Raw genomic sequence first — 57671 nt, 5'->3', positions numbered from 1 at the left:
CTACTCTGCCAGCCAGTCCCAGACCAGCTAGATCAAGTCTCACAGCGTGGTGTCAGGACTCCATTAATCCGGCGTAGGTATCTGCGAGAACGTTGTATGAGGTTTGGGCTCCTTCCCTGGCTGCTGTGAGGGATGCGACTTTGGCTGCGAAGCTGGCGGCTTCGGTCAGTCCGGCTCCGAGTGCGATCTGCTGGGCGATCGCGCCGAAGAATGCGTCCCCGCACCCTGTGGTGTCCACGGCTTGGACAGTGAGTGGTTCAACCATGTGTGGCATGCTCTCACCGTCGGTCGAATCGAGCACCACGGCACCTTGAGAGCCGAGGGTTACCACGACCCGGGTCAAGCCGGCCCTGAAAAACTGTGACTGCACCATTTCCCAGTCATTGGAGTCGATGACTGGACTGCCGAGAAGTCCTGCAGCTTCATGTCTGTTTACGAGCAATATGTCGACAGTATCCAGAAAATCCCTTGGGACGTCACGGTAGGGCGAGAGGTTCAGGATGCTGGTGATCCCGTGGATTTTTCCCATCCGCGCTGCGGCCTGAACGGTTGCCAGAGGCGTTTCCAGTGACAGGCACAGTACTGCTGAGTCTCGAAACAGGGCTTCGGCTTCAACTATGTGGGATGGGAGGAGCCGTCCGTTGGCCCCCGGGGACACGATGATGGTGTTCTCCCCGTCGTCGGAAATCGCAATCATCGCGGACCCTGTGGCGATTCCGGGTAGGACGCTGACGTGGGAGGTGTCTATGCCGTGGGTTTGTGCTGCCGCAAGAAGCGTGGAACCGAAATCATCGTCTCCTACGGCTCCAATGATCGAGACCTGACAGCCCAGGGCCTGTGCGGCCGTTGCCTGATTCGCACCTTTCCCCCCAGGGACTTTTTTAAGCTCCCCGCCGTGTACTGTCTCCCCCGGATTCGGGAACCTCGATGTGCGCACTGACAGATCCATGTTCAGGGACCCGACGACCAGCACGGTGGGATGGGTGGTCGTTTTACTCATAACTTCTCTTTTTCTCGTGTGGTCGGGACACTTTTGAAATGAAATCTGGGCTGGCGTTCTTCCATAGATCAGGGGCGTCGGTACTCCCCTATGAACTAAGGACTGAACTGTCCTGTGGCGGAGCTGTCACCCTTCGTAGGTTCTTCTTGGGAGAAAGGCGTCGTGTTGCCATGTATTGCCAAGCCCCGACGATGATCATGGCCACCAGTGCCAGGGCAGTGAAGATGCCGCCAGCCGCAGCCACCGTCGGTGTCACGTTGAAGGTCAGGCCCTCCCACATTTGGACCGGCAGAGTCTTGAGATGGACGTCGCTCATGAAGAACGCGAACACAAACTCCGTAAACGAAGTCAGGAACGAGAACAGAAATGCCGAGAGCATGGCGGGCCTGAGCAGGGGGATGTAAATGTCCACTATCCGCCGGCCAAGGGAAGCCCCGCTCATGCGTGCAGCAAGATCCAGGCGCCAATCGAATCCCCTCAATGCGGTGCTCAGCACCAGGGTGCTGTATGGAAGAGCCAAAACGACGTGGCCTATGGAGATGCCGGTGTAGGTGAAGGCTACTCCCAGGGAGACGCTTTCAAAGTAGAGGCCCAGCGCCGGAACGATCCAGGGAATGACCAGTGGCGCGATGAGCAGGGCAAATAGTGCGCCCTTCCGCTTGAACCTTCCACGTGTCAGGGCAGCTGCTGCCAGGGCACCGAAGACCACCGAAACCACGGCACTCATGAGCGCAATGATCAGGCTGTTGAGGGCACTCGATGTCCACACCGGATCGGAAAAGAATGTTTCGTACCAGCGAAGCGAGATGCCTTGGGGCGGGAAGGTCAGCAGTTCAGTCGGCGTAAAGCTAGCGCCCAAAGAAATAATGAGCGGGACAGCCAGGAATAGCAACAGCAGCAGGACGACCAACCGGGCGAGTGCGTAGGAGGTCCATCGGAAAGCTTTGAAGCCGCTGACAACGGCGGTCACCCGTTGTACGGGCGTGGAACACACCAGTGAGCACCAGTAGTTGCTCATGCGTGACTGGCCTGCTTTGCCGTTGTCCTTGCTGGAAGGGTCCCCGTAAAGACTTTGCATGACACCCAATTTGTTGAGTGCAAGGATGAACAGCAGGATGACCCCGAGGAGCAGCATGCCCAGCGCTGCGGCCTGGCCGTAGTCCCCCAGGAGCTTGATCTGGTTGGCGATCAGGACGGGCAAAACCGTGTCTTGTGGATTTCCCAACAGTGCCGGGGTGGCGTAGTAGCCCAAGGTCATCATGAATGCCAGAAGCATGCCCGCAAGAATTCCTGGTATCGCGGCCGGAAGGGCTGCGTAAAGGAACGCTTGGAGCTTATTGCCTCCCATGAGGACCGCCGCTTTTTCTATCCTGGCATCAGCTCCCCGAGTGGTTGAATACACAACGAAAACGAAGAACGGCAGAAGGATGTGCACGAGTCCAAGGACAACGGCCCCGAGGCTGGGAGCCAGGCCTTCGCCGGCGTGGAGGAATCCAAAGAAGCGTGCGACAGCCGTAATGGGACCGGTCGGGCTCAGCCCGATCATCCAGGCCAGGACCCGGACGAGCTCACCGTTGGTCACGAGCGGAATGAGCAGGGAAATGCTGATGGCGATTTGCCATTTCTTCCCCCAACGGTCCATGGCATAGACGAGAAATAATCCCAGTATCGTGGTGTAGAGAGTGGCATACGCTGCCAGAACCAGGGAGTTTTTCAATCCGCCCGTGTACGCGGAATTTGTGACAGCCTCTACGTATTTCGAGGCCGAGAAGTCTGGCAGCCACAAACTCTGACGGACCATGTAAAAAAGCGGCAGTATGAAGAACAGGATAAGGAAGAGAACCGGTGGGATGGCCGCCCATCCCACCGATGGCTTCTTTTTCAGTTGCCTCACTTGGCCGAATACCATTTCTGCCAGCGCTCGTAGACCGCATTGTAGTTGGTGGCCCACCACTGTGCGTCCATATTTCCTGCCACCACCTTGGCATTGGCAGGGTTGGACTCAAGATTCTTGGCAATCTTCTCGGGAATCAGCGGGTACGACTTGGTATTAGCCGGTGACATGCCGGGGAAGGCCTGCGCCAATGCGGCTCCCGCCTCAGCGCCGCCAGCATAGTTCATAAATTTCATCGCGTTGGTCTTGTTCGGTGCGGTCTTCAGAACAGCCCATGCTGTTCCACCCGAGAGTGCCCCGTTGATGGTGTAGTCCACCGGCTGCCCCTGGTTCCGTGAGGAGGCGATACGCCCGTTCCATCCTTCACCGATGACGGCTGCGCCGCTGGAGAAATTTTGGGTCTGTTGGGCACCGGAGTCGTACCACACAATGTTGGTCTTGCTCTTGAGTTCATCGAGTTTCTTGAAGGCGCGGTCCACGTCCAGCGGGTACATCTTGTCCCAGCTCACCCCATCGGCCAAGAGGGCGATCTCCAGCACGGACTGGGGGCTGTTCCACAGAGCCCGAGGGCCGGGGAACTTGCCGGTGTCCCAGAGATCCGCCCACGACGTGGGCGCAGTCTTGATGGAGTTCGTGTTCCAGGCAAGAACGTTGGCGGAGTACACCGACCAGAGGAAGTACTTCGAGGCATCGGCGGCCGAGTAACCGTCCTTGTTCACAACCGCATAGTCGATGGGTTGGTACAACTCGGCAGCCGCCGCGTCGTCCAAGATGGTGGAGGTGGATACGACATCCCACTGCTTGGCGCCCAATACCTGGGCCTTGATGGCGCCCTGGGAGTAGTCGTAGCTTTGCGAAACTACCTTGATCCCCGTTTCTTTCTCAAACGGTTCATACACGGCCTTGACCATCGCATCGTGATAAGCGCCGCCGCCGTCCACCACCGTGACAGTTTGGCTGGGTGCCGAACCAGCATCGGATGCCGGGGTGCCACACCCGGCAAGGACCGTGCCCAACGACGCCACAATGGCGATATTCGCCCAAATCATTCGTTTCATGGTTGTTCTTTCTGTGAGTTGAGGTCGGAGCCTAGATGGCCACGAGTCGCAGTGAATCCAAATCGAGAGTCAGCCCGATGTCTTGACCGGTCTGATAGGCAAGGGCCGCCCCTGACGGGGCCGTGGCGATGAGGGTTTCCGTTCCGACCCTCACCTCGCACCGCCAGATGTCACCCATGAAGGCGACCGACTCGAGCATCCCGTGAAGGTTCGCCCCGGGATCGCGAGGACCCACGATGGTCGCCACTTCAGGCCTCACCGCAAGGAACCCTTCTCCTCCGGTGCAGGTGTGGTTGGTGTGCTCCGGCACACGCAGGCTCTGCCCACTCCCGGTCAGGTGGGCCGTCAAGCCGGCATGTCCGGCGTCGACCGTGCATTTCAGCAGGCTGGTCTCACCAAAAGCGGCGGCCACATACGAATTCCGTGGGTTGCGGTAGAGGTCCCGGGGGGAGGCCAACTGTACGATCCTGCCGTCGTTGAGCAGTGCCACCTTGTCGCTCATGGACAATGCCTCGTCATGGTCGTGGGTAACGTAGATCACCGTTGACCCTGCTTCGAGCTGGAGCTTGCGGATCTCAAACTGCAACGACTGACGCAAGTTCCGGTCCAAAGCACCAAGAGGTTCATCCATGAGCAGCACACTGGGCTCAAACACCATCGCCCGGGCCAGTGACACACGTTGCTGCTGCCCGCCGCTGAGCTGGGACGGCAACCTGTCAGCCATATGGTCGAGGGCAACCAGCTCCAGGTATTTCTGCACCTGGAGGCGCCGGTCCCGTGCCCCCAGGTGCCGAACACGCAGTGGATAGCCGACATTTTCGGCCACCGTCAGGTGAGGGAAAAGAGCATACGACTGGAAAACCATGCCGAAGCCCCTCTTATGGGCAGGAACGCGAGTCAGATCCCGCCCATCGACCTCAATGGTGCCGCCAGTCAGGTTTTCCAGCCCGGCGATGGCGTTGAGCAGGGTCGACTTTCCCGATCCGCTCGGTCCGAGCAAGGTTACGAACTCCCCTGGCTCAATATTAAGGTCCAGGTTTTCCAGCACCACTGTCGGTCCGTAGCTTTTCATGGCGTTCCTGACCCTGATGGAAGCACCAGTGGCCGGACGCCTGGAGGTGGCTGGGCGTTCGGCGGTCGTCACCGGCTCCATCACAGAACCTGCTTGTCTATCGGCAGGTCAATGAGCGGCTCACAGCCGTTCTCCGTGATGACAACGGCCATGCTGCGGTTGACGAAGCCCACATCCGGAACACACAGGCACGGAACGATATGGAAAGCCATGCCGGGTTCAAGGACCATGTCGCTGCCGGGGCGGATTTGGGCGATCTCGTTCTCCCACCATCCGGGCGGGTACGCTATGCCGATTGAATACCCCAGCCGGCACGCCCGATATTGTTCCAGGCCCCGTGCTTCATAGAGCTTCTTCGCAAACTGGTCGGCTTCGGACGACACCACCCCGGCCTTCAAGAAATCCAGGATCTCCGTTTGTACCTCCACGACGGAGTCGATGACGCTTTGGGCTCGTCCATGGTTTTTCCCATACACGAAGGTCCTCTCCACCGGGCACTGATAGCGGCCGTAACTGCCCGACATGAAGAAGGTGACAACGTCACCATCGACAGGCTTCTTGCCGTCCCAGTGGCTGTGGGCGCGCGCCGACCCGGGACCGACGGGCAACGACGGCGGGTCAGCAAGCAAGGAGGCCCCGGCCTCCAACATGGCCCCAAACGCCGCGGACACGGACTGGGTGTCGGTGGCGCCACCGCGGACGGCATCAGCCTGTGCATACACCCCTGCCACGGCGATCTTCCCGGCCTCCCGCATAAATCCAATCTCTGTTGCGGATTTGATGCGGCGCATCCCTTCGATCGTCTCGGTGATCGAGCCGATCGCACCAGGATCAATGGTAGAGAGCAGCTTCTGGACGGCGTCGTAGCTCATGGTAGGTCTATTGAGCTCAAGTCCGAGCCTCTTCACCCCCCTACCGACCAACTGGCTGGCAGCTTCACCTATGACAACATGGGCGTCCTGGTCATCTTTGTAGGATGCCCATGTCTTGCACCACGACCGTTCCGCCCAGTGGTCCTGCCAGGTCATTTCAATATCGCGGACGATGAGAACGGGGTCCTTGTCGGCGGCAAATATCAAGGCTTGCGGTGACAGGAACCCTCCCAGGTCCACTCCCGTGAGGTAATGGACGCTGAGGGGGGAGGAAATGATGGCGGCCTCAAAGCCAGCCTGGAGCATCCGCTCTTGAAAGCGGTCACACCGCTCCGTCAGCTCTGAAACCCGGGTGATGGCCTCATACATTAGTGGTCTCCTTGTTCATCAGCGGCACAGACGCCAAGGCCTCCTGGCTGCCGGCCAGCCAAGTAATCAGCGAGACAAAGATGGTCCGGTAGCCGTCCCAGCTGGAGAACTCATCAGGGCACCAGTGCGGGGAGATGTCGCTGGTCCAGGCAGCCGAGCGGCCCTGTCCCACCGCTCCCAAAACCAGCAGAGGGTCCGGCCCAATCTCGGCCAGGACTTGGGAACCAGCCTTGGCAGTGACCTTGTTGTAGCCGAGCAGATGGGGCCAAGGGCCCTCGGGCACAGAGAAGGCCCCGTCCACCCCGCCGGTGGGTGAAATCGACACCGGCCGGACACCGGCCGGGCATTCGACCCGGTCATCAAAACGTGAAATCTCCACCGGAAGGACACGTTCCACCGCGGACCCGGCATAGAAGGCCTTTCCTTCAATGCCCTGGAAGCTAAGGTAGCCGCCCATCATGGCCAGACCGCCGCCGCTGGCCGTCCACTCAGCCAACAGTTCCAGCCGATCGGGCTGCCTTTGTGAAGACAGCCACGTGCTGGCCGAAAGCAGCAGGCTGTTGGCGCCAATGTCCGAAATGATCACAACATCGAACTTGTTGAAGGAGTCCAAATCAGAAGGGAAGTTTTCCGCCACCTCATGACCCGGCATAAACGTCAGGTCAATATCGGATCCGGTCAGCGCCTTGACCAACGGGCCATGCCCCGTGTGGAAGGTCACGCTGTTGAACGAATCGAACCCCTTGTAGTGTGTCGAATTACTGATCCAGGATTCGCCAGCGAGCAGAACTTTAATCATCATTATCCTTGAATTTTCAGGGGATACGCGCCGATACCGGCGGTCTTGCGTCGGTGTTGTGACCTACGCTACATTTAACCAAAGCGGTTTGGCAAGAGGTTTAGCAAAGCGGTTTGCAAACGATGTGACCGACGACCTGAAGGAGGGCCCGTGGTATCCATAGCCGATGTTGCTTCACTGGCCGGGGTGAGCCCCACGACGGTTTCCCACACTCTCAGCGGAAAGCGGAAGGTCAGCGACGAGGTCCAGCAACGTGTGCACGATGCCATGGAAAAGCTCGCCTACCTGCCCCACAGGGCCGCACAAAACCTCGCCTTGGGGATGACCCGCATTGTGGCGATGCTTGTGCCTGATGTCGGGGATGAATTTTTCGCCATACTCACCAAAGGCGCCGAGGGAGTCGCGAGCTCCAGGGGATACAACATCCTGCTGTGCAACACCGGCTTCAACCATGAACGTGAAGTTCTTTACTTGGAAATGCTCCGCGGCAAGGCTGTCGACGGTGTCATCTACGCCGCCGGCGCCGAAATGACGGGAGAGGAGCTGACCAGGCTGCTGGGAGACATTCCGCTCGTTCACGTCGATGAGGAGATCGAAGGCTCACGGACGGTTGCTGTGGTCTCCGACAATGTCACCGGCGGCCGACTTGCGGCCGAGCATTTGTTGGAATACGGCCATCACAAGGCGTTGGTCTTGGCCGGGGAAGAACACCTAATCAGCAGCACCCAGCGGGTGGAGGGATTTTTGTCCACCTGGACCGCGGCGGGCGGCATTGCCACCGTCAGCCGTGGGGCGTTGACCATCGATGGTGGAACCGCAGCCCTGCAAGCATGCATCGGCGATATTACTGACAACGACTTCACCGCGGTTTTCGCCGTCAATGACCTCATGGCCCACGCGGCCATCCAAGAACTGCAAGCCATGAAGCTGCGCGTGCCAGAAGACGTCTCCGTGGTCGGCTTTGATGACATCTCCCTGGCCCGGCGATCGCAACCCACCATCACCTCCGTCCATCAGGACATCGCAGGGCTGGGCTCCAAAGCCGCCGAGATCCTGCTGGATTCACTTGAGCATAAATCCCCCCCTCAACCTCACCGCGAAATACTGTCCGTCACCCTCATCGCCCGTGCTTCCTCCGGCGAATCACGATTCAGCCCCACCCCCGTGTCCTCACAACCATGATGGACGCCGCCCGGCGCGCATCAGGCCTTGTCCTGCCACCCGCTCAAAAACATCAGCCATCAACCAAAGGAGACACTTCGATGGGTGTAAAGATTCAACACATCGTGACCGGGGAACTGGAAAGCTCCCTGTCCGTATCCCTGCTTAATTCCGGGGCCCACCCGGACCTGCCTGTGGAGGACCGGCGTCCCTTCGGATGGCGGACGGACATCCAGCGCAAGAACGGGGAAATCACCCAGGGCGTCATGGTGCCAGTGCCCGTTTGGCTCATCCAGGGCACTGACCAGGTGATCCTCGTGGACACCGGACTGGGAGACATCGATGAGGTCTCCCAGATGCAAAGCCGCTACGGAGTCGACTTCGTAGCATCCCGCACCGAAGGCCAAGACCTCGTGCAGGGGCTGGCCCAACACGGGGTTGCCCCTCAGGATGTTGACATCGTCATCCTCACCCACCTGCATTTCGACCACATCGGCAACAATGAACTCTTCCCCAACGCCACTTTTATCGTCCAAAACGATGAACTCCCCCAAGCTGATGAACCGCCCTCCTTCTGCATGTTTTACTACCCCGAATATAGCTACAAGATCGACGCGGTACGCGAACGACTGCAAGTCATAGACGGCGACCACCGCGTCAACGACTCGGTCCGCTTAGTCAAGATCGGAGGCCACACACCCGGTTGCATGGTCGTCATGGTGGAAACCGACGCCGGGACGGTTTGCCTGACCAGCGATGTCATGTACAACTACAAGAACCTGGAACTCAACTGGCCCATGGGATCCTTCTGGGACTTGCCCGAGCTCATGACCGGCTACGACCGGATAAGGAAAGAAGCCGACATCATCATCCCGGAACACGACTGGAAATTCCGCGAACTCTACCCAACAGGCCAACTCGGATAGACTCCCCACCAACGACAAGAACATGCCCAGGACCGCGGCATCAAAAAAGCACCGCCCATAACTCCGCGACCCGGAGTGGCAGCCGCTGGTGTCGGCTGCCACTCTCACCCCTGTCATCCCATCAATGGAACCATTGGCAGGATTCACCGCGGTTAACCTTCTGCGCCGTCACGGCACGGCTTCTCGCGGCTCCGGTTTGTCCCAATGACGTGTCTCATCCCGATAGTCTCTGAATCAGACGAAACCATCCTTTGATGGGACACCGGGAATCAAGACTCGTGATGGGCATTGGTGTGGAGTTCGGTAGCGGCGTTCTGTGCTCACTTGCTGTGGCAGTTGTCGGCAGCAAGTGCCGTCTTGCATGGTATGGGTGGTGAGACTTCCTGACAGCACTACTCCTGCGCTGGCGTGTGATCTGCGCCAATCGGGCTTCATGTGGGGAGGGTCAGACACGACACCACCTTGCCGTAAATGTCACGGAATCAACCGCGGTGCCACAGCGGCTGCTACAGGACTACCTCTTGGGACACCCGACAGTGCGTCGCTGTCATCCGCATCGCGACACTCGAAGCGGTGTACACCTATCCAGCGGTCAACTGGTCCGCCGGTAGCGGATGTGAGTGGCCAGCGGCGAATGCAACACCTCGACGGGCTCCAACCCGAAAGATTTGACGCCGTCGAAGACCCGCTCGCCGGCCCCGAGTAGAACTGGGCGATGTCGAGCGTCAGCTCATCGATGACCCCGGCGACGAGCGCCTGTCGAACGGTGGAGGCACCGCCTGCGATGTCTATGCCGTCGTCGCCGGCTGCCTCACGCGCCTGCGCGTAGGCGATATCGAAGCCGTCGGTGACGAAGTGGAAAGTCGTCCCGCCCTCCATCTCGATCGGATTGCGGGCGTGATGGGTGAGCACGAACACCGGTGCGTGATAAGGCGGTTCGGACCCCCACCACCCGCGCCAGCCCGCCTCCCACTCGCCGCGGATCGGACCGAACATATTGCGGCCCATGACATAAGCGCCGCGGGGGCGCATGAGCCAACGGGTTGCGATCTCATCGGCCTCGTTGGCGCGCTCGTCGCCGATGTGCCAGCCGTGCAGCTCGATTCCGCGCTTCCCGAGCGGGTGCTCGCGGCTCTGGTCAGGACCGGCAACAAAACCGTCAAGGGAGATCGACATGTGGCAAGTAGTGTCCGACATCCGCGACCCCTTTCGAAGGTGGCTGCCATTGGCAGGTAGTGGACCGAAATCTACCCGAGGGTGCTGGCGAGCCGTAAGCACTACCCGTGGCATGGTGACACTCACCGCGAGAGGGCGGCGCGCGGATTGCCCCATCAATGCGGGGATGGAGGCGATCCGCGAACCTCAAACAGCCAGTGCCCTAGTTCGAGTTCTTCGGAGGCTCCCGTTACGTGCAGATTTCTGCTCGCTTCTGTCGGCAATTTGGGATCCCTTGGTTACCTTTGTCATGGTCAGCGGTGATGCGCTCCTTTTCCCCGGGTGCAGTGTGCTCCTCTGCAGGTTTCCGTTGTTAGTGGCCACAATAGACATCACGGTTGATCATCTAACGAATTGCGGTGGTAGGTGGCCCGGCCTTCGGCGGCGCGCGGCGGTGCGGTGCCGCTGTTCACGACGCTGCCGCAGAGATTGCAGCTCATGAGCACTGCCGAACCCGGACGACGACTGGAGCATAACTGGCCATGGCTGAACTCCCCCGCTAGCCTTGTCGCGCCCGACTGGCTGGTAAAATAGACACGAAGCGTGGGGTGCTTACGGTTTCTTGCCTCGTCGAGGAACAGCACACCTCGATGGGCCCGGGAGGCGGAACCGGGATGGGGAATGCCGCTTCCCCCTCCGATGATGGCGACGGTACTGGCGGTGTGGTGCGGCCGCTCATAAGGCGGCCGGCGGATCAGCGAAAGGACCTGATCGCGGCCGCCCAGCGAATGAATGGCCGTCACCTCCATTGCCTCGGCATCATCGAGGTCCGGCAATAGCCCCGGCAGCCGCTCGGCCAGCATCGTCTTCCCGGCACCCGGAGGACCCACCAGCAGCAGGTGATGGCCGCCCGCGGCGGCGACCTCCAGCGCCATCCGCGCCTCGGCCTGACCGGCAACATCGATCAGATCCGGCCCCGCTGACGGCTCGCCGACTGCTGCTGCCGCAGAGAACGAAGGTTCCGCGTCGCCGATGTCCTCCAACATCAACTCCTGCGCATTGGCCCCAAAATCCAGGGCCACCCTGGCCAGCGACTGATACCCCCTGGCATTCGCCCCGGGCACCAGCCGGGCTTCTCCGAGATTCGCCGCCGCCACGGCGAATTCGCTGAACCCCGCCCGCATGCCCGCCATCACGGCCGGGAGAATCCCGCGCACCGGACGCAACCTGCCATCCAACCCCAACTCCGCTATGAAAACGGTACGGCCGGTGCCGCGCACGTCCCCGGCAGCACTCAGCGCAGCCATCACGATGGCCAGATCAAATGCCGACCCCTTCTTCGGCAACGACGCGGGCACCAGATTGACGGTGATCTTGCGTCTGCTCAGGGGAATGCCGGAATTGTGGGCCGCGGCCCGGATCCTCTCTTTGGCCTCATTCAGGGACGCGTCGGGAAGACCCAGCAGCACAAAATTCGGCAGGGTCTGTCCGATATCCGCCTCGACCTCAACGATGTGCCCCTCCAGCCCTACCAAGGCCACCGAAAAAGCCCGGCCCATGGACACCTATCCCACGCCCTTTAGAGACTTCAGCACGGATTCGCACACGCCGTCACCGGGCACCGACGCGGTGTCGATGCAGATCGGGAGCAGAGGAACCCTGTGCTCCCCGGGACACGGCATGCCAAGAACCTGCATCCGGGTCAGCCAGCCAACAGCATCTTTCGCTTTCATGAGCACCTCCACCATCAGGGTGGCGCACAGGCCTGAGCATCGGAAGCGGAAAGATCCAAGATGTGGGCGGCTCGGATGTCCGAGCCCGCTGTAGAGGACAAGTTACCCAGCTCGCGCCATCCATTAACTGCTTCAAAGTAGTCAAGAGATGGCGGTTCCTGTCAAGCCCAGTCTGGTCCGGAACTCCGTGCCAGGCGGGATTCGTCCCGCCTGGCACTCGTTATGAAGATGCAGTCGAACCCGCACGTATCGGGCAGGGTTATGATTATTCGTCTCCTTTACGCGCTTACGATCAGTAGAACACCGGTGACGGCCACGGCAATGCCGACGAGCTGGGCGCGGGTCAGCCGCTCGTGGAGGCGCAGATAGGCCAGAGCCACGGTAACCATGGGGAAAAGGCTACTCAAGACGGCGACGACGGGGAGCGAACCGTTCAGCGTGGCTACAGTGAAGGCGAGGTTGGCTGCGGTATCGAGCACCCCGATGAGGGCGACGCCGGGCAGCTGCCGGACCGCTACGGGCGGCCGGGCGAAAAGGGCGATAAGGGAAAAGCAGGCGACGCTCGTCAGTCGGCTCGCGGCCACGCCTGTGAAGGCATCGACATGCCCTGCCTGCTGAAGAAAAAATTAGCTGAAGTCCTAACAGAAATGCCGCGACGAGGGCCAGAACGATGCTCCGGTGATGGTCAGTGACCGGCGCACGTGTTGGTTGCCGGCTTGCCAGGACCACACCGATCAGGGCGAGGACGATTCCGCCGACGGCGGCGGGGTAAGGCCGTTCGCCCATCGCGAATCCGGCGATCACCGGAACCGCTGCGGACGTGGCGACTATCGGGGCCACGATACTCATCGTCCCGACCGCCAAAGCGCGGTAAAAGCAGGCGAGGCTGCCCAGGCTTGTGATCCCGGCAGCCATGCCCCAACCTCCGGCGCCAAAGTCGACGTGTTGACGGAAGGCCAGGACCAGCAATAACCCAAGGAGACCCGCCACTTGGCTGAAGAGCATGACCGTCAGGAGCGGCAGCCCCCGGCTCGCCCGCCCGCCGAGAAAGTCCGCGGTGCCCCACAGCAAGGACGCCCCAAGCGAGAACAAGACACTCATTCAGCAAGACCTTCCCGCAACGGGATCCTTCCGGGCAGGACCAGACTACGCTCGAATAGTGCACTCTAATGCACTGTTGGAACGGTAGCATGGCCGCATGGACCTTGAAAACGTGACGGCGGCGATCGGGGGCACGGTGCGGGCCTCGCGTCTGGCACGAGGATGGAGCCTGGACCGTCTGGCGGGCACAGCCGGGGTGAGCCGCCGCCTGCTGATTCAGGTCGAAAAGGGGCAAACCAATCCGACCATCGCTTCCTTGCTGGCTCTGTCCGATGCGTTGGGGATTGGACTGCCCCAGCTGCTGGCCGTCACCAGAGAACCGAGCCTCGAGGTCACACGGCGCGACGAGGCACCCGTCCTTTGGCGCGGTAAAGCCGGCGGAAGCGCGAAACTCGTCGCCGGAACCGCACCGCCGAAAGTCGTGGAACTCTGGGACTGGACCCTCGGACCCGGCGACAGTTATGAGGGCGGCCCCCACCCGGCCGGAACCCGGGAACTGATCCAGGTCCGCCAAGGCGCGGTCCGACTGGTCCTGGGCGAGGAAACCGAAATACTCAACACCGGCGACTCCGCATCATTTACCGGCACAATTGCGCACACATATGCCTGGAATCAGCCCGACAAACAGGCGACCGCTCAGACACGGACAGCGCGATTCACCCTTGTCGTCTTCGAGCCTATCGTCGGCCAGGAGGACCGGGACGAACTGAGCGGGACCTTGAACGACCCATCGTCATGTTGGAGCAAGGATGTTGGGCCGATCAATTACCCATAGCCACGTGCCATCTGGTTGACGTCGCGCCAGCTCGGCAGTCGCTCCACCCGGGATGACAGTAGAGGTAAGTGCGAATTCCCCGTTCACCAACGCGGGTGCCTGGTAACCGTTGTTAAATGCGGGCCGACCGGCCAGGAGCGCTTGGTAAGCGTCGCGGATGGCCTGCGCACCGGCTGCCACGTCCCCATTAGGCAAGGCAAGGACCGCGTCAGGTTCATAAAGCGCCACGAGACCCTCCACATCACCGGTATTCGCTCTCTCGGCAAAGAACCGGCTCAAGTCCTCCGGCTCCCGCGCCCGTTGCCGTTCTCCATCGTCGCTCACGTCAGGTCCTTCCGTCGGTATTGATGGCCATGCGCACTCTGATAGTCCCACCCAACACCGACGAGGGAAACAAATGCCGATATGGGGAAACCTTCAACGCGCGTCAACGTGGTGCGATGCGATGATGCAGACCCCTGACGCGGTCTTCTCTGACTTGGGTGACTTAGAGCCCCGGGTGACGCAGCACGCCCTGTGCCGCAGCGTTATTGACGGTCGTTGAAGACCTTCGGGCGCTGGTCAACGCGGCGGGCGGGACCGCGGCTGTCTACGGCCACTCCTCGGGTGGAATCCTCGCACTCGAGGCCGCGGCAGGCGGAGTGCCGATTACGAAGCTCGCAGTCTACGAACCGCCCTACCTGACCGGGAACGTCCAAGAGAGCCCGCGGCTGACTTCGCCCAACGCCGGCAGGAGGCCCTGGGTTCCGGGCACCCCGACCAGGCAGTGGAGTTGTTCATCCGCCACACCGGAGCGGATTTCAACGAAGCAATCAAGATGACGCCATGGTGGCCAAGCCTGGTAGGCTCGCCCACACTCTGCCCTACGACCTGATCCTTACCGGCGACGGCTCCGTACCGGCCGAGTGACTATAGCCACAATCGGAGCCAGTAGCGAACGTCACACGACCTAACGAAGGTCTTCAGGACAGCATTTCAAGACAGAATGGTGGAGGCAGTATCACCGGTGCGCGTGATCAGCCGGATTGATCCTGCACAAGGAACGCCACGGAGGAGACCGGATCCAATGAATGAGACAGCCAGTAACGTCGTAACCTTGCGTTTCCTCGCCGCACCAACGGACATTGGGCACAGTGGTTCCGTAGATGCTGGCACTGTCCTTGCCTGGGTTGACAAGGCCGCTTATGCCGTCGCAGTCGGGTGGGCAAAGTCCTACTGCGTCACCGCCTACGTGGGGAACACCCACTTTGCCGCTCCCGTTAACAGCGGAGACATGGTCGAGGTTGAAGCGACCATTATTTATACGGGACGCTCTTCCCTTCACATTCAGACAGTGGTTTCTTCCGGGGATGTGCGCGGCGGCGAAGCGACCATGCGGAGCCAGTGCTTGGTGATCTTTGTGGCAGTAGGTCTTGACGGCAAGCCGGTCCCGGTATCACCTTATGTGCCAAGGACAATCCCGGAAATCGAAAAAAGGGACCAGGCCGTCGCACGGATCACGGTGCGTGAAGAAATCGTTGCGGCGATGAGTCGTCAGGAATACACCGCAGACGGAACAGCGGAACGGGTGACGTTGCGTTTCCTTGCATCGCCGACCGACGTGAATTGGGGAGGCAAAGTCCACGGCGGTACTGTCATGGCTTGGATTGATGAAGCCGCCTACGTCTGTGCCTCCCGATACTGCGGCATGGACACGGTGGCCGTCTTTTCCGGCGGGGTGCGTTTCTACCGACCGTTGTTGATCGGAGATGTGGTGGAGGTTGAAGCGAGGCTGGTCTACACGGGCAACAAGGGAATGCATATTGCCGTTCATGTGAGGTCAGGTGAGCCCAAGGGCCGAGAGATGCACCTGACGACCTATTGCCTTACCGTCATGGTGGCCCGCGACGAAAGCGGCACCGCTGTCCCGGTTCCGACCTTCCTGCCGCGCTCCGCCGAGGACAGGCGCCTGCAGGCACACGCGCGCGAGCTATTGGAGATCCGCGGCCGCGCCCCGGGGAATCGGTTGCCCAACCACCTTCTTACCCGGCTGCGGTAGCACCGGATTGCCGGGACATCTTCGACCGGGCTATCCCACGCCCTTCAGATACTCCAGCACGGGTTCAGCTACGCCGTCGTCGAGCACGGCCACCGCATCGATGCGGATCGAGGGCGGGAAGACGCCATGGTCCCGGGACCACAGCACAGCCAAAGTGCGCAGCCTGTTCAGCTTGGCTGGCGTAATGGCCTCGAAGGGGTGCCCATAGCGCAACGAACGCCGGGTCTTGACCTCTGCAATCACCAGGCACGTCCCGTCGAAGGCGACAAGGTCAATTTCTCCGCTGCGGCACCGCCAGTTCTGGTCGATCACCCGGATGCCGCGGTCTTCCAGGTAGTCCGCGGCCAGGACTTCGCCGCGTCGTCCGAGAACGTCCTTCGCTTTCATGAGCACCTCCACCACCAGCGTGGCTGGTGCTCCCGGGCACAAGGAAGTGGCGGTGCCGCAGATGTGGGCACTGCAGGGCCCCCGACCGGCTGTAGAGGATCAGTTGCCCAGCGGTCCATCCTTGGGAATCGTCAGATCGTCGGATTTAACCAGCTCTTCGACGTTGACGTCCTTAAATGTGATGACGCGGACATTCTTCACGAAACGGGCGGAACGGTAAACGTCCCAGACCCAGGCGTCCTGCAGCGTCAGATCGAAGTAAACCTCGCCGTCGGCTGATCGTGCCTGCAGGTCAACGTGATTGGCCAGGTAAAACCGGCGTTCCGTTTCCACAACGTAGCTGAAAAGCCCCACAACGTCACGGTATTCACGATAGAGCTGGAGCTCCATGTCGGTCTCGTAGTTTTCCAGATCTTCGGCACTCATGGTTCCATCATCCCTTACCCGAGCCTGCCCTGGCCGCGGGATCGATCTCAGCGGTCAGCCGCCAGCTCTTCCGGTGGTACTGCGAAGGCCCGTGCAGGGCGATCGCGGCGCGGTGCGCGGCCGTGGCGTAGCCCTTGTTGACGGCCCAACCGAAGTCCGGGAGGACGGCGTCGAGCTCGGTCAGCATGCCGTCCCTCTCGACCTTGGCCAGCACGCTGGCGGCAGCGACGCTCAGGCACTGCAAATCGGCCTTGATTTTGGTGAACACCGGAGCGTCGCAGGAAAGGACGACGGCGCTCGCCTCTTCGGCGAGGTCCGGCTTTGATCCTGTGGTCCCGTCCGGCGCTGGACCTGTGGTCCATCCCGTTTCCGCGGTCCGCACCCTCTCCGGCATAGCCACCAGACCGGGCGTCAGCTCCATCCCGGTTGTCGCCACCGAAGCCAGGTCCGAGGCCTCGTCAAAAAGACTGAACGGCTGCTGTGCCTGTTCGGGCATCTGTAATGACGGCTGTGTGTGTGGCTGCTCCTGCGTTGCCGCCCCGGGTTCCGTCCGGGGCGAGAGCCAGTTGTGATTGCCGTCCAGAATGACTGCTTCCGGCGTGACACCCGATTCGAGCACCTGCAGCCACGCCCTCGTTCCGGCCAGCCGCAGGGCGGCGATCAGGCCGACGGCGTCAACCTCGGCGGCGGTGGCATGCCCGATTCCGTAGGCTACGGCCCAGTCTTTGATCTGCGGCACCAGTTCGACCCGCGCCGCCGGGGTGAGCAGTTTGCTGTCCCGGACCTTGGGCAGCTCCCGCTGCGATGAGGCATCGATGACCACCATGCCGACGCTGACAGGGCCGGCCAAGGCACCGCGGCCTACCTCGTCGCAGCCGGCGATCAGGCGGTGTCCGTCGGACAGGAAGGAGCGTTCGTAGACCAGAGTCGGTGCTGCCGTTGTGCCGGTGCCCTGGCCGGCGGCCGACTTCCTTCCCGCGGCCTTGGACGTCGGTTTAGAGCGTCCCTTCTGAGCCGCTTGCGGAGCCACTTGTTGAGCCTGCGGTGCCACTTGTTGAGCCGCCTGCGGTGCCACTTGTTGAGCCGCCTGCGGCGTGGCGCGGGGCGCGGACCGAAGAGCTTCGGCCCGCGGGGCTGCGGCTTTTGGAAAGGTGCTCATGGCCGGACCGTCTTTACCTGCCTTGGGAGGGTTTAGAAGTACCGGTCGCCGCGGCGGGGGACGGAGCCGGAACATTCCCGAACACGTCCGGATAGTTCCCCAGAATGGCCAGCCGGTTGAATGGCCAGGCGATGACGGTGGCTCTCCCCTCGACGTCGGAGATCGGCACGAAGCCCTTCCCCGGCGTGTTCACATGGGCGCGGGAGTCCGCTGAATTGTTGCGATGATCGCCCATCACCCATAGTTCGTTGGGTGGGACCGTTACGTCGAATGGCTTGGACGGATCGGCGGGTGCCGCACCGGGATACAGGTAGGGCTCGGTCAGCGGCTGCCCGTTGACGGTGATTTTGCCGCCCGCGTCGCAGCAGATGACTCTGTCCCCCGGCAGCCCGATCACGCGTTTGACCAGGTGCTGCTGGGATTCGTCAGGAACGAGGCCGACAAACATCAGGGAATCCTTGACCCAGCTCAGCGGGCCGGCTGGCTGCGGCGCGGCAGGCGGCAACCATTGCTGGCTGTCCTTGAACACCACGATGTCGCCGCGCTCGAGGGCAAACGGACGCGGGACCAACAGGTTGACGAAGATCCGGTCGTTTTCTTCCAGCGTGTTCTCCATCGAACCCGACGGAATCCAGTAGGCGCGGAACAGGAAGGTCTTGATCAGGAAGGACAGCACCAGGGCGATCACAATGATCGTGCCGACTTCCTTCAGCCAGGCCAGTGCACCGCGCCGCAGCCGCTCACCGGCTGTTTTGTCGTGATCGGGTGCGGCCGCCGAATGAGCCCCGTGCCCGGCCGGGTGCGAGGAAGCGGAATGCACCCCGTGGATGTGCCGTTCGGATCCGACCGACGCCGTGCCCGCCGTGCGCTTGTCGCCGCCGCCAGCAGCGCCAGCAGCGCCCTGGAGCCGACCACCCGCGGCGCGGTCGGCGCTGCCGGCAGCGTCGCCGTCGTCGTCCGTCTTCGGACTGCGCGGCTCAGACTCGCCGGGGATGCCGGGGATGTTCTGCGGCATTTACTGTGCGTCCTTCGGTGTAGCCGGCGGTGCCGGCATGATTGCCGGCACCGTTATGTGATCAGACTTTACGTGAGCAGACGCAAGGTGCTCGGATGCGCTGCGCTCAAGCGGTCCAAAGCGGTTTAGTGGCCAGAGAATCCGGACCGGCCTGCCAATGACTTTTTCTACCGAAACCATACCGCCGCCGGGCGCCCCGAGCAGCGACCGCGAGTCAGCCGAGACGGAGCGGTGGTCCCCCATCAGCCACAATTTATCCTGCGGGACCACCACGTCAAAGGACAAATCGCTGGGCCGGTCGCGCCGGAACAGGTATGGTTCCGTCTGCGGCGCGCCGTTGACTTCCAGCCGGCCGTCCGTCGAACAGCACCTGACCCGGTCGCCGGCAACGCCGATGACGCGTTTGACGTACACCGTGTCGCTTCCGGCCACCCCCAACCAGACCCCGACGGTCTGGACGGCGTCAGCGACGGGACCCTTGCCGCTGTTCAGCGGGGCAAACGAGCCACGGCCGTCGAAGACGACGACGTCGCCGCGCTGGACCGTAGCGGAGGCGTAGTCCGTGCGGGACACCAGCACCCGGTCCCCGGTCAGCAGATATGGCTCCATGGACTCCGAGGGGATGTAATAGACGTCCAGCCAGCAGCTGCGGATCACGGCGCTGACAATCACCACCAGCACCACGGCCAGCACAACAAAACGCCAGCCCAGTTTCCTGGACCGGCGTTCCGTTTGGTTCAAAGTGCGGATCCCTTACTTGGCGGGAACGATATCGCGCTTTTCCTTGATCTTGGCAGCCTTGCCGCGCAGGTTACGCATGTAGTACAGCTTGGCACGGCGCACGTCACCCTTGGAAACAACCTCGATCTTTTCAATGATCGGGGAATGCACCGGGAACTTACGCTCTACGCCGACTCCAAACGAGACCTTGCGGACCGAGAAGGTTTCACGCAGACCGTCGCCATGGCGCCCGAGCACGAAGCCCTGGAACACCTGGACGCGGGAGCGGTTGCCTTCAATGATGTTGACATGAACCTTGAGGGTGTCACCGGCGCGGAAGTCGGGGACGTCCGTACGCAGGCTGGCTGCATCGACTGAATCGAGGATGTGCATAGTGTCACTCCTGGCGAACGCCACGGGTCATTCGCTTTTGTGTCACGGCAGCCACGCCCGGAGCCCGAAAGGCCCGCGGAGGTTTCCGCCGAAAGTTTGGTTTTGACCGGCGGTTCCGCTGGGGGAAGGCCGGTGTGCCGCTGCGGTGGTCACGCTCCCCCTGTGGCAGGTGCGGACCCAGTGGACACAATGTTCTATTCTGCCACATGGCCCCCCGTCGGGGTTAATCACCGGTCCGGCACCGGCGGGCTAACGGGCGGGAGTGTCCTCGACAAACGGCACCTTCGCCACATACTGCTGGTACAGCTTGACGGCCTCCCTGATGGGCAGCATGCCGAACTCCAGCGAGGTCCGCAGCCCCTCAAGCTCCGCGTTGCAGGCCTCCGCCGCAATAACTTCGGCGGAGATATCCTGGGATTTGGACAGGTTGGTGGCGATGGTGGCCGAAACCGACGTTACCAGCGCCGCCAGACAGAGCACCCGCCAGACCGTCGAGTCGTCCTGGAGCGATAGGATGTGCTGGACGCCGGAGGAAAAGGGAGCGCCGCCCAGGGCGGGCCCGGCAGTAAGGACCGCGGCAAGAGCACTGCCGATAATGCTGATGTTGGTCAGCCGGTTGCGGCGGGGCCGAACCCGGTGCAGATAGGCGTTAACGCCGTCCCGCTTCCCTTCGATGCGGTCCAGCAAGTCCTGGCGGATACCTGACTCTTCTGGCATGGCCGCTTCCTCCCTGGGCTGGGTGTCCGTCAACGCGGACCTATCTAGAGAATCTCACGGGTGGGAGGTTCTGTCACGGTCCGCCAACGGTCTGAGTGCACGCGGCTGGGCTGAGACGGCCGCCGACGACGACGTAACCCAGATCCGACAGCGTGGCGCGTTCCGCTTTGCTCAGGCATGCCGGGTCAAGGGCGGCGATCAGGTCCGGCCGGCGTGCCACGGTGCGGCGCAGTTGCTCGTCCCGGCGGAACGAGGCGATCCTGCCGTGGTTGCCGCTGAGCAGAACGTCCGGGATGTCGCGCCCACGCCAAGAGGAAGGCTTGGTGTACACCGGGTATTCCAGCAGTCCGTCTGCGTGGGATTCTTCCACGAGCGATTCGGGATTGCCGATTACCCCCGGCAGCAGACGCCCGATGGCCTCCACCATGGCCAGCACGGCAACCTCCCCGCCGTTGAGGACGTAGTCACCGAGACTGACGGGCCGGACCGCGTACGGGCCGGCCGCCCATTCCAGCACGCGCTCGTCGATGCCTTCGTAGCGCCCGCAGGCGAAAACGAGGTGCTCTTTCTCGGCCAGCCGGTACGCCAATGCCTGATCAAAAACCTCGCCTGCAGGGGACGGCACAATCAGGGTCGGCTTCGCCGGGGACCGCGGCGCGGCACTCTCCCCAAGTTCATCGGGGCTCAGATGGTCGGCCACCGGCGGAAGGGACCCGGCCGCCCCGTGATCGTCGGGGCTCAGATGGTCGGCCACCGGCGGAAGGGACCCGGCCGCCCCGTGATCGTCGGGGCTCAGATGGTCGGCCACCGGCGGAAGGGACCCGGCCACTGATTCGAGGGCCAGGGCCCACGGCTCCGGTTTCATGACCATGCCGGCGCCGCCGCCGTACGGGGTGTCATCGACGGTACGGTGCCGGTCCGTGGTGAAATCCCGCAGGTTGTGCACGCGCAGATCCAGGATGCCGTCCTGGCGGGCCTTCCCGATGAGGCTCAGCTCCAGCGGGGCCAGATACTCAGGGAAGATACTGATGACATCGACGCGCATCTATCCGGCGTCTTTCCCGGCAGCGCCATCTTCCCCGGCAGGTCCATTTTCCCCGGTCGCATCCGCAGTTTTGCGCGTATCCGTCACGGCCGCTTCTTCCCCAGGCTCAGCATTCACCGTGAACAGCCCTTCCGGAGGAGTCAGCAGCAGATAGCCGTCGGCAATGTTGACCTCGGGCACGATCTCCGCCACGAACGGCACCAGAATCTCCTCGCCCGCTGCGGTGGTAACGATCAGCAGGTCCTGCACCGGCATGGTGTTCAGTCCGCTGACCTTCCCCACCACCTCGGACCCGACACGAACTTCCAGGCCGACCAGCTCGTGCTCATACCATGCGTCATCGTCGTCGTCGTCGTCCACCTCGTCGGACTCCACGAATAGTTTGCCCCCGCGCAGTTCCTCCGCACGATTACGGGTCGTCACTCCGTCGAAGGCGAGCAGTAGAATGTCCTTGTTCCAGCGGGCGCTGACCACTGTCAGCGGACCCAGCGTGGCCGGCTCCACCGTCAGCTCAACCCCGGGAACGAATCGGTTCTCCGGAGCATCCGTGAGCACCTGAACGGTGACCTCACCCTTGATGCCATGCGGCTTGCCGATCCGGGCAACCTGAACCTGCATAAGAACTCCTCTTTGCTGTTTCCGGGGCGCGAATATCCACGCGATCCGCTGATGGCGGCCGAGCCCGGCCGGTGAAAAAAGACTGGCCCCGGCACCATTACGGTGCCGGGGCCAAAAAATCCTTGACTGTTGCGTTCAGAAAAAACCGTGCTGCTGCGCTGCAGTGAGTCAGCGGCGGCGGTCGGTGTCGACGACGTCGACGCGCACCGGTTCGCCGTTGGCCAGTGCGGCAATAACGGTGCGCAGTGCGCGCGCCGTCCGGCCCTGACGTCCGATCACCCGGCCCAGGTCGTCCTGGTGAACGCGCACCTCGAGGGATTCCCCGCGGCGGTTGTTCTTGACGCTGACCTTGACATCATCTGGACTGTCAACGATCCCCCGGACCAAGTGCTCGAGCGCTTCGGAAAGCATCCTGACTACGCCTCAGTCGTCTCTGCAGCTGCTTCCGGAGCGTCGTCCTTCTTGGCCTTCGTGGTGATGGCCTCCTTGACGATGACCGAGGACTTCTCGGGAGCTACGAAGGGAACCTTGTCGGCCTTGACACGCAAGGTGCCTTCCTGGCCGGGCAGGTTCTTGAACTTCTGCCAGTCACCGGTGATCTTCAGGATCGCGGCGACCTGCTCGGACGGCTGGGCGCCAACCCCAAGCCAGTACTGGGCGCGCTCGGAAACTACCTCGATGTACGAGGGGTCCTCGGTCGGGTGGTACTTGCCGATTTCTTCGATCGCACGGCCGTCGCGCTTGGCGCGCGCGTCCATAACAACGATGCGGTAATACGGTGCGCGCATTTTACCAAAGCGCTTAAGGCGAATCTTTACGGCCACTTTTGTGGTCACTCCTGGTTCTGAAGAGGGCAAACCCTATGTCACGCTCCCGTGGGGCGGGCCGATCGTTAGGGTTCTAAGGACAGGATCGGCACACGGAGAGAGGGGCCGCGCGGATCGAGTACCTTCCCATTATGCCAGATCAATCCGACCCGGGACGACAGCGCGGCCGGCCCGCCGGGCGCTGGTTATTCGGACCAGAAGTACAGGCTGATCATCGCGTCCTCGTCAGCCCCGGATGCCAGCTCGGACAGCGCACGCACCACCGGCTCGGTGACGTCGGCCGTCGTCGACATTTCCTCGGTCTGCGCCCAGGCGGCGGCCAGCGCAGTCACATCGTCCTGGTCTTCCAGATCCTTCAGTTCCGCAAAGACCACCGCCACTGCTTCCGGCACGACGAAAAGCGTGTCCAGTTCAATGTCCACCAGTCCCAGCTCGCAGTCGGTCCCCGTCGCATGGACGGCTTTGACGGCCAGTTCGGCTAGGATCTCCACATCCAGGTCCGTCAGGTCCGGCACTTCCAGCCGGGACAGCTGCGTTGGCGGGGTCTTGCCCGCGTCCAGGGCATGCGCGTGGGCCACGGCACTGCGGTGGTCAGCTATGAAGAATTCCGAAAGTGTGGACAAGGCTGCGGCCTCCAACGTCGATGGTCTTGCAGCCGCCGTGCCGTACTCAGGCGCCTGCCTCAGTGTCCACAGTAACGCGGATCCGATTGTTCCACGGATCCGCGAAGACCAGTTCGGCGCCGGTGTTGGCCGCGGCGACTCCATGGTGGGCCAGCCGCTCGGCAAGAGCGCCGACGTCGTCCTTCCTGCGCAGCGCAATCAGCACCTCACCGAGTCCGAGCGTGTCCTTGCGCGGCCCGGCACCCCGGCTGTTCCAGACATTCATGGCCATGTGGTGATGATAGCCGCCGGCGGAGACAAACAGGGCCTGACCGTGCCAGCCGGCCGTCTTCTCGAAACCCAGCGTGTCCACGTAGAAGTCGTGCGCGCTCTGCACGTCACCGACCTGCAGGTGGACGTGGCCGACGGCGGCATGCTGCTGCCGCTGACCGGCCAGAACCGCTTCGGTGAGGTGCTCGTCGAGGTACTGCTGCGGGGACAGGGCCAGCGAGTCCATGGCCACCTGCCCGTCCTCCCACTGCCATTGCGTCCGCGGCCTGTCGTAGTACAACTCGATGCCGTTGCCCTCCGGATCGGTGAAGTAAAACGCCTCGCTGACCAGATGGTCGGCGCTGCCGACGAAGGCGTGCGGCTCAAACTGCGCGGCGCTGGCGACCGTGGCCGCCAGAGAGGACTGGTCCTCGAACAGCAGCGCCGTGTGGAACAGGCCGGCCTCCCCGCGGCGGCCCACCTGCAGCCCCGGCGCCGGGGCGAGATGCACCAGCGCAGTACTTTCCCGTCCCAGGTAAAGACCGCCGTCGGCCTCAGTGACGATATCCAGGCCCAGCGCCTGCTGATAGTAGGCGGACATGACATTCATGTCCCCCACTTTAAGCAGCACGGTGCTCATGGCGAGGTCGGCCGGGAGCAGGTCCTGGGGCGAGGTGGTTGGGGGCATGTCATGCTCCTGACGGTGTCGGTGGGTGATGTGACAGCCTCGGCCGCTGCGGTGATATGCGTTGGATTCGACTGGTGGCCGACGTGCTGTTCGTGGCCCTTATCCAGATCAATTACTTGAAGCTTCAATTTATTCCATGTCGACGAAACTTCAGGTTGAAGCGTCAGTTCATGACGAGGCTTCCGGTGAAGCACCAGGGCCGGCCCGACGCCCGGTGAACCTGCCGGGGCAGCCCGACGCTGCGGTGAAACGCCGGAACCGTCCCGGACGATGAGCGGGTGCTTTACGCCTGGGGGTATTTGCCATCGAGGCTGATCCGCATCACCACACGATCCCCCAGCGCATCCAGTCCGAGCTCGCGTTCGTGATTGCGGCGCCGGAGAAGTTCCGGGCCCGGCGAACTGTCCACGGCGAAGCCGCAGCTGGCATAAAACGGCGCATTAAACGGCACGTCGGCGAAGGTGGTGAGCGTCATCGCGTGGTACCCACACTCCCTGGCCCAAGCGACCGCGGCGTGGATCAGCGCGCGGCCTATCCCGTGTCGGGCGAAGTCCGGCTGGACGGAGAGCTGTTCCAGATGGGCCTGGCCATCGACTTCCTCCAGCCTGACGAAGGCCACCGCAGGTCTGCCGGCGACCATGATGTGCAACGCCGCGGCGAACTCCGCGGCGCCGGCCCCGGACGGCATAGGGCGCGTCAGGCGCTGGCCGGCAATTTGGGTCAGGAGGGTATCCGATGCGGCCTCGATGGCCGGCAGCAGGGAAAATTCGGCCAAGGCGGCCGGACGTAATTCAAGCATGTATTGAGCCTACGACTGGCCACCGACGGTATTCCCCGTGTATGTTCGGTTACGACCACACGGGAGCCCTGTTGCAGGGGCTGAGATCGGGCTGATGCAGTCTGCGACCGTTGAACCTGTCCGGGTAATGCCGGCGAAGGAAGTGAGTACCAGCAATGAGTATTCTGCCGTTCGGCTCAGCCCAGAATCCGTCCACGGAAGACCCGAATGCCCATCCCCTTCCGGTACAGCCAGCAGTGCCAGTGCCGGTGCCAGCGCCGGAATGGTCCAGGCCGTCACAGGCCGCGCCCCGGAATCCCCCCTCCCCGGAACAACAACTGGTGGAGACCCAGTCCCTGAGGTCCCACTCATTGGGGTTCGTCGAGGACGCTTCGTCCGGACTGCGGGTTCCGGTAACCGAAATTGCGCTGGAGGACTCGCCCGGCGGCGTGCCGAATACGCCGTTTCGAATTTACCGGACCGCCGGGCCGGGCAGCGATCCGGTGGTTGGGCTTGAGCCGTTTCGGGCCTCCTGGGTTCAAGCCCGCCAGGATACCGAGACCTATTCCGGGCGCGGACGGACCCTCCTCGACGACGGCAAATCCGCCCAGCGCCGGGGTGCTGCCTCGGCGGAATGGCGCGGAGTTGCGCTCAAGCCGCGGCGCGCCGTCGCCAACAGAACCGTCACGCAGATGCATTATGCCCGCCAGGGCCTCATTACGGATGAAATGCGTTTTGTGGCGCTGCGCGAGAATTGCGATGTGGAGCTGGTGCGTGCGGAGGTAGCCGCCGGTCGCGCCATCATCCCCAACAACGTCAACCATCCCGAGTCCGAGCCGATGATCATTGGCAAGGCGTTTCTGGTGAAAATCAATGCCAACATCGGGAACTCCGCCGTGACCAGCTCCATCGCCGAGGAGGTGGATAAGCTGCAGTGGGCTACGCAATGGGGTGCCGACACGGTGATGGACCTGTCCACCGGGGATGATATCCACACCACGCGCGAGTGGCTGATCCGCAACTCCCCCGTGCCGATCGGGACGGTGCCGATCTACCAGGCGCTGGAAAAAGTCAACGGCGAGGCCAACGCGCTGACCTGGGATATCTTCCGCGACACGGTAATCGAGCAATGTGAGCAGGGCGTTGACTACATGACAATCCACGCCGGGGTGCTGCTGCGGTACGTACCGCTGACCGCGAACCGGGTCACCGGGATCGTCTCCCGCGGCGGCTCCATCATGGCCGGCTGGTGTTTGTCGCAGCACCGGGAAAATTTTCTGTACACGCACTTTGACGAGCTGTGTGAAATCTTTGCGCGCTACGACGTTGCCTTTTCGCTCGGTGACGGACTGCGTCCGGGTTCGACGGCGGATGCCAACGACGCGGCACAGTTCGCCGAGCTGGATACCCTGGCTGAGCTGACCAAGCGCGCCTGGAAGTATGACGTGCAGGTCATGGTGGAGGGTCCGGGACACATCCCCTTCCATCTGGTGCGCGAAAACGTGGAGCGGCAACAGCGATTGTGCGACGGCGCTCCGTTCTACACTCTTGGTCCGTTGGTCACGGACGTGGCACCCGGCTATGACCACATCACTTCAGCCATCGGTGCGACCGAAATTGCCCGCTATGGAACGGCGATGCTGTGCTACGTAACGCCGAAAGAGCATCTGGGCCTTCCGAACAAGGACGACGTGAAGACCGGCGTGATCACGTACAAGATTGCCGCCCACGCCGCGGACCTGGCCAAGGGTCATCCGGGAGCCCATCTGCGCGATGACGCCTTGTCCAAGGCGCGCTTTGAGTTCCGCTGGCGCGATCAGTTTGCTCTTTCTTTGGACCCGGCGACGGCGGAGGCGTTCCACGACGAGACGCTTCCCGCCGAGCCGGCCAAGACTGCGCATTTCTGTTCGATGTGCGGCCCCAAATTCTGTTCCATGCGAATCAGCCAGGACATCCGGGATAAATACGGCTCGATGAGCGAGCAGGAAGTTATTGCGGGCATGAACCAAAAGTCCGCAGAGTTCCGCGAGGCGGGCGGCAAGGTCTACCTGCCGAAAATCGAACTACGGAAGTCAGCCGCGGAGTTGGCCGGCTGAGTCGGCGCCGTTCCCAGCCTGCTGCGCGCATCTTTTGCCGCCGGACCCGCGCCGCGATCTGAAATCTGCCCCCTTTAGCCCCGGGACGCCGAAATTTCGGCGTCCGGATATGGTCGTCACGATCAGGCGGAGCGGGGAGTCAGACGCAGCGGTGGGCGCGCAGGAAGTCCCGCATCAGGCGATCGCCGGCGTCTGTCTCCTGCGGCTGGTGGCCGCCGGCGGTAATGCGGTGCACGGCGCCGGTGGAGGCCAGGTATTGCGCGATTTCCTCGTACAGCGGCTCCCATCCGCCGGTCAGCACCAATGTCGGGACGCCGGGCACTATCTCCAGCGGAGCTTCCCACGGCGGGGCCTGCAGCCGCATTCGACGTGCCTGGCGGCGGGACTCATCCGTCACCGGCTGGGCCTGCATGGCATGGGCTATCCGGATAGCCTCCCCGCTGAACTCCTCATCCGTCATCTCCAGCCGGCGGGAAAACAGCGGTTCCAGCCGGGTCCGGTAGGCCTGGGTTGCGGGCAGCTCAGCTGTGATCGACAGGCAGGCCGGTTCCACGAGCACCAGCGAACGGACCAGGTCGGGCGCCTGCACGGCGGCAAGCATCGCCGCGATGGCGCCTTGGGAATGCGCCACCACATGGCCACCCTCGCCCAGGGAATCCAGCACAATGTCCCGGTCCGCGAGGAAATCCGACGCAACCGGCTCGGCGGCCGCGTCATAACCGAGGCGTTTGACGAAGAGCGCATCGTAATCGCGGGCAAGGCCGTGCTGGCGGGGCCACGCGGCGGCGCCGAAGCTGCCGGAGCCGTGGACGAAAACGATCCGTTCTTTGCTCATCAGTCCTATCTACTTCAGGAACTTATCGAAGCCCTTGGGCAGATTCAGCGACGAAGGGTCAAAGCCTTCGGCGCCCTGTTGCCCGAATGCGGAGCCGGTGGGCAGCGATCTGGAGGTGTTGGCACGTTTTTCCTCCGCCTCACGAAGCTGCTGGGCCGCCTTGGCCGGGTTGCCGGAGCGGGCCTTCTTCTTCGGCGCATTCTTGCCTGCCTTGCGGGCTCCGCCGCCCGGACCGGTCATTCCCGGCATGCCCGGAATGCCGCCGCCTTGCGCCATTTTCTTCATCATCTTCTGGGCCTGGCCGAAGCGCTCCAACAGCCCGTTGACCTCGGATACCTGGACGCCGGAGCCGCGGGCGATGCGGGCACGGCGGGACCCGTTGATGATTTTCGGGGCCACCCGCTCGTGCGGGGTCATAGAGCGGACAATTGCCTCGACCCGGTCGATTTCGCGTTCGTCGAAGTTCTCCAACTGCTGGCGCATACTGGCCGCACCGGGCATCATCATCAGCATTTTCTTCATCGAACCCATGTTGCGGATCTGCTGCATCTGGGACAGGAAATCATCAAGCGTGAAGTCTTCCTGGTCGGCGAACTTCTGCGCCATCCGGGCCGCTTCGTCCTTGTCCCAGTTCTTCTCGGCCTGTTCGATCAGAGTGAGAACGTCACCCATGTCCAGGATGCGCCCGGCCATCCGGTCCGGGTGGAAGAGCTCGAAGTCGTCCAGCCCCTCACCGGTGGAGGCGAACATCACGGGCTTGCCGGTCACCGACGCAACGGAAAGCGCCGCACCTCCGCGGGCATCGCCGTCGAGCTTTGTCAGCACAACGCCGGTAAAGTTGACGCCCGCATCGAACGCATGTGCCGTGGTGACGGCGTCCTGGCCGATCATCGCATCGATCACGAACAACACCTCGTCCGGGACGATGGCGGCGCGGATGTCGGCGGCCTGGCGCATCAGCTCGGCGTCCACGCCCAGACGGCCGGCGGTGTCAACGATGACGACGTCGTGCAGCTTGGCGCGCGCCTCTGCGACACCGGCGCGGGCGACGGCGACCGGGTCACCAGTAGCGGCCTCAAACTCAGAACTGACGCCCGGATGCGGGGCGAAAACCGGAACGCCGGCGCGTTCACCGTTGACCTGCAGCTGCCTGACGGCGTTCGGACGCTGCAGATCCGCGGCCACCAGGAGGGGACTATGGCCCTGCCCTTTGAGCCACTTGGAGAGTTTTCCGGCCAGCGTCGTCTTACCGGCACCCTGCAGACCGGCCAGCATAATAACCGTCGGCGGGTTCTTCGCCAGCCGGATCCGGCGTGTCTCCCCGCCTAGGATCGCCACGAGTTCCTCGTTGACGATCTTCACGATCTGCTGACCCGGGTTCAGCGCCGCGTTGACCTCGGCGCCGAGCGCCCGTTCGCGGATTTTGCCGGTAAATTCGCGCACCACGGGGACGGCAACGTCGGCGTCCAGCAGGGCACGGCGGATTTCCCGCACCGTGGCGTCAACATCGGCCTCGGTCAGACGGCCCTTGCCGCGCAGGTTCTTGAAGGTTGCTGTCAACCGGTCAGATAGTGAGTTGAACACGCGCCGTGTACTTCTTTCCTCAGGTATAGCTCTGGACATGCCCCTGTAGACAGATAGGAGAAGCACATCTGGGGACTCAACTATCTAGGGTATCAAGCGCAGGACGGCTACCGCTTCATTCGGGAAATCCTCGGGCACGGGGGGCTGAAATATCCGTCATTCGGTGGCATGCTGACAAAATGACTGTCGCTAAGAGCTCCTCCAAACATCCATCCACGGCCGGGACTTCGGGAGCCGGGACTTCGGGAGCCGCACCCGGCACCCCGACCGGCACCCCGACCGGCCGCCCGACGCCCAGCTCGTCGGGCCACGGCACGTCCGCACGCGTCACGGAAAGCCCGCGCGCCGACACCGACGGCACCATCCGCACCCTGCTTATTCTGGGAGCTTCCGGAGACCTGACCGGCCGGCTACTGCTGCCCGGAGTGGCGCGGCTGATCGCCGCAGGCCGCGCCAGTGGCATCAGTCTGGTGGGGGCCGGCAGCGATGACTGGACGGCAGGACAATGGACGGACCGCGTCTCGACGACCTTCGCCGAAGCCGCACCCGCGGCCAAATCCGGTGGCAAAGCCGCCCTGGCGGCAACGCAGAAGGGCACCAGCTACCACACCCTCGATGTCACCGCACCGGGTGAGCTGACCAAACTCCTGGCCACTTTGCAGGCGCCCATTGCCGTGTACTTTGCGCTGCCGCCGGCCGTGAGCCAGCGCGCGTGCGAGGTCCTGACAGCCGCCGAGCTGCCACCGGGGACGCGTTTGGTGATGGAGAAACCATTCGGCTCGGGTGAAGCCTCGGCGCGGGCGCTGAACCACACCCTGGCCGGACTGGTCCCAGAGGATCACATCCACCGCGTGGACCATTTCCTGGGTAAGTCCACCGTCTTTAACATCCTCGGTCTGAGGTTCGCCAACCGGCTGCTGGAACCGTTATGGAACAGCATCCACATCGCGAAGGTGGAAATCGTTTTTGACGAAGCCCTGACGCTGGAGAACCGCGCCCGCTATTACGACCGGGCCGGCGCCCTGCGCGACATGATCCAAAGTCATTTGCTCCAGGTCATGGCCATCATGGCGATGGAGGCCCCCGCCACACTGCATGAACGCGACGTCCGCGATGGCATTGCCGCCGTACTGCGGGCCAGCAGCATCAGCGATGACTTCACGGCCAGCACCCGGCGTGCCCGTTACACCACCGGAAACCTCGGCGCGCGCAATGTCCCGGACTATGTTGCCGAAGACGGCGTGGATCCGGCCAACAACACCGAAACTTTGGCCGAGGTGGAGGTGCGCATCCAAAACTGGCGCTGGGCCGGGGTCCCGTTCATCCTGCGCTCGGGCAAGTCCCTTGGCAAGGCGCAAAAGGAGGTCGTAATCACCTACAGACCCGTGCCGCACCTGCCCACCGGGTTCAAGGGGGTCGACCGGCCCACGAGGCTGCACCTGGGCCTCGGCCCGGACGTCCTCAAACTTGATCTGGATGTCAACGGTCCCGGCGATCTCTTCACTTTGGACCGCGTTTTTCTGGAAACGGATCTTGCCAGCGACGAGCTACTCCCCTACGGCGAGGTATTGGACGGAGTGCTCAACGGAGACCCATTGCTCTCGGTACGCGGTGATACGGCCGAACAGTGCTGGCGGATCGTGGAGCCGACGCTGAAGGCCTGGCGGGAAAATAAGGTACCGCTGCAGGATTACCCAGCCGGCTCGAGCGGCCCCGCCGACTGGGAAACGTCCAAGTCGTCCGGTAAGCGCTGACTATATAGCGACGACGACGGTCACCGCCACTGCGCGACGCTACCCTTAAGCGACGGCCGGGAACCCCGCGGGCAGTGCCCCCAAAGAGTTGCGGGTTGTCGAGGACATCGGCTCAGAAATGGACAATCGCCCCCACAGCAGCGGGGGCGAGTGTCCATTTCTGCCGCCTGACGGCCGGAGCAGCCTAAACCGCGGCAGACCCGCGCTCTCCGGTGCGGACCCGGACTGCCTCGTGGACATCAACGGTCCAGACCTTGCCGTCCCCGGCCCGGCCGGTGTTGGAGGTGGAGACAATCACGTCCACCAGATCGTCCACCTGGTCATCCGTGGCCAGGACCTCGATCCTGATCTTCGGGTGCAGGTCCACGGTGTACTCCGCCCCGCGATAGACCTCGGTATGGCCGCGCTGGCGCCCGTATCCGTGGGCACCGCTGACGGTGAGTCCCTGCACGCCGTAGCTTTCCAGGCCGCCTCGGACGTCGTCGAGCTTGTCCGGACGAATGATTGCCGTTATGAGTTTCATGCTTCCACCTTCAGCTTATTGCCCATACTGCTCTGGCGGGCGCCGTCTTCGGCGTGGCCTGCTCCATGGAGGGCTAGCGCTTCGTCCAAGGGGTGGAAGCTGCCCCCCACCCGGCCGCCGAAGTCGTAGGCCGTTTCCGCATGGACGCTGACGTCGACCCCGTCCAGCTCGTGCTCCACGGGGATCCGGAAGCCCATGGTCTTCTGGATGATCCAACCGATGATAAATGCGACAACAAATGAATAAAGCAGGACGGCGAAGGAGCCAATGGCCTGTTTGCCCAGCAGCTCCAGACCGCCGCCGAAGAACAGTCCCGTGCCGGCCGCCGGGGATTGGGGATTCGCCGCGAGTCCGATGAAGAGCGTGCCGAAGAGGCCGCCCACCAAGTGCACCCCAACGACGTCGAGCGAATCGTCATACCCGAACTTGTACTTCAGTCCGACAGCGAGCGCACACACTCCTCCGGCGAGCAGGCCCAGAACGATCGACCACATCGGCGTGAGCGCGGAACAGGCCGGTGTGATGGCCACCAGCCCGGCAACGGCACCGGAGGCGGCACCCAGCGAAGTGGCGTGGCCGTCGCGCAGCCGCTCCACCAGCAGCCAGCCCAGCGTTGCCGCTGCCGGAGCCGCCAGGGTATTGATCCAGGCGTAACCGGCCACGGCGTTGGCGCCCAGCGCGGAGCCGGCGTTGAAGCCGAACCAACCGAACCAGAGTAGACCGGCACCGAGCATCACCAACGGCAGGTTGTGCGGGCGGTGGCTCGGATCCTTGCCAAAGCCCTTGCGTTTGCCCAGCACCAGAGCCAGCGCCAGGGCGGCCGCACCGGCATTGATGTGCACCGCGGTGCCGCCGGCGAAGTCGATGACGCCCAGCCCTTGGCCGATCCACCCGCCGATCGGGTTGCCGTTCGCGTCCTTGTTGAAGTCAAAAACCCAGTGCGCCACAGGGAAGTAGACGAGGGTGACCCAGATCCCGGCGAACAGCAGCCAAGCTCCGAACTTGGCGCGATCAGCGATGGCGCCCGAGATCAGCGCCACCGTAATGATGGCGAATACGGCCTGGAATCCGACAAAGGCGATTTCCGGAATGGTTCCCACCAGCGGAGCATTCGCCCCCGTGTCCAGAACGCCTTCCAAGCCAAATTTCTGCACTGGATTGCCCAGCAGGCCGTGGAAGAGATCCGGGCCGAAGGAAGTGGAGTAGCCGTAGAGGATCCAAAGCACCGCGACCAGGGCGATCGCCCCGAAGCTCATCATCATCATGTTCAGCACACCCTTGGCCCGGGTCATACCGCCGTAGAAGAACGCCAGCCCGGGCGTCATCAGCAGAACCAAAGCGGCGGAGGCTAGGACCCACGCCGTGTCACCTGTGTTCATGGTGGCTGGCCTTTCTGTAGAGAATTATTGCGCCAGCCCCGCTCGGGGGCCGCCGCTTGGTGCAATCTGTCTCTACAAGATTGACTCTGGGGTGTTTCGTCCGCGCTGGCCGTGGATTGCCGTCGTGTTACAACAACGGCGGCTGCGTAAAGACTGTGCGACCACCATGTTTCCGGCAGGTAACGGAAACTTGTTCTGCCGGGGCAGTAGACGGCGCGGCTTCCCCAACGAGGTGCCCCAACCGAGGATTAACGCTGCTTCGCAGCACGCTGCACGGCCGCCAACGACTGTGCGATGGCGTCGCCGTCCGTGGACCAATTGCTCACGGAAATCCGCAGCACATGCCGGCGCGGCCAAGGGACCGCAGCGCCGCCCACATGCACCCAGGCACCACGCGCATGCGCCACGGAGACGGCCTCGCCGAACGGATCAAAGGAAACGGAGTGGAGATCGCCATCAGCCCCGGCTCCGCCAAAGGCGGCCATTTCATCAATGACCGCGCCCGGGTTCGTGGGCTGTTCGGGAAGCTCGGCGGCAAATCCCGCCATCAGATCGTCGGCGCTGGCCCGCGGACCCACCGGGCGGGTCGGCACGGACGCGAGCCACTCCAACGCGTGAACCCTCGCCCTCTCCAGCGCTGCACCGTAGGCGTCCGGCCGAGCAGACATGGCGAACGAGTCACTGGCAGAGGCGTTTATCAAGGCATTCCAGCGGCATGTGCCGCCGTTCTTACGCTCCTGCTGGGCTGGATAGCCGGCAACAGGATCTCGGCCCGTTGAGATATTCGGAAGATGCAGCGCGAGCTGGACCTGGACGCGGTCCACCGCTTCTATTCGCTCTACGGAGAGTTTTTCACGATCTGGAAGATTTGGGCTGCGATGAAATTCAAATATGGTTTCGAAGGCCGTGCCCGTCTGGACGTCCGTCTCGAGCTCCTGAAACGGGCTCGGCGATGGAGGGGGCAATGGAGGCACTGATCGTCAAATTGGCGGTGGAACGGAGTTTGGACGAAGGTGTCCACGAGACCCTGTCCAAATTCCGTGAAGGCCTCCAATGTCTGCGCGAGTCGGTCGAATGGAATGCCCCATTGCGCGTCCGGCTCTCGGTTCGAACGTTCGGCAGCGGCGAGGAATGGAAATCATCACCCTCTGGATAGTCCGCCGGCGGCCAGCCCGCTCGGGCCGCAGCGTGTCTGGCCTTCAAGGACCTTGCCGAGGCTGTTTGCGATACAGCGACATACTGTCCCGTCGGGAAGAAACCCAAGCCGAACCTGGTGCCGCGCAGCCCGCTGGCGGGCAGACGGGCGGTTCCGATCTCGGGGAATCGGTCCATAAGATACGCAACGAACACGACGCATCGCACTACCTGGTGGACCTGATGATGCAGCGGGGTCGATGCAGCCTCGTCCACGGGGACGACGTCGGAGCAGGGACGGAGTTCTACAGGCCACACAGGCCCTCGCTCGTCGACTCGGGGCGACGGGTGTCAATTGAGCAGGGCGTCCACAAAATCCTCGGCGTCGAAGGGGGCCAGATCATCGGCACCCTCGCCCAGACCCACCAGCTTGACCGGCACGCCCAGCGTTTTCTGGATCGCGACGACAATGCCGCCCTTGGCGGTCCCGTCCAGTTTGGTGAGTACTATGCCGGTGATATTGACGACGTCGGCAAACACCTTCGCCTGCGCGAGCCCGTTCTGACCGGTGGTGGCGTCCAACACCAGCAGCACCTCATCCACGGTGGCCTGTTTTTCGATGACGCGCTTGACCTTGCCAAGCTCGTCCATCAGGCCGACCTTGTTCTGCAGCCGGCCGGCCGTATCGATCATCACGACATCGACCTCCTGCTCAATTCCGGCCTTGACCGCCTCGAAAGCGACCGATGCCGGATCAGCACCATCAACGTCGGACTTCACCGTGGGAACACCGACGCGCTGCCCCCAGGTGGCCAACTGCTCCGCGGCCGCAGCACGGAAGGTATCCGCCGCCCCGAGCAGCACGTCCTTGTCCTCGGCCACCAGTACACGGGCCAGTTTGCCGACGGTCGTCGTCTTGCCGACACCGTTGACGCCTACCACCATCATCACCGCTGGGCGGTCATCATGGCGGGTGGTGTTCAATGAACGGTCCATCGTCGGATCAACGAGCTTGACCAACTCCTCGCGGAGCATCTGCTGGACCTGTTCCGGCGTGCGGCTGCCGAGGATCTTCACCCGGGCCCGCAGCGAATCCACCAACTCAAGCGTCGGCGCGGTGCCAACATCGGCCAGCAGCAGGGTTTCTTCGATCTCGTCCCAGACGTTTTCATCGATGTTATCCCGGGACAGCAGCGTCAGCAGGCCCTTGCCCAGCGCGCTGTTGGACCGGACCAGCCGGGCGCGCAGGCGGACCAGGCGGCCCTCCACCGCGGCCGGCGTCTCGATTGCCGGCAGCGTTTCCAGACCGGCAAGATCGTCCAGCAGGTCTTGGTCCTGAACTGCCGCGGTCGGCGCCTCCGGGACGGGCGGAGAGACCTTATCCGGACGGTCCTCCAGCAGGGTTGCGCCTCCGCCGGCAGCTGGCAGATCATTTGCATCCCTGGTGGTGCCGTAGACACCCTTGCTGCGTCGGCCCTTGAGCAGGACCGGGATCAGCGCGCCGATGACGGCGAGCGCGATCACGACGTACAGGACGATCAGAAGAGTGTCATTCACGCTTCTAGCTTCTCATAGCGGGGTGACATCCGCGCGGGCTTGGTTTTTCGGTCGTGGCTTGGGAATCCGTGTTGGCCTACGGACCGGCGGCAGAACGACGACGACGCAGCGACCCCCGGCCCGCGCCTCCACGGAGGCCGCGCACCATCCCCCGTCCGGCCGGACATCCTCAGCTCCTCAGCCGGTCCGCTCATCCTCAGTCGGGCCGTGTTATGACAGACTCGGGACACTATGATTCGCGAGCCCCGCCCCACCGCCGCACGGCCAGCCAAGCTGCCCTTACCGCGCGAAATCAGTGTTCTGGTCGCCGCGGCCTTCGTGATCGCCCTCGGCTTCGGCCTGGTTGCTCCCGTGCTGCCCCAGTTTGCCCGCAGCTTCGGTGTTTCCGTCAGCGCCGCGGCCATGGTGGTCAGTGTCTTTGCGTTTGCCCGGCTGGTGTTCGCACCCTTTAGCGGTCAACTGGTGGAGCGCTTCGGCGAGCGCTGGATTTACATCACGGGCATCCTGATAGTCGCCCTGTCGTCCGCTGCTTGTGCGTTCGCGCAGGACTACTGGCAGCTGCTGATCTTCCGCGGACTCGGGGGTGTTGGATCCACCATGTTCACGGTTGCGGCCATGGGGCTGCTGGTCCGCCTCTCACCGCCCACCGCCCGCGGCCGGGTGAACAGTGCCTATGCAGGGTCTTTCCTGTTGGGCAACATCGCCGGTCCGGCTGCCGGCGCCCTCATGGCAGGGCTGGGTCTGAAGCTTCCGTTCCTGATCTATGCCGGCACGCTCCTCGTGGCGGCAATCGTGGTGGCAACCTCGCTGCGTCCCGCGCGGCTGGCACGTCTGGCCGCCACGACCAGATTGACAACGACGGCATTGGCTGGCCGGCCCGGGAGCACCGCCGGTTTGGCACGGCCCGAAGCCGTGCAGGCCGACGCAGCACCGGCCGACGCAGCACCGGCAAAAGTGGTGCCAGCGACCGTGAAGACCTCGATGCCAGTGCGGGAGGCGATGGGATACAGCAGCTACCGGGCCGCCCTGATCTCGGCCTTTGCCAACGGGTGGTCCGCCTTCGGCATCCGGATGGCACTCGTTCCTCTGTTCGCCACGGTAGTGCTCCACGGCGGGACTGCGGTGGCCGGTGTTTCCCTGGCCGTCTTCGCCATCGGAACTGGTGTTGCCCTGACGTTTTCCGGAAAGCTGGCGGATACCTGGGGGCGAAAACCAATGGTGATCACCGGGCTGGCAGTCAACACCGCCGCCATGGCCGTCCTCGGACTCACCGCCAGCGTCCCGGTGTTCTTCATCGTCTCCGCCATTGCGGGCGTGGGCAGCGGACTCTTCGGCCCGGCACAGCAATCCTCCGTGGCGGACATCATCGGCACAGAGCGTTCCGGCGGCAAGGTGCTTGCCACTTTCCAAATGAGTCAGGATTTCGGCACCATCCTCGGTCCCATCGCCGCCGGCGTCGTCGTTGATGCTTTCTCCTACGGTCCGGCGTTTGGGATGGCGGCTGTCGTGGGTGCCATCGGAATTGGTGCGTGGCTCAAGGCAACTGAAACCCTGCAACGCCCGACCGGCTAAAGCCGGTGAAAGCGCCGAGGGGTCCTAGATGCCGTCCGGTCCCAGCCCTGGGTCAGCCCAGACGCCGTCTGATCCGCACCCTACCTCCGCCAGAGCACGGTCGGTCCGGAAACCTGCATGCACTGATTGCAGTGCATGCATTGCAATCAGTGCAAGCAGGTTTTGAATCGAACTGGCAGGACCTCACTTACACGTCTGCGCCGAGCCGCTGACTGATGACTGTCGAGACGCCATCGCCGCGCATGGTCACGCCATACAGCGCATCGGCCACTTCCATCGTGCGCTTCTGGTGGGTGATGATGATCAGCTGACTCGATTGCCGCAACTCCTCGAAAATGTTGAGCAGCCGGCCCAGATTCGTATCGTCCAGTGCCGCTTCCACCTCGTCCATGACATAGAACGGCGAGGGACGCGCCTTGAAGATCGCCACCAGCAGGGCCACCGCTGTCAAAGACCGTTCACCGCCGGAGAGCAGCGACAGCCGTTTGATCTTCTTTCCCGCCGGACGAGCCTCCACCTCGATGCCGGTGGTGAGCATTTCTGACGGGTCGGTGAGCACCAGCCTTCCTTCGCCACCGGGGAAAAGCGCGGCGAAGACCGATTCGAAGTGCCGGGCGGTGTCCGTGTAAGCGGCCGTGAACACCTGTTCCACGCGTTCATCCACCTCGCGGATTATGTCCATCAGGTCCTTTCGGCTCGCCTTCAGGTCCTCCAACTGGCTGCTCAGGAACTGATGGCGTTCCTCGAGAGCAGCGAATTCCTCCAGCGCCAGCGGATTCACCCGGCCCAGTGCGCTCAGGTCCCGCTCCGCCCGGCGCAGACGCTTTTCCTGCTCGGCGCGGACAAACGGGAGGCCTTCGCGGACCTCGTTGCCGTCCGCGTCCACCGGGGCGCGCAGCGCGGCCCATTTGTCCGTGACCTCGCCAGGCCCCGTCGGGACAAGGGTGGCCGGTCCGTACTCGGCGACCAGATGATCGGCCGTAAGGCCCAGATCCTCTATCGCACGATTCTCAAGGGCCTCGATCCGCAGCCGCTGCTGGGTCCTCGCCAGCTCATCCCGGTGCACCGAATCGGTCAGTTTGGCCAGTTCCAGGGCGGCTTTTTCGTTGCCGGTACGGATGTCCGCCAATTCGCTCTCGAGGGCGGCGCGGGTTTCGGCGGCATCGTCCCGCTCCCGACCGGCGGCCTCCAGCGAAACATCGACAAACGCCAGAGTCTGCTGAACGGCCGCGGTCACGGAGGCAGCCTTTCGCGCCTGTGCAGCTCGAAGGCGTGCACGCTCCGCTGCCACTTCCCTCGCCTTCCGCTCGGTGACAGCCGCGCGCTCCAGCGATGCCGCCCGGTTGGAGATGGCGCTCAATTGCTCCTCCGAGCTGCGCAGGCCGAGCCGTGCGTCCATCTCGATAGCCCGGGCGGCGATGGCGGCAGCGGCGAGCTCATCCCGCGCTTGCATGGACGGCTCGTCCTCCGCGGGGGCCACCCGTGCGGCATCCAGCCGTGCGGAAATCCCGTTCAGGGCCTGCTGCTCGGTGCCAATATTGGCCTCCGCCGCCGCCAGCAAGGCGGCCAGCCGCTCGCTCTCCCCTACGGCGGAGCGGAGTGATGACCCCAGCTGGCCCAGCCGTTCCGCCACCGCAGCCAGTCTGGCATCTGAATCGTGCAGCCGTTCCAGGGCAGCGTCGGTGCGGCTGCGGGCCTGATCGCGCCGTGCCACAGCCGAGGACAGTGCGAAGCGCAGTTGTTCCGCCTCCGCCGTCACGCCGGCCAGCTCCGCGACGGTTTCTTCGACGTCGGCCTGCAGTTCCAGGGTCGACGGCGCGCCGGCGGATCCGCCACTGAGGCTGACCGCGGTGATCACGTCGCCGGCCCTCGTCACGGCCCGCAGCTTGGGATGGGCGCCGACTGCGGCCATGGCCGCAGTCAGGTCCTCCACCACGACGACGTCGGCGAGCAGCTGGGCCAGCGCGGCAGCCAGGCCGGGTCCGGCGCTGGGATCATGCACGGCAATCAGATCTGCGGCCATTACGCCTTCAGATTCCCCCCAAGCGGTCGCGGAGCGGCCTGACTCGGGCATCGGGACAGACACACTGTGGTCGACCGCCGGACGAGGAGCCGAGGTACCTTCGTCGGCCCCCGGTCGGCCGCCTACCGATACGTCGGCCGCCAGCGCATTGGATGCCGCGCCGAGCCCGTCGACCACCGGTATGTCGGCCCCCGGTGCATCAGATGCCGCGCCGAGCCCGTCGACACCCGGCGCTCCGGGCAGCGAATGCGCGGGCTGCGCGGCCCCGGCGATAATCAGCTCGACGCGGCCGCCGTCGTCGTCTTTCAGCACTTCCAACGCCGCCACGGCGGCGGCCAGATCGGTCACGGCCACGGCGTCGGCGGCCGAACCAAGCGCCGTGGCCACCGCCGTCTCATAGCCGGGCCGCAAGGTGATCAGGTCCGAAATCGCACTGAGGACTCCCTCCTGACCGGCGGCCAGCAGCAACCCCGTGCCGTCCTTACGGCGCAGCCCGACGGCGAGTGCATCGCGCCGGGCCACCAGGGAATCGCGTTCGCGCTCGGCCGCACGCTGCCCAGCGGTCAGGTCCTCGATCTCCGCGAGCACGGTTTCCAGCACCTGGCTGGCGCGCTCGTAGTCCGCGTCCAGGGTCTCTTCGCCCTGCTCCACACCCGCCACCTGGGATTCAAGCGCGGTGAACTCCTCCTGTGCCTTTGCCCGACGCTGCTCGCCCGCGGTCATGGATCCGCGCAGCCGGCCCACCTCGGCCTCGGCGGATTCCACCCGGGAGCGGGCCGCGGCCACCTGGCCGGCCAGCTTCGCCAGTCCCTCGCGGTGGTCGGCCGCGGCACGCAGGATGGCAGTGAGCCGCTGGTCTTCCTGCGCGGCGGCGCGTTCGGCGTCCGCCTTGGCGGCCACGGCCGTCGCCAGGGCGCCGCGCCGCGCCAGCACGGACCCCTCCAGCTGGACCTGCTCCGCCCGAACCCGAGAGGCCTGTTGCTGCAGTTTTTCCGGATCGCGCTCCGAATCCGGCGCGGCATCCGGCGCACCCAGAAGCCTGCGCCTGTCGGCCGCAAGATTTCCCAGGGCCCGCAGCCGTTCCCGCACCGCGGAGAGCTGATACCAGGTATCCCGCGCCGTGTTCAGTGCCGGCGTCGCCGCGGCCGCCAGCTGCTCGCATTCGGCCCGCCGCAGCCGGCCCGATTCCAGCGTCTGCTCCACCTCGGCCCGCCGGGCCTTCAACGCGGTCTCGTCCGCAACGTCCCGCGCCAGTGTGCTCTGCAGCTGCACCAGGTCATCCGCCAGCAGCCGGGCACGGGCATCGCGGAGTTCAAACTGCACGGTCTGGGCGCGGCGTGCCACCTCGGCCTGCCTGCCCAGTGGCGTCAGCTGGCGGCGCAGTTCGGTGGTCAAGTCCGTCAGCCGGGCCAGATTGGCCTGCATGGCCTCCAGCTTGCGCAGCGTCTTTTCCTTGCGCCGGCGGTGCTTGAGAATCCCGGCTGCCTCTTCGATGAAACCGCGTCGCTCCTCGGGCGTGGCATGCAGCACCTTATCCAGCTGTCCCTGCCCGACGATCACGTGCATTTCCCGACCCAGGCCGGAGTCGGAGAGCAGTTCCTGGATGTCCAGCAGCCGGCAGCCGACGCCGTTGATGGCGTATTCGGACCCGCCGGTGCGAAACAGGGTGCGGGATATGGTGACTTCGCTGTATTCGATCGGCAGGGCGCCATCGGCGTTGTCAATGGTGAGGGACACCTGGGCCCGACCCAACGGCGGACGCCCGGACGTGCCGGCAAAAATGACGTCGTCCATTTTTCCGCCGCGCAGCGTTTTGGCCCCCTGCTCGCCCATCACCCAGGCCAGCGCGTCCACCACGTTGGATTTTCCGGACCCGTTCGGGCCAACCACGGCCGTGACGCCGGGTTCGAAGTCAAAAGTTGTCGCCGAGGCGAAGGATTTAAACCCTCGGACGGTCAGGCTTTTCAGGTGCAAGGTGTTTCGGCTCTCACGGATGGGACGGGTCGGAACGCGCGCTGGGCGACGGCGGGTTGCCAGGCTGGGCGGTGTACCTCCCAAATCTACCGTGTGCCATAAAGCTGCCGGCGGCCCTAAATCTGGCGTCCGCCCCAAATTTACTGATCACCATCGGATTAACGGCGAAGATAGGATAGAAAGCTGCAGGAAACATGCCATACGGTGCATGTGCAGGAACCATGGTTTTAGGTGCATAGTTAATCTCTTGGGTGGCCTGTGCCGCTCCTGCCCCGCCAAAGAGACCACACACGGATGAAGGCTGGATATTGATCGGCAACGCGACGTTTCGACATGACAACACGGCGCTGCTGGCCGTCACCAGTGTGGAGGCGCCGGTAGTCGTCAGTTCCGCGGACTTTGACGAGCGCCTGGCGCCCAGCCTCAAACGGCTGCACCTGTCCAAACGTCTGCTGGAGCGGGTCGCCGGAGTCACGGAGCGCCGCTGGTGGTCCCCGGGTACCGCATTCGACGACGCCGCCATCGAGGCGGGTGCCAAGGCACTGGCCGAAGCCGGGATTGAACCGGGGCAGATCGGCCTCCTGATCAATACGTCCGTGACGCGCAGAAACCTCGAACCCTCCGTGGCCGTGAAGATCCACCACGGGCTTGGACTGCCGTCCTCCGCGATGAACTTCGACCTGGCCAATGCCTGCCTGGGGTTTGTCAACGGCATCACTCTGGCCGCCAATATGATCGATTCAGGCCAGATCAAGTACGCCCTGATCGTGGCCGGTGAGGATGCCCAAGGCACCCAGGAGGCCACGTTCGCCCGGCTCAACCGCCCGGATTCCACCCGCGAGGATTTCCTGCGCGAATTCGCCACTCTCACGCTCGGATCCGGAGCCGCGGCAGCCGTCATCGGACCGGCGGACGAGCATCCGGGCTCGCACCGGATCCTCGGCGGCGTCTCCCGCGCCGGTACCCAGCACCACGAACTTTGCGTCGGCGGCGCCGACGGCATGTTCACCGACGCCAAGGGCCTGCTCGACGGCGGCCTGGAGCTGGTCGTCACCGCGTGGAATGAGGCGCACAAGGACGGCTGGAACTGGACGTCGATGGACCGCTACGTGACCCATCAGGTCTCCACCTCGTACACCAACGCGATCATCAAGGCCGTGAACCTGGTCCGCAGCAGGGTGCCGATCACGTTCCCGCGCTGGGGCAATGTGGGCCCGGCCTCGCTGCCGATGACCCTGGCCCAGGAAGCCCAGTCGCTCAGCCAGGGCGACCGGGTGCTGTGCATGGGCGTGGGCTCCGGGCTGAACACCACCATGATGGAAATTGCGTGGTAGCAGAAGTATGGCCCGGGGTTGATCCCTCCTGGTCCCGGTTTGTTGACGTCCCCTCCACATCCCTCCCGGACCCGGCCGGCAGCAGCCACCGCTGGCATCTGCTGGACAACGCCGATGAGCTGGCCGCCCGCGGTGCAAAGCCAGCGGGAACGCTCTTGTGCGTGCACGGAAACCCCACTTGGTCCTACCTGTGGCGGACACTGCTGGCCGCGGCGTCCGTCGCGGACCGGCCGTGGCGCGTCGTCGCCGTCGACCAGCTGGACATGGGCTTCTCCGCCCGCACCGGCGTCTTCCGCCGGCTCGAGGACCGCATCACCGATCTGGGCGACCTGACCGCCGAGCTGGGCATCACCGGCCCGGTGGTCACCGTCGGCCACGACTGGGGTGGCGTCATCTCACTTGGCTGGGCCACCCGGCACCGAAGCCAGCTCGCCGCCGTTGTGCTTAACAACACCGCGGTGCATCCGGCCGGGTTCGCCGTGCCCGCGCCGCTGCAGCTGGCGCTGCACCCTGGCGTGCATCAATGGGGAACGACGACGACGGCGGCGTTCCTGCGCGTGACGCACGCGCTGGCGCACCCGGCCCTGGCCAAGGACGTCCGCGCGGCATTCATGGCACCGTACCGAACCGCCGCCCGCCGGCAGGGCGTGGGCAACTTCGTCGCCGACATCCCGGCCGGGGAGTCCCATCCGAGCTGGGGCACCCTGGCCGAGGTGGCCGATAGCATCCGCACCCTTGATGTTCCGGCACTGCTGCTCTGGGGACCCAAGGACCCGGTGTTCTCGGACCGTTACCTGCGCGATCTGATGGACCGGCTACCGCAGGCCGATGTGCACCGCTTTGAGGGTGCCGGGCATCTGCTGCCTGAGGACCGCGACGTTGCCACCCCCATCTTCAGCTGGGTCGAAAAGAACGCTGATCGCGACGGTGACCGTGCCGATGACCGCGCCGGCCGGCATCCGGCAGCGCCGGCTGATCGAGCCGATTGGGGTCTGGCCCACGACCAGCCCGGCACCGCCTGCGGCTTCCGTCCGATGCTCGCCGCACTGGATGAGCGCCGCACCGACTCCGCCGCCGCCGTCGTCGACATGGCCCCGCTGGGGGCGGTCCGCAGCACCGGCCCCCGCACCCTCTCCTGGGCGCAGTTGGCCGAACGCGTGGACCAGCTTGCCTCCGGTCTCGATTCCATCGGCGTGAAGGCCGGGGACCGCGTCAGTCTGCTCGTTCCACCGGGGATCGAACTGACCTCGCTGATCTACGCCAGTCTGCGGCTCGGCGCCGTCATCGTCGTGGCCGACGCCGGCCTCGGCGCAGCAGGCATGAGCCGGGCCATCAAGGGCGCCGGCCCGGCCTACCTGATCGGCATCGAACGCGCGCTGCTCGGCGCCCGGCTGTACGGCTGGCCCGGCATCCGGATCAGCGCTGCACCACTGGGTGCTGTCAGGCGCCGGCTGCTCGGCGTGGCACACACCGTTCCGGAGCTGCTGTCCGCCGGCCGGGACGCACAGCGCACAGGGTCGGTCGACCCGGGCATATCGAACGGCGCGGGCGTATCGATTGACCCACGTGTGCCGAGCGGCCCAATTCCGGCATCCGGCACGTCAGCCCCGACCGTCCGCCCCATCGATCCGGACGCGGACGCCGCCGTGCTCTTCACCTCCGGCTCCACCGGTCCCGCCAAGGGCGTCGTCTACACGCACCGGCAGCTCTCGGCCATGCGGGACACCCTGAAAAACACCTACAACCTGCAGCCAGGCACCTCCCTGGTGGCGGGTTTCGCTCCGTTTGCCCTGCTCGGACCCGCCCTGGGCGCCACCTCCGTCACGCCGGACATGGACGTCACCGCCCCCGCAACGCTCACCGCAGCCGCCCTGGCCGATGCCGCCGCGGCCGTGCAGGCCACCACGGTGTTTGCCTCTCCGGCTGCGCTGGTCAACGTCCTCGCCACCGCATCGGTTCTGACCCTGGCGCAACGGCAGTCCCTGGCCCAGGTACAACTGCTGCTTTCCGCGGGCGCGCCGATCCCGGAGCCCCTGCTGAGCCGCGTGCAAAAGCTGGTTCCAGCCGCGTCACTGCACACCCCCTACGGCATGACCGAAGCACTCCCGGTGACGGACATCAGCCTGGAGGAAATCCGCGCGGCCGGCCCGGGCAATGGCGTCTGCGTCGGAACCCCGGTCCCCGGAGCCCTGGTGGCCATCTCCGCCATCCGCCCCGACGGCAGCGTCGCGGCCGAGCCGTCCACCTCGCCCGGCATTACGGGCGAGATCCTCGTCAGCGCCGCCCACGTCAAGGACCGCTACGACAGGCTCTGGATCACCCAGGACCATAGCGTCTCGATCCCCGGCTGGCACCGCACCGGCGACGTCGGCCACCTTGACGACGCAGGACGGCTCTGGGTCGAAGGAAGGCTTAGCCACATCCTGGCCACCGCCGCCGGTGTGCGGACTCCCGTTGCCGCCGAGCAGCTGGCTGAAACGGTCGACGGCGTCGGCCGGGCCGCCGTCGTGGGCGTTGGTCCGGCCGGAGCACAGGCGGCCGTCGCCATCATCGAAACCGTACCCGCCGCCAGCACTCCTGCCCTGGCATCACCCAAGCTCGCCGGCGAGGTCCGCACTGCCGTTGTCGCGGGCACAGCAGCGGGTGCGGGAACAGCAGCGGGTGCGGGAACAGCAGCGGGCTCGGCAGCGCGTGCGGGCACCCCGGGCAGCGCAGCGGCAGCCGCCTACCCGGGTGCTGGCATGGATCTGGCCGCGGTGCTCATCATCCCGTCGATGCCCACGGACATACGGCACAACTCAAAGATCGACCGCACCGCCCTCGCCGCCTGGGCCACCACCGCGCTGTCCGGCGGCAAGATGCGCCGGCCATGAGCCAGACGCGGACGGTACTGGTTACGGGAGCCAGCGGACTGCTCGGCCGGGCCGTCGCCCAACTCCTGATTGACAAGGGATATGCCCTGCGGACCTTCCAGCGCCGTCCGCCCGGGTTGCAAACAGAATCAGGTCCGGCGGAATTCGTGCAGGGTTCCGTCACCGACGGCGAAGCCGTGACACGCGCCGTGGCCGGGGTCGACGCCGTCATCCACCTCGCGGCCAAGGTCTCCTTCACCGGCGACTGGAGCGACTTCGCCGCCACCAACATCGAAGGCACCCGCGGACTGCTCGCCGCGGCCAAGGCCATTGGAGTCCGCGATTTCGTCTTCGTTTCCTCGCCCTCCGTGGCACACTTCGGCGCCTCGATCGTCGGCGCCAGCGCGGGACCGGCGGATCCGGACCGCGCACGCGGCAACTACGCCCGGTCCAAGGCCACCGCCGAGCTGCTCGCGCTGGCTGAGGACTCTCCCGCGTTCCGTGTGACCGCCATCCGGCCGCATATCGTTTGGGGTCCGGGCGACACCCAGCTGGTGGAGCGGGTTGTGGAGCGTGCCCGTTCCGGCCGGCTGCCGGTGCTCGACCACGGCGCGGCCCTGATCGACACCATCTACATCGACAACGCCGCGTCGGCCATCGTCCGAGGTCTTGAGCGAATGGATCATGCCCATGGACAGGCGCTGGTGGTCACCAACGGCCAGCCGCGCCCCGTGGGCGAGCTCATCACCGGCATCTGCGCCGCTGCCGGCGCCGGCTCTCCTACGTGGTCCGTTCCCGGCTGGCTGGCGCGCGGCGCGGGTTCTGTCATTGAAAGGGCCTGGAGCCTCGCCGGGAAGCGCGGCTGGGTCCGCGACGAGCCGCCGATGACCCGTTTCCTGGCCGAGCAGCTCACCACTGCGCACTGGTTTGACCAGCGGCACACGCGCGAGGTGCTGGATTGGGAGCCGGCGGTCAGTGTGGACGAAGGTCTGCAGCGCCTCGGCGCCCATTACCACGCCTGACAGCCCCATCTCCAAGATTCGGCGCCCGTCCGCGTCCACACCCGCCACAACCGCAGCACACTGGCTGTTGTCTGGCGACGTCATCAGCCGCATCAGCGGGGAGTAGTGGGTAGTCTTCTTGGATGGGGCGAAAGTTCGGTCTTGTGAGCAGAGTTGTGGCTGCGCTACTTGCGCTGGCCCTGGTTGTTCTGAAAGGAGCAACCCAAGTCGGCTGGGTCGCCACGAACGCCACGCTCGAATTCTGGATCATCGCCGGGGCCGGCGCCGTGGTCTTCGTCCAGAGCATCCGCGGTGGCGTGCAGCTTTACCGGCTTCCGCGGCGGGAGCACCGCCAGAAGCAACTGGAAAAGGCGGTTCTGGCATCCCTGAAATCGATAGGGCAAATCACCCTTCTCGACCTGACCGCCCTGGGTGGGTCCCTCTTCGTCCTCCCCCGCCACCGGTGGCTGTGGAAACGCCGGCACCTCACGCGTCGGATCCGATACCGCCTGAACGAATACCCGCAGGGCTCCGGGATCTTCTGGACTGAGGGGAAGGGCGCGGTGGGACAGGCTGTCCGCGACCTGGCGCCCCGGCATTTCGATTGGCGGCAGGTTGCGGCTACCTGGAACGAACCCGGTATTGTGCCGGCTGAGGCCTATGACGCGCTTTCCAAAGCAGACCGGATGGGATTCTCCTACGACGAGTTCCGCAAGATAGCGCCGAAATATGCCGAAGGCCTCGCGGTGCCGATCCTGAGCGAGGATTCCGAACGGATACTGGGAGTCTTCGCCGTCGACGTTCCCTACGCGCCGGAGCTCAAGGACCAGCCGTGCCGGCTCGATTCACCGCAGGTCATCCAAATTGCGACGGCGTGCGCCGGAGTGCTGCGGGATATCCTGGACGAGAGCTAAAATGGACTTACCCGCGACAACCAAGGAAGGAGGCTGTTGGATGGTCTGGCCATTGATTTCATCCAATGTAACCCCCCGGCAGGCCGAGGACCTTTTCATTGTGAATCTGCGCGCATTGCACCCGGATGCGGAGCTGAGCGCCGCCGTCGACCGGCTGGACCGCGGACGCCCCGCGGGTCCGGTGGCGGACGAAGGCGATTCCGTCCGCGGGCGGCCGAACATCGAAATCGAGCTGCAAAGCCGGCGGGCTAAAATCGCCAAATATGCGCTCGCGCGGCAGGACCCGGACAGCCCGTCGTTATCTACCTGAATGCAGCGTGGGCCTGGAATCCCGGGCCGCACCGGGCGCCAGCCACCGGCCCTTCCCAATTGGCGGCCGGCAATGTCCTTCCAATCCTGCATGCCCTCCCAGCTACACTGCCCCGGCTGCAGGTTCCTTCATACCAGCGCCTCGTCCATCTTCCTACCAGCGGCCGTTGCGGGGTCGGGGCTGACAGACCGGGCAGCTGTAGGACGACCGGTTCATGAACGAGTCCCTCCGGATCCGGGTATCCAAGCCAATATCTGCACAGCGCGGGCACGGTTCATTTTCGCGACCGTAGGCGTTCAATGACCGGTCGAAGTACCCGGAGTCGCCATTGACATTAACATACAGCGAGTCGAAGCTGGTGCCGCCGGCATCCAAGGCGCGGCCCATCACGTCCTTGGCCGCGTCCACTACCCGTTGTGCTTCGGCACGGCGCAGCGTGTCCGTAGGCCGGGCGAAATGCAGCTGCGCCAGCCACAGCGCTTCGTCCGCGTAAATGTTGCCGATGCCCGAGATCAGACCCTGATCAAGCAGGGCCCGTTTCAGCCCGGTCTTGCGGGACCGGAGCTTTTGATAAAAAGTCTCCTGAGAAAAGGCAGGGTCCAAGGGGTCGCGGCCGATATGAGCGGCCTCTGCGGGGATCAGCGGCAGCGCGCATGCTGCTTGGCCGCCAGGAAGCCCGTCCGACGTCGGCACCAAGGACGTGACAAAAAGGCCGCCGAAAATCCGCTGGTCAACAAACCGGAGTTCGTCCGGAGCACCGTCGACAGGTGAGAGCTTCAGCCGGACTTTGAGAAGTTTCTCGTCCGGCTGCGCCGGATCCTGCATCAGCAGCTGCCCGCTCATGCCCAGGTGGGCCATCAGCGCAGTGTGGGGCACGCCGTCGTCGTCCGCCCCGTCAGTGAGCGGAAGCCAGAGGAACTTACCGCGGCGCACCACATCCAGCACCCTGGCGCCGACCAGATTGCTGCGGAAGTCATCCACGCCCAAGGCATGACGGCGGATCGAGCGGGGATCGGGTACGTCCACGGCGGTGATGGTCCGGCGGGCGACCCAGCGTTCCAGACCCCGGCGGACGACCTCAACTTCCGGCAGTTCCGGCACGCTTAGACCGAGCCGGCTGCGCGGTTGTCAGGGCAGCGGGCACCCAGGATTTTCCAACCGTCGGCTGCGGCTTCCTGTTCCGCTTCCTTCTTCGAATTCCCGGCGCCTGTACCGTAGTCGACGCCCCCGATCTGGAGTTTCGCGCCGAAGGACCGCGCATGGTCCGGGCCGGAGCCGGTGACCAGGTACTGCACAGGGCCCAAGTGCCGGCTGGCGGCGATTTCCTGAATATTGGTCTTCCAGTCCGTACCGGCGCCCAAAGCAGCGGCGTCGAGCAGGAGCGGACCCACCAATCTCATGACGAGCTGGCGGGCGGTCTCCAGATCGTTGGACAGATAGGTCGCGCCGATCAGCGCTTCCATGGTGTCCGCGAGAATCGAGGACTTGTTTTTGCCGTTGGTCAGACGCTCGCCCGCACCGAGGTAGATGTGCTCACCGATGCCCAGCTCGCGGCCAAGCACGGCCAGCGCACGGGTGCTGACCACGGCCGAACGCCGCTTGGCCAGATCGCCCTCGGGCAGGGTCGGGTTGTCGCGGTACAGAGCGTCCGTCACCGAGAAGCCCAAAATGGAGTCGCCCAGGAACTCCAGGCGCTCGTTGGTGGGCATCCCCCCGTTTTCATACGCGTACGAGCGATGAGTCAGGGCAAGACGAAGCGTCCCGGCATCGATATCGACACCGAGACGCTTCAACAGCAAATGATGCGCGGCCTCCGGATCAGGCAAAACCCGTTCCGACTGACCGGCGGCAGCACCGGCAGAATGCTTCATTGCGGACGTCTTAGACGTCTGCGACCTTGCGGCCCTTGTACTCCAGGTACAGCGCCGTGCCAGCGGAGTCGGTAACGACCTTGGCCTGGTGCGGCATGCTGTAGGTCACGCGTCCATTTTCAACGGTCTTGACCAGGGCGGGTGCAGTGGCTTTCCACTGAGACCGGCGGGCATGCGTATTCGAGCGGGACATTTTCCGCTTGGGAACAGCCACGGCTAACTCTTTTCTCTCTCGACGAACCCGGGTTTTCCCCAGGTTCTAATTCAGTTCGTGATCTGACTGTCTTTGCCGGTTAAGCCTTGTAGGGCGGCCCAGCGAGGGTCCAGGACCTCGTGGTGGTGCCCCGGCTGATCCACCAGATGAATTCCGCATTCGGAACACAATCCCTGGCAGTCTTCCCGGCACACCGGCTGGAACGGCAGTGCGGTTACCACTGCGTCCCGCAACACCGGTTCAAGATCGATCTGATCGTGCTCGATCCAACGTTGCTCTTCTTCGTCCTCTCCCACGGGGGGACCGCTTTGAGACGGCTCCTCGTAGGAGAAAAGCTCTTGCACATTGACCTCAAGGTCATACGCAAGGGGATCCAGGCATCTGGCACACTCACCCGTCACTTCGACGACTGCGGTACCGGATACCAGAATTCCTTCGTGTACGCCCTCCAGCCTCAGATCCAGGTCCATCAAGGACCCTTCCTGCACGCCAATGATCGGCACACCGAAATCCTTCGGTGCGGGCACTTCTTCCTGCAGGGTCCGCATACTGCCTGCGCTGCGCCCGATGTCCTTAACCTGAAGGGTTAGGGGCGAGCCCGGGTTGAGACGGTTACCCATCTTGCTTGCACTAATTGAAAACTCCTGTAGAACATATGACCGACGTATCATCTTAGCCTGAAACCCCGGCCATACCCAAAAACAGGGTTCAGCGCACGGGAGACCCGGTTGTTCGGATGCATCCGCATCCTTCCGGCTCGGCCAAGCGGCCTTTACAAGCTTACTGCCCCCGGCCTGTTTCCTTGGCAGGCGCGCCAGCGAGGAGCCGGCGGAGGACCAGTTTGGGCACATAATCGGAAACATCCCCGCCCAAGTCCGCCACCTCCTTTATCAGGGTGGAGGACAGGTGCAGATACCTGCCGTCGCCTGGCAGGAACACAGTCTCCACGCCGTTAAGCTGCCGGTTCATTGTGGCCATCGGCAGTTCATAGTCAAAGTCCGACGACGACCGCAGGCCTTTGACAATCGCTGACGCACCGCGGTCATGGCAGTACCGGGCCAGCAGCCCCTCCCCCATCGGTTCGATGAGGATCCCGCTCACGGCCGCGAAGGTTTCCCGGGCCATTTCCAGCCGCTCATCGAGCGTGAAGCGGTACTTCTTGGCGTAGTTGGTCGACACCGCCACGATGACCTCGTCGAAAAGGCCCGAAGCCCGTGCAATGACCTCAAGATGGCCATTGTGGATGGGGTCAAAAGAACCGGGGCATACCGCACGTCGCATGTTCCGAATCTAACCCATGGGCGGCACGGGAGTAAGTCCTGACAACGGCGTTATCATGGCAAGGACGCATTTGCGACAGCTGACCGACCGCACGGCCGATGATACGGAACCGAGGACAACGCATGAGCGCACCGTGGCAGCGGACCGCCGACGGAGCCAACCTGCTGGCGGCCGACGGCTCCCTCGGCGTGACGATCTTCGAGGAAATCACCACGCTGGCCCAGGAGACCGGAGCAATCAACCTCGGCCAGGGCTTCCCGGACGAGGACGGGCCGGCGTCGATCAAGGAAGCCGCGCGTGCCGCCATCGCCGCCGGAGCCAACCAGTACGCCCCTGGTAAGGGCACCATGGAACTGCGCACCGCCATTGCCACCCACCAGGAGCGTTTTTACGCGCTGACGCCGGACCCGGAGACCGAGATCATTGTTACCACCGGGGCCACCGAAGCCATCGCCGCCACCCTGCTGGCCCTGGTCGGACCGGGCGACGAAGTGCTCACCTTCGAGCCCTTCTACGATTCCTATGGCGCCGTCGCCGGCCTCTCCGGCGCGACGCACACCACAGCACCCCTGCTCGCCCCCGATTTCCAGCCCGACTTGGACGCTCTGGAAGCAGCATTTTCGCCGCGGACAAAGGTGGTGCTGATCAACAACCCGCACAATCCGACCGGTGCCGTCTTCGGGACGGACGTGCTGGGCAGGATCGTCGAGCTCGCAGCAAAGTACGACGCCGTTATCGTTACCGATGAGGTGTACGAGCACCTGACCTTCGGCCTGCGGCACATCCCCATCGCGACGCTGCCGGGCGCGGCCGAGCGCACCCTGACCATCTCCTCAGCCGGCAAGACCTTCTCCTTCACCGGCTGGAAAATCGGCTGGCTCAGCGGGCCGGCCGAGCTGGTCGCGGCGGTCCGAACCGTCAAGCAGTTCCTCAGCTACAGCTCCGGCACACCCTTCCAAAACGCCATCGCCGGCGGCCTCGCCCTCGGCGACGACTTCTATCGGGGCATTGCGACGGATCTGGCCGGCAAGCGGGACATCCTCAGTGGAGGGCTGCGCGCGGCCGGGCTGAAGGTCCTGCCGTCGCAGGGCACGTACTTCATCAACGTGGACGCCGCGGCCCTGGGCATCACCGACGCGACCGCACTGGCCCGCCGGCTCCCATCGCTGATCGGTGTCGCGGCGATTCCCGTCCCGGTGTTCTGCCACCCCGAAGGAGCAGAACGGACCAAATCCCTGCTTCGCTTCGCCTTCTGCAAAAAGGCCGCGGTACTGGAGGAGGCCGCGGCCCGGCTGGCCACGCTCAAGGACCGGCTGTAGCCCTTGGCGGATAAAACACGCTACCTGCGCACCACCGGCCAGCACGCCACGATTTCCCCGGACGGATTCAAGGACGGCTCCTTCGTCCTGAGCATCGGCGGCGCGGAACAATCGCACGTCAACCTGGCCCATCCGGAAGAAATCTTCTACGAGTACCTGCGCAGAATCGGGCACATCGTTGACCTGGCCGCCCCGGCGGGCGAGCCGATCCGCGTCCTGCACCTGGGCGCCGGCGCCCTCACCCTGGCCCGCTACATCCAGGTGACCCGCCCCGGGTCTGTACAGCACGCCGTCGAACTGGAGCGCGAACTCCTCGACTATGTGCTGCAGCAGCTCCCCCTGCCGGCCGGGACCGCACTGACCACGCACATCGGCGACGCCCGCGAAGTCCAGGCCGCGCTCCCGGGCGATCTGTTCTTCGACGTCATCATCCTGGACATCTTTTCGGGTCCTGACGCTCCCGAGCATATTGCCTGCACCGAATTCTACGAGGAAGCCGCCGCCCGGCTGTCCCCCGGCGGCGTGCTGATCGTGAATGTCGGAGATGAACCCGCGCTGACGCTGGTGCGAAGCCAGGTCAGTGCCCTGCGGCGCGCCATGACGGGCTCCGGACCAGAGGTGACGACGGATGCGACGGCTGAAGCCGCTGTTGACCCGGGGGGCAGTTTCCGGACCGGCGACGTCGCGGCCTTTGCCGAAACCGGCATGTTCGCCGGCCGTTATCCCGGCAACATCATTTTGATCGGCACCACGGTGCCATGGCCCGAAGATTGGACCGCCGAACTTACCGCCGGCGGCCCGCACCCGGCGACTGTGCTGACGGGCGTGGAGCTCGACCGCATTGCCGGCTGACCTGCCGTCCCGGTGTTCACCTGCCGGGTCTCTGGGCGCTGTGAGGGAAGCTAACGAAAGTAGTTTCAACCCGTGGGGTGGCCGGTGCCCGGACCGCGACCCTGGGCGTATTCGTCGCCGCCGCAACCTTGCTAATTGGAATAATGCTTCCCATGGGAGTGACAATTATGAAAAAATTCGAGACTCCAAAGGTTGTCTTAATATCTGCGGTTCTCGGCGCCGTTCTTTGGGCGACTTTGGGAACAATCGACGTAGCCACAGGCAGTATCCGATGGAAGCCGTTGCTCTTGTTTGTTCTCGCTGCCGTATGGCTCGGCATGGGTCTCGTTGCCGCAGCCCAGCTGCGGCGACGATAGGTTCCGAACTCAACCTGAACTGTCCGAGCGGCGCTCTTGTGGACGGAACAATTCTCGGGCCTGCCTGCGTTGAGATGTCGCCTCCGGGTTCGTTGCGGAGCGCGATGATCTCGTCGGCGAGGTCTCCGCTCACAATCGTGGTGCCGCTCCATGCCGCATCATGCAGGGACTTTGAGAACACGACCTTCGGCAGCTCGTTCATCGGGGCCGCGTACTCGTCGTCGGAATTCGGCCAGTAACCCGCCATCTCTTCGTAGGTGACCCGACCCATCACATGCGTGCCCGCGCGGCTCAGAAAGTCCAGCTTGTCTGCTTCAACGCTCGGTCCTCGGGTGCGCTTCGGTGGTCCGGGCCGCCCTTCCGCGGGGCGACGATGTTCTGCCGCTGGTCGCCCCAAAAGGAGGCCCAACTGGTCGCGGTCCCGTCGTAGCACTGAGGCATGTCAGGGCGGGGTCTGACTGCCTCGGCAAGGACGCGTGCCTGTCTTCCTATAACCAGCCGGCGTCCCGGCATATCCGGATGGCTTCGCTGCGGTTGCCTGCTCCGACCTTGCTGATGGCGCTCGACAGGTAGTTCCGGACGGTGGTGGGTGCGAGATACAGTTGTCGCGCGATGGTGTCGATGGAAGCGCCTCCGTCTGCAGCTCGCTTCGCGGGCGGTGAGCGGGCTCGTTGCGGTTTCCAGCGCGGCGGCGATCAGGTCCGGGTCGATGACGCGTTCACCTGCCGCGACACGGCGGATGCCGTCCGCGAGTGATTCAGCTGGCGCGTCTTAGAGGATGAAGCCGCGGACATGGGATTGGAGGGCACGGAGGAGGTTTCCGGGCTGGCTGAGTCCGGTCAATATGAGAATTCGACATTCGGGGATTCGATCGTGAAGTTCCTTGGCGGCGCTGAGGCCATCGAGACCCGGGAGATCGATGTCGAGCACGCCGACGTCGGGACGCGTGTTGAGCGCTGAGGAGAGGATGGCGTCGCCGCGGTCGAGTTAAGCGACGACTTCCATGTCATCTTCAAGGGTCAGCAGCGCGACCATCGGGCCTCGGATGAGATGCATGTCCTCAGCAATCAGGATGCGAATCATGCTCGAGTAGTGGGCAGGTCGAATTCGGAGGGTGAACGACCCGTTGCCTCGCGTCACGTCGATGCGACCGTTCACTGCCGCGGCGCGGGCATCCAGACCGCGTAAACCGGATCCCGAGGCCAGTGTGGGTCGTGGGCGGTCGCTCCAAAATGTGAGGACAACCCGGTCATCGGTGGTCTCGACGGTAATCGTGGCCGTGGCGGCGTCGCTGTGCCGCACCACGTTCGTGATGCCTTCCCGCACAGTCCATGCCAGCACCTCTTCGATCTGATCAGTTAGGGCCGTTGCTGACGCGTGGATCTCGACGGCGACCCCGGCTGAAGAGAGAAGTACGCTGGCGTTGTCCAATTCGGTGTCAAAGGACGTCGCACGGCGGTGGAGGGCCACATCCCGGACCTAACGCGACGCGGTCCCGGCCACTTCGGTCAGTCCGGCGATCTCCTTCCGGGCAGCGGCCCGCTGCTTGGCGGCGAGCAGCCGAAGGGCGAGATCACCCTTGAGCGACACCGCCGACAGGCTTTGTCCGACGAGGTCGTGCAAGTCCCGTGCCACCCGTGTCCGCTCCGCGTTGACGACCTGTTCGGCGAGGTCCGATCGGGCACGCTGGAGCTCGGTGAGTACCCGCACGGCTGCGCCGGCGGCGGGAATAGCGAGCCCAAATCCGACTATGAAGAGGCCACTGGAAGCGACCCAGTAGATCGCCTGGCTCAGACTGGCGGGCCGCAACGTCGCCAGCGCCCAAAACGAGGTGATCAGGCAGATCGTTGTAAGGACGACAACAGCGACCGATCGCGGCAGCAAGGGGAAGGACGACGCCGCCACCATCAGCAACGCGGATTCCCAGTTGATGCCGAGCACGAACGCGGGTAGCACGCGCAGGCCAACCAACACAGAGAAAGATGCCGGCCATCGCTTCGGACGGTAACCGGATGCCACGATCAGACTGTGTCGCAGCTGCAGGACCCCGGCTGCGCCAGCGATGGGTAGTGCGAGAATCCAAAGGCGGCGATCCTGCCATGTCGCGGCAACGTCCACCACCACGTAGACCACCGGAACAACCACGTACGGCAGATGCAGCAGAATCAGGGGGATTCGGGCAAAACGATGAGCGCCGACCGAACGCGCGTCTGGCCTGGATCCGACAATGGTCATGGTCGCGACCCGGCGAACAACGCGGGCGGCTGATCGTGACGACGTTGCGGACCGGATGCGACAGACTATTCGTTAGCACTCAAGCCCATCCCACGACCAGTGCGGGATGCGAAGGTCTCCGGGCACGTCATCAGCGGATGCGGGGTAATGGGACAGGGTCGTTATCGTGGCCCAGGCAAAGTAGTCGTAAAGCACCTGTCGCAGCTGTGGGGTTTCGTCGAATCCACTATCTGTTAGGGCCTGGTCGAAGCAGGAGATGGCGTGGCGATCCATCTCGTCATGCTCGCCGTTTCCACTGTGCATCCGCACGACTGAGCTCTCATCACCAAGTGTGTTGGAGTACGTGGATGGGCCACCGAGCGCCTCGCCCCAGTAGGCGGCCAATCGCTCGCTGTGTTGGGGGTCGAAGCCATGGCTGAACGCATGGCTGACGACCCCGTCGGTCATAACCCGCCGATGCCATGCATGAGCGAGGCGCAGCAGCCCTGACCCGCCGCCCGAAGCTTCGTACACAGTCTGCACCCCGTCACTCTAGACGATATGAGGTGGGGGTGGTTGGGTTTGCTGCCCGTCCGGGGCGGCCATTGTCGCCGGGCGGTCCCGTGGCGCCGGCTTGATGCTGGCATGTTGCCGTCGCTTTGAAGGCGGCGCCGCGGGGCCTGTGGCCCGGCGGGAACGGCCTTGTATCCGGCCGGTCAGGGACCGGCCGGAGTTGGTGAGGGCCGGGGCCTTCTGTGTCACAGCGTCCGTGGGTTGCCAGTGGATCAACCTCTTGGCTTTGGGCCTTGGCGAGAGTTGCATTGGTAGTGCCACATGTGAATTTTGGGAGGTCCCGGTCATGTATCAGCATACGTTTATTGGGTTGGATGTTCACGCGGCCAACGTTGTTGGCTGCGCCCTGAATCCTGACACCGGGGAGCTGGTGAGGATGACCATGGACTCGGACCCGGCGGTCGTCCTGGATTGGATCCGCCGCGGGGGTGTCTACTTAACTGTGTATTAAGGTTCCTGTTGGAGATGAGGAATTGCCATGACGGTTACCGAAGGACACGAGCAGCAGGGGGCTTCGTTTGGGGGGCCTGGGCCGGAGCCTGAGTCTGCCC

At 64.0% G+C, this 57671-nt stretch carries 56 protein-coding genes, 3 pseudogenes and 1 riboswitch; of the genes and pseudogenes, 16 read left to right on the top strand and 43 right to left on the bottom strand.

From position 1 onward, the window contains the following. Positions 1-52: 52 nt before the first annotated feature. The 6 genes from QMG52_RS16260 to QMG52_RS16235 form a co-directional block, all read right to left on the bottom strand. Positions 53-1000, bottom strand: a complete 948-nt coding sequence (locus tag QMG52_RS16260; RefSeq protein ID WP_283561463.1) for a ribokinase — start codon at positions 998-1000, stop codon at positions 53-55. 88 nt (positions 1001-1088) lie between these two features. Continuing rightward, positions 1089-2717 carry an ABC transporter permease subunit gene (locus QMG52_RS16255; RefSeq protein WP_283561462.1) on the bottom strand — a complete coding sequence of 543 codons (1629 nt, stop codon included), beginning with the start codon at positions 2715-2717 and terminating at the stop codon, positions 1089-1091. A 173-nt stretch (positions 2718-2890) separates the two neighbouring features. Beyond that, positions 2891-3952 (bottom strand): ABC transporter substrate-binding protein, encoded by a 1062-nt coding sequence (locus QMG52_RS16250; protein WP_283561461.1) that lies wholly within the window; start codon positions 3950-3952, stop codon positions 2891-2893. A 31-nt stretch (positions 3953-3983) separates the two neighbouring features. Continuing rightward, a complete protein-coding gene (locus tag QMG52_RS16245) occupies positions 3984-5024 on the bottom strand; it encodes an ABC transporter ATP-binding protein (protein WP_283561460.1) in 1041 nt (346 codons plus the stop codon). Between the two features lie 80 nt (positions 5025-5104). Next, complete coding sequence (locus tag QMG52_RS16240) at positions 5105-6265, bottom strand: M24 family metallopeptidase (protein ID WP_283561459.1); 1161 nt, start codon at positions 6263-6265, stop codon at positions 5105-5107. Then, on the bottom strand, positions 6258-7067 hold the full coding sequence (locus tag QMG52_RS16235) for a glutamine amidotransferase (protein WP_283561458.1): 810 nt from the start codon (positions 7065-7067) through the stop codon (positions 6258-6260). The genes QMG52_RS16240 and QMG52_RS16235 overlap by 8 nt, the downstream gene beginning before the upstream one ends. 147 nt (positions 7068-7214) lie before the next feature. Here QMG52_RS16235 and QMG52_RS16230 point away from each other — a divergent pair, with 147 nt between their 5' ends. After that, positions 7215-8246 carry a LacI family DNA-binding transcriptional regulator gene (locus QMG52_RS16230; protein ID WP_283561457.1) on the top strand — a complete coding sequence of 344 codons (1032 nt, stop codon included), beginning with the start codon at positions 7215-7217 and terminating at the stop codon, positions 8244-8246. Positions 8247-8326: 80 nt separating this feature from the next. Continuing rightward, complete coding sequence (locus QMG52_RS16225; protein WP_283561456.1) at positions 8327-9151, top strand: N-acyl homoserine lactonase family protein; 825 nt, start codon at positions 8327-8329, stop codon at positions 9149-9151. Positions 9152-9743: 592 nt separating this feature from the next. Here QMG52_RS16225 and QMG52_RS16220 read toward each other — a convergent pair. The 5 genes and pseudogenes from QMG52_RS16220 to QMG52_RS22385 form a co-directional block, all read right to left on the bottom strand. Next, positions 9744-10348: pseudogene (locus QMG52_RS16220) on the bottom strand (dihydrofolate reductase family protein). 581 nt (positions 10349-10929) lie between these two features. Next, a pseudogene (locus tag QMG52_RS16215) lies at positions 10930-11871 on the bottom strand (YifB family Mg chelatase-like AAA ATPase); the annotation flags it as partial. After that, positions 11872-12039, bottom strand: a complete 168-nt coding sequence (locus tag QMG52_RS16210; protein ID WP_283561454.1) for a hypothetical protein — start codon at positions 12037-12039, stop codon at positions 11872-11874. 278 nt (positions 12040-12317) lie between these two features. Then, positions 12318-12623 (bottom strand): EamA family transporter, encoded by a 306-nt coding sequence (locus QMG52_RS16205; RefSeq protein ID WP_283561453.1) that lies wholly within the window; start codon positions 12621-12623, stop codon positions 12318-12320. A gap of 142 nt (positions 12624-12765) precedes the next feature. After that, positions 12766-13140, bottom strand: a pseudogene (locus QMG52_RS22385) (EamA family transporter); the annotation flags it as partial. 97 nt (positions 13141-13237) lie between these two features. Between QMG52_RS22385 and QMG52_RS16200 the strand changes: the two are divergent. Continuing rightward, on the top strand, positions 13238-13915 hold the full coding sequence (locus QMG52_RS16200; RefSeq protein ID WP_283561452.1) for a helix-turn-helix domain-containing protein: 678 nt from the start codon (positions 13238-13240) through the stop codon (positions 13913-13915). Here the strand turns inward: QMG52_RS16200 and QMG52_RS22380 are convergent. Then, positions 13874-14239, bottom strand: coding sequence for a YybH family protein (locus QMG52_RS22380; protein ID WP_502920551.1), 366 nt, complete (start codon positions 14237-14239; stop codon positions 13874-13876). The genes QMG52_RS16200 and QMG52_RS22380 overlap by 42 nt on opposite strands. Before the next feature lie 206 nt (positions 14240-14445). Here QMG52_RS22380 and QMG52_RS21995 point away from each other — a divergent pair, with 206 nt between their 5' ends. After that, positions 14446-14736 (top strand): alpha/beta fold hydrolase, encoded by a 291-nt coding sequence (locus QMG52_RS21995; protein ID WP_349361741.1) that lies wholly within the window; start codon positions 14446-14448, stop codon positions 14734-14736. Between the two features lie 245 nt (positions 14737-14981). Continuing rightward, a complete protein-coding gene (locus tag QMG52_RS16195) occupies positions 14982-15953 on the top strand; it encodes an acyl-CoA thioesterase (RefSeq protein ID WP_283561451.1) in 972 nt (323 codons plus the stop codon). Between the two features lie 30 nt (positions 15954-15983). Here the strand turns inward: QMG52_RS16195 and QMG52_RS16190 are convergent, their stop codons facing one another. The 14 genes from QMG52_RS16190 to QMG52_RS16120 form a co-directional block, all read right to left on the bottom strand. Then, positions 15984-16340, bottom strand: coding sequence for a YraN family protein (locus tag QMG52_RS16190; protein ID WP_283561450.1), 357 nt, complete (start codon positions 16338-16340; stop codon positions 15984-15986). A gap of 99 nt (positions 16341-16439) precedes the next feature. Then, the gene (locus QMG52_RS16185; RefSeq protein ID WP_283561449.1) at positions 16440-16766 is read right to left on the bottom strand and encodes a DUF2469 domain-containing protein; all 327 of its coding nucleotides are present in this window, start codon (positions 16764-16766) and stop codon (positions 16440-16442) included. Positions 16767-16773: 7 nt separating this feature from the next. Continuing rightward, positions 16774-17817, bottom strand: a complete 1044-nt coding sequence (locus tag QMG52_RS22375; RefSeq protein WP_502920552.1) for a ribonuclease HII — start codon at positions 17815-17817, stop codon at positions 16774-16776. Between the two features lie 121 nt (positions 17818-17938). After that, entirely contained in the window at positions 17939-18940 is a 1002-nt protein-coding gene (gene lepB / locus QMG52_RS16170; RefSeq protein WP_283561448.1) for a signal peptidase I, read from the bottom strand. Further along, positions 18941-19681, bottom strand: a complete 741-nt coding sequence (gene lepB / locus QMG52_RS16165) for a signal peptidase I (RefSeq protein WP_283561447.1) — start codon at positions 19679-19681, stop codon at positions 18941-18943. 12 nt (positions 19682-19693) lie between these two features. Continuing rightward, complete coding sequence (gene rplS, locus QMG52_RS16160; RefSeq protein ID WP_283561446.1) at positions 19694-20053, bottom strand: 50S ribosomal protein L19; 360 nt, start codon at positions 20051-20053, stop codon at positions 19694-19696. Positions 20054-20302: 249 nt separating this feature from the next. After that, positions 20303-20770 (bottom strand): hypothetical protein, encoded by a 468-nt coding sequence (locus QMG52_RS16155; protein WP_283561445.1) that lies wholly within the window; start codon positions 20768-20770, stop codon positions 20303-20305. A gap of 73 nt (positions 20771-20843) precedes the next feature. Beyond that, on the bottom strand, positions 20844-21815 hold the full coding sequence (trmD, locus tag QMG52_RS16150) for a tRNA (guanosine(37)-N1)-methyltransferase TrmD (protein ID WP_283561444.1): 972 nt from the start codon (positions 21813-21815) through the stop codon (positions 20844-20846). Then, a complete protein-coding gene (gene rimM, locus QMG52_RS16145) occupies positions 21816-22433 on the bottom strand; it encodes a ribosome maturation factor RimM (RefSeq protein WP_283561443.1) in 618 nt (205 codons plus the stop codon). 168 nt (positions 22434-22601) lie between these two features. Next, on the bottom strand, positions 22602-22844 hold the full coding sequence (locus QMG52_RS16140; RefSeq protein WP_196396074.1) for an RNA-binding protein: 243 nt from the start codon (positions 22842-22844) through the stop codon (positions 22602-22604). Positions 22845-22849: 5 nt separating this feature from the next. Further along, the gene (gene rpsP, locus QMG52_RS16135; protein WP_283561442.1) at positions 22850-23257 is read right to left on the bottom strand and encodes a 30S ribosomal protein S16; all 408 of its coding nucleotides are present in this window, start codon (positions 23255-23257) and stop codon (positions 22850-22852) included. Positions 23258-23445: 188 nt separating this feature from the next. Continuing rightward, positions 23446-23883: a hypothetical protein gene (locus QMG52_RS16130; RefSeq protein WP_283561441.1), complete on the bottom strand. Its 438-nt coding sequence runs from the start codon at positions 23881-23883 to the stop codon at positions 23446-23448. Positions 23884-23929: 46 nt separating this feature from the next. Then, a complete protein-coding gene (locus QMG52_RS16125; protein WP_283561440.1) occupies positions 23930-24820 on the bottom strand; it encodes a VOC family protein in 891 nt (296 codons plus the stop codon). A gap of 283 nt (positions 24821-25103) precedes the next feature. Then, positions 25104-25619: a GNAT family N-acetyltransferase gene (locus QMG52_RS16120; RefSeq protein WP_283561439.1), complete on the bottom strand. Its 516-nt coding sequence runs from the start codon at positions 25617-25619 to the stop codon at positions 25104-25106. Positions 25620-25668: 49 nt separating this feature from the next. Continuing rightward, positions 25669-25778, top strand: a riboswitch (TPP riboswitch). Between QMG52_RS16120 and thiC the strand changes: the two genes are divergently transcribed. Continuing rightward, positions 25775-27694 (top strand): phosphomethylpyrimidine synthase ThiC, encoded by a 1920-nt coding sequence (gene thiC, locus QMG52_RS16115; protein WP_283561438.1) that lies wholly within the window; start codon positions 25775-25777, stop codon positions 27692-27694. (Overlaps the previous riboswitch by 4 nt.) Before the next feature lie 139 nt (positions 27695-27833). Here thiC and QMG52_RS16110 read toward each other — a convergent pair whose 3' ends face one another. Beyond that, the gene (locus QMG52_RS16110; RefSeq protein WP_283561437.1) at positions 27834-28529 is read right to left on the bottom strand and encodes an alpha/beta fold hydrolase; all 696 of its coding nucleotides are present in this window, start codon (positions 28527-28529) and stop codon (positions 27834-27836) included. A 9-nt stretch (positions 28530-28538) separates the two neighbouring features. Next, positions 28539-30113: a signal recognition particle protein gene (ffh, locus tag QMG52_RS16105; protein ID WP_283561436.1), complete on the bottom strand. Its 1575-nt coding sequence runs from the start codon at positions 30111-30113 to the stop codon at positions 28539-28541. Between the two features lie 179 nt (positions 30114-30292). Between ffh and QMG52_RS16100 the strand changes: the two genes are divergently transcribed. Beyond that, positions 30293-31867 (top strand): glucose-6-phosphate dehydrogenase, encoded by a 1575-nt coding sequence (locus tag QMG52_RS16100; RefSeq protein WP_283561435.1) that lies wholly within the window; start codon positions 30293-30295, stop codon positions 31865-31867. Between the two features lie 184 nt (positions 31868-32051). On the opposite strand, the gene QMG52_RS16095 is transcribed toward QMG52_RS16100, so the two are convergent. The 3 genes from QMG52_RS16095 to QMG52_RS16085 all read right to left on the bottom strand — a co-directional run bounded on the left by QMG52_RS16095 (position 32052) and on the right by QMG52_RS16085 (position 34437). Continuing rightward, entirely contained in the window at positions 32052-32390 is a 339-nt protein-coding gene (locus QMG52_RS16095; protein ID WP_283561434.1) for a P-II family nitrogen regulator, read from the bottom strand. Beyond that, positions 32387-33769, bottom strand: coding sequence for an ammonium transporter (locus tag QMG52_RS16090; protein ID WP_283561433.1), 1383 nt, complete (start codon positions 33767-33769; stop codon positions 32387-32389). Before QMG52_RS16090 ends, QMG52_RS16095 begins: the two co-directional genes overlap by 4 nt. Before the next feature lie 248 nt (positions 33770-34017). After that, a complete protein-coding gene (locus tag QMG52_RS16085; RefSeq protein WP_283561432.1) occupies positions 34018-34437 on the bottom strand; it encodes a hypothetical protein in 420 nt (139 codons plus the stop codon). A 296-nt stretch (positions 34438-34733) separates the two neighbouring features. On the opposite strand from QMG52_RS16085, the gene QMG52_RS16080 reads away from it, so the two are divergent. Next, positions 34734-34925: a hypothetical protein gene (locus tag QMG52_RS16080; protein WP_283561431.1), complete on the top strand. Its 192-nt coding sequence runs from the start codon at positions 34734-34736 to the stop codon at positions 34923-34925. Between the two features lie 329 nt (positions 34926-35254). Here QMG52_RS16080 and ftsY read toward each other — a convergent pair whose 3' ends face one another. Next, positions 35255-36460, bottom strand: a complete 1206-nt coding sequence (gene ftsY, locus QMG52_RS16075; protein ID WP_283561430.1) for a signal recognition particle-docking protein FtsY — start codon at positions 36458-36460, stop codon at positions 35255-35257. 231 nt (positions 36461-36691) lie between these two features. On the opposite strand from ftsY, the gene QMG52_RS16070 reads away from it, so the two are divergent. Next, on the top strand, positions 36692-38032 hold the full coding sequence (locus tag QMG52_RS16070; protein ID WP_283561429.1) for an MFS transporter: 1341 nt from the start codon (positions 36692-36694) through the stop codon (positions 38030-38032). A 187-nt stretch (positions 38033-38219) separates the two neighbouring features. Here QMG52_RS16070 and QMG52_RS16065 read toward each other — a convergent pair whose 3' ends face one another. Next, positions 38220-42029: an AAA family ATPase gene (locus QMG52_RS16065; RefSeq protein WP_283561428.1), complete on the bottom strand. Its 3810-nt coding sequence runs from the start codon at positions 42027-42029 to the stop codon at positions 38220-38222. Positions 42030-42337: 308 nt separating this feature from the next. Here QMG52_RS16065 and QMG52_RS16060 point away from each other — a divergent pair, with 308 nt between their 5' ends. From QMG52_RS16060 to QMG52_RS16040, 5 genes are all read left to right on the top strand, one after another. Next, complete coding sequence (locus tag QMG52_RS16060) at positions 42338-43363, top strand: 3-oxoacyl-ACP synthase III (RefSeq protein WP_283561427.1); 1026 nt, start codon at positions 42338-42340, stop codon at positions 43361-43363. Continuing rightward, positions 43357-46236 (top strand): alpha/beta fold hydrolase, encoded by a 2880-nt coding sequence (locus QMG52_RS16055; protein WP_283561426.1) that lies wholly within the window; start codon positions 43357-43359, stop codon positions 46234-46236. The genes QMG52_RS16060 and QMG52_RS16055 overlap by 7 nt, the downstream gene beginning before the upstream one ends. Further along, positions 46233-47237: an NAD-dependent epimerase/dehydratase family protein gene (locus QMG52_RS16050; protein WP_283561425.1), complete on the top strand. Its 1005-nt coding sequence runs from the start codon at positions 46233-46235 to the stop codon at positions 47235-47237. Before QMG52_RS16055 ends, QMG52_RS16050 begins: the two co-directional genes overlap by 4 nt. A 143-nt stretch (positions 47238-47380) precedes the next feature. Further along, the gene (locus QMG52_RS16045) at positions 47381-48130 is read left to right on the top strand and encodes a hypothetical protein (protein WP_283561423.1); all 750 of its coding nucleotides are present in this window, start codon (positions 47381-47383) and stop codon (positions 48128-48130) included. 40 nt (positions 48131-48170) lie between these two features. After that, a complete protein-coding gene (locus QMG52_RS16040) occupies positions 48171-48440 on the top strand; it encodes a hypothetical protein (protein WP_283561422.1) in 270 nt (89 codons plus the stop codon). 153 nt (positions 48441-48593) lie between these two features. Here the strand turns inward: QMG52_RS16040 and mutM are convergent, their stop codons facing one another. The 5 genes from mutM to coaD all read right to left on the bottom strand — a co-directional run bounded on the left by mutM (position 48594) and on the right by coaD (position 51806). Further along, complete coding sequence (gene mutM, locus QMG52_RS16035) at positions 48594-49541, bottom strand: bifunctional DNA-formamidopyrimidine glycosylase/DNA-(apurinic or apyrimidinic site) lyase (RefSeq protein ID WP_283561421.1); 948 nt, start codon at positions 49539-49541, stop codon at positions 48594-48596. 2 nt (positions 49542-49543) lie between these two features. Beyond that, positions 49544-50311, bottom strand: a complete 768-nt coding sequence (rnc, locus tag QMG52_RS16030) for a ribonuclease III (RefSeq protein ID WP_283561420.1) — start codon at positions 50309-50311, stop codon at positions 49544-49546. 10 nt (positions 50312-50321) lie between these two features. After that, entirely contained in the window at positions 50322-50525 is a 204-nt protein-coding gene (gene rpmF / locus QMG52_RS16025) for a 50S ribosomal protein L32 (RefSeq protein WP_196396088.1), read from the bottom strand. Between the two features lie 50 nt (positions 50526-50575). Continuing rightward, a complete protein-coding gene (locus QMG52_RS16020; protein ID WP_283561417.1) occupies positions 50576-51145 on the bottom strand; it encodes a YceD family protein in 570 nt (189 codons plus the stop codon). A 160-nt stretch (positions 51146-51305) separates the two neighbouring features. Next, a complete protein-coding gene (gene coaD, locus QMG52_RS16015) occupies positions 51306-51806 on the bottom strand; it encodes a pantetheine-phosphate adenylyltransferase (RefSeq protein ID WP_283561416.1) in 501 nt (166 codons plus the stop codon). A 122-nt stretch (positions 51807-51928) separates the two neighbouring features. Here coaD and QMG52_RS16010 point away from each other — a divergent pair, with 122 nt between their 5' ends. Together QMG52_RS16010 and QMG52_RS16005 are read left to right on the top strand one after the other, a co-directional pair. After that, entirely contained in the window at positions 51929-53125 is a 1197-nt protein-coding gene (locus QMG52_RS16010) for an aminotransferase class I/II-fold pyridoxal phosphate-dependent enzyme (protein ID WP_283561415.1), read from the top strand. 3 nt (positions 53126-53128) lie between these two features. Then, the gene (locus QMG52_RS16005; RefSeq protein WP_283561414.1) at positions 53129-53977 is read left to right on the top strand and encodes a spermidine synthase; all 849 of its coding nucleotides are present in this window, start codon (positions 53129-53131) and stop codon (positions 53975-53977) included. Positions 53978-54821: 844 nt separating this feature from the next. Here the strand turns inward: QMG52_RS16005 and QMG52_RS21990 are convergent. From QMG52_RS21990 to QMG52_RS15990, 5 genes are all read right to left on the bottom strand, one after another. Then, positions 54822-54935, bottom strand: coding sequence for a helix-turn-helix domain-containing protein (locus QMG52_RS21990; RefSeq protein WP_349361744.1), 114 nt, complete (start codon positions 54933-54935; stop codon positions 54822-54824). Between the two features lie 169 nt (positions 54936-55104). Continuing rightward, positions 55105-55263: a response regulator gene (locus QMG52_RS21985; protein ID WP_349361740.1), complete on the bottom strand. Its 159-nt coding sequence runs from the start codon at positions 55261-55263 to the stop codon at positions 55105-55107. 57 nt (positions 55264-55320) lie between these two features. Continuing rightward, on the bottom strand, positions 55321-55764 hold the full coding sequence (locus QMG52_RS21980) for a hypothetical protein (protein WP_349361739.1): 444 nt from the start codon (positions 55762-55764) through the stop codon (positions 55321-55323). Positions 55765-55812: 48 nt separating this feature from the next. After that, positions 55813-56568, bottom strand: a complete 756-nt coding sequence (locus tag QMG52_RS15995) for a histidine kinase (RefSeq protein ID WP_283561413.1) — start codon at positions 56566-56568, stop codon at positions 55813-55815. Between the two features lie 72 nt (positions 56569-56640). Then, positions 56641-57090: a globin domain-containing protein gene (locus QMG52_RS15990; RefSeq protein WP_283561412.1), complete on the bottom strand. Its 450-nt coding sequence runs from the start codon at positions 57088-57090 to the stop codon at positions 56641-56643. Positions 57091-57671 lie beyond the last annotated feature (581 nt).

Origin of the sequence: Paenarthrobacter sp. PH39-S1 (assembly GCF_030063245.1) — a bacterium.
In the GTDB taxonomy this organism is placed as follows: domain Bacteria; phylum Actinomycetota; class Actinomycetes; order Actinomycetales; family Micrococcaceae; genus Arthrobacter_M.
This window is presented reverse-complemented; position numbering and strand designations above follow the sequence as displayed.

Bases quoted from the DNA above. Each gene is read 5' to 3' on its own strand.
- QMG52_RS16260 (WP_283561463.1), bottom strand. From the start codon at position 1,000: ATGAGTAAAACGACCACCCATCCCACCGTGCTGGTCGTCGGGTCCCTG.
- QMG52_RS16250 (WP_283561461.1), bottom strand. From the start codon at position 3,952: ATGAAACGAATGATTTGGGCGAATATCGCCATTGTGGCGTCGTTGGGC.
- QMG52_RS16245 (WP_283561460.1), bottom strand. From the start codon at position 5,024: ATGAAAAGCTACGGACCGACAGTGGTGCTGGAAAACCTGGACCTTAAT.
- QMG52_RS16240 (WP_283561459.1), bottom strand. From the start codon at position 6,265: ATGTATGAGGCCATCACCCGGGTTTCAGAGCTGACGGAGCGGTGTGAC.
- QMG52_RS16235 (WP_283561458.1), bottom strand. From the start codon at position 7,067: ATGATGATTAAAGTTCTGCTCGCTGGCGAATCCTGGATCAGTAATTCG.
- QMG52_RS16225 (WP_283561456.1), top strand. From the start codon at position 8,327: ATGGGTGTAAAGATTCAACACATCGTGACCGGGGAACTGGAAAGCTCC.
- QMG52_RS16210 (WP_283561454.1), bottom strand. From the start codon at position 12,039: ATGAAAGCGAAAGATGCTGTTGGCTGGCTGACCCGGATGCAGGTTCTT.
- QMG52_RS16200 (WP_283561452.1), top strand. From the start codon at position 13,238: ATGGACCTTGAAAACGTGACGGCGGCGATCGGGGGCACGGTGCGGGCC.
- QMG52_RS16195 (WP_283561451.1), top strand. From the start codon at position 14,982: ATGAATGAGACAGCCAGTAACGTCGTAACCTTGCGTTTCCTCGCCGCA.
- QMG52_RS16190 (WP_283561450.1), bottom strand. From the start codon at position 16,340: ATGAAAGCGAAGGACGTTCTCGGACGACGCGGCGAAGTCCTGGCCGCG.
- QMG52_RS16185 (WP_283561449.1), bottom strand. From the start codon at position 16,766: ATGAGTGCCGAAGATCTGGAAAACTACGAGACCGACATGGAGCTCCAG.
- lepB (WP_283561448.1), bottom strand. From the start codon at position 18,940: ATGCCGCAGAACATCCCCGGCATCCCCGGCGAGTCTGAGCCGCGCAGT.
- rplS (WP_283561446.1), bottom strand. From the start codon at position 20,053: ATGCACATCCTCGATTCAGTCGATGCAGCCAGCCTGCGTACGGACGTC.
- QMG52_RS16155 (WP_283561445.1), bottom strand. From the start codon at position 20,770: ATGCCAGAAGAGTCAGGTATCCGCCAGGACTTGCTGGACCGCATCGAA.
- trmD (WP_283561444.1), bottom strand. From the start codon at position 21,815: ATGCGCGTCGATGTCATCAGTATCTTCCCTGAGTATCTGGCCCCGCTG.
- rimM (WP_283561443.1), bottom strand. From the start codon at position 22,433: ATGCAGGTTCAGGTTGCCCGGATCGGCAAGCCGCATGGCATCAAGGGT.
- QMG52_RS16140 (WP_196396074.1), bottom strand. From the start codon at position 22,844: ATGCTTTCCGAAGCGCTCGAGCACTTGGTCCGGGGGATCGTTGACAGT.
- QMG52_RS16125 (WP_283561440.1), bottom strand. From the start codon at position 24,820: ATGCCCCCAACCACCTCGCCCCAGGACCTGCTCCCGGCCGACCTCGCC.
- QMG52_RS16120 (WP_283561439.1), bottom strand. From the start codon at position 25,619: ATGCTTGAATTACGTCCGGCCGCCTTGGCCGAATTTTCCCTGCTGCCG.
- thiC (WP_283561438.1), top strand. From the start codon at position 25,775: ATGAGTATTCTGCCGTTCGGCTCAGCCCAGAATCCGTCCACGGAAGAC.
- QMG52_RS16110 (WP_283561437.1), bottom strand. From the start codon at position 28,529: ATGAGCAAAGAACGGATCGTTTTCGTCCACGGCTCCGGCAGCTTCGGC.
- QMG52_RS16100 (WP_283561435.1), top strand. From the start codon at position 30,293: ATGACTGTCGCTAAGAGCTCCTCCAAACATCCATCCACGGCCGGGACT.
- QMG52_RS16095 (WP_283561434.1), bottom strand. From the start codon at position 32,390: ATGAAACTCATAACGGCAATCATTCGTCCGGACAAGCTCGACGACGTC.
- QMG52_RS16090 (WP_283561433.1), bottom strand. From the start codon at position 33,769: ATGAACACAGGTGACACGGCGTGGGTCCTAGCCTCCGCCGCTTTGGTT.
- QMG52_RS16085 (WP_283561432.1), bottom strand. From the start codon at position 34,437: ATGTCTGCTCGGCCGGACGCCTACGGTGCAGCGCTGGAGAGGGCGAGG.
- QMG52_RS16080 (WP_283561431.1), top strand. From the start codon at position 34,734: ATGGAGGCACTGATCGTCAAATTGGCGGTGGAACGGAGTTTGGACGAA.
- QMG52_RS16070 (WP_283561429.1), top strand. From the start codon at position 36,692: ATGATTCGCGAGCCCCGCCCCACCGCCGCACGGCCAGCCAAGCTGCCC.
- QMG52_RS16050 (WP_283561425.1), top strand. From the start codon at position 46,233: ATGAGCCAGACGCGGACGGTACTGGTTACGGGAGCCAGCGGACTGCTC.
- QMG52_RS16040 (WP_283561422.1), top strand. From the start codon at position 48,171: ATGGTCTGGCCATTGATTTCATCCAATGTAACCCCCCGGCAGGCCGAG.
- rnc (WP_283561420.1), bottom strand. From the start codon at position 50,311: ATGAAGCATTCTGCCGGTGCTGCCGCCGGTCAGTCGGAACGGGTTTTG.
- QMG52_RS16020 (WP_283561417.1), bottom strand. From the start codon at position 51,145: ATGGGTAACCGTCTCAACCCGGGCTCGCCCCTAACCCTTCAGGTTAAG.
- coaD (WP_283561416.1), bottom strand. From the start codon at position 51,806: ATGCGACGTGCGGTATGCCCCGGTTCTTTTGACCCCATCCACAATGGC.
- QMG52_RS16010 (WP_283561415.1), top strand. From the start codon at position 51,929: ATGAGCGCACCGTGGCAGCGGACCGCCGACGGAGCCAACCTGCTGGCG.
- QMG52_RS15995 (WP_283561413.1), bottom strand. From the start codon at position 56,568: ATGACCATTGTCGGATCCAGGCCAGACGCGCGTTCGGTCGGCGCTCAT.